Source organism: Picosynechococcus sp. PCC 73109 (genome assembly GCF_001521855.1).
Taxonomy (GTDB): Bacteria; Cyanobacteriota; Cyanobacteriia; order Cyanobacteriales; family MRBY01; genus MRBY01.
This window is the reverse complement of the sequence record NZ_CP013998.1, coordinates 1,251,469-1,307,227: the sequence shown is the minus strand read 5'-3', so window position 1 is coordinate 1,307,227 and position 55,759 is coordinate 1,251,469. Positions and strand designations below refer to the sequence as shown.

At 47.3% G+C, this 55,759-nt stretch carries 58 protein-coding genes and 1 tRNA gene (1 of these 59 cut by a window edge); 25 read left to right on the top strand and 34 right to left on the bottom strand.

What is annotated here, in order from left to right; genetic code table 11:
• Positions 1–522 precede the first annotated feature (522 nt).
• On the top strand, positions 523–1,119 hold the full coding sequence (locus tag AWQ23_RS06335; protein ID WP_062433592.1) for a Crp/Fnr family transcriptional regulator: 597 nt from the start codon (positions 523–525) through the stop codon (positions 1,117–1,119).
• A 9-nt stretch (positions 1,120–1,128) separates the two neighbouring features.
• Here the strand turns inward: AWQ23_RS06335 and AWQ23_RS06330 are convergent, their stop codons facing one another.
• Both AWQ23_RS06330 and AWQ23_RS06325 read right to left on the bottom strand, forming a co-directional pair.
• Complete coding sequence (locus tag AWQ23_RS06330) at positions 1,129–2,142, bottom strand: hypothetical protein (protein WP_157072198.1); 1,014 nt, start codon at positions 2,140–2,142, stop codon at positions 1,129–1,131.
• A gap of 296 nt (positions 2,143–2,438) precedes the next feature.
• Entirely contained in the window at positions 2,439–2,627 is a 189-nt protein-coding gene (locus AWQ23_RS06325) for a CPXCG motif-containing cysteine-rich protein (RefSeq protein ID WP_012306851.1), read from the bottom strand.
• 160 nt (positions 2,628–2,787) lie between these two features.
• Between AWQ23_RS06325 and AWQ23_RS06320 the strand changes: the two genes are divergently transcribed.
• Complete coding sequence (locus AWQ23_RS06320; protein WP_012306850.1) at positions 2,788–3,414, top strand: TetR/AcrR family transcriptional regulator; 627 nt, start codon at positions 2,788–2,790, stop codon at positions 3,412–3,414.
• Here AWQ23_RS06320 and AWQ23_RS06315 read toward each other — a convergent pair.
• The 6 genes from AWQ23_RS06315 to AWQ23_RS06290 all read right to left on the bottom strand — a co-directional run bounded on the left by AWQ23_RS06315 (position 3,411) and on the right by AWQ23_RS06290 (position 9,864).
• On the bottom strand, positions 3,411–3,824 hold the full coding sequence (locus tag AWQ23_RS06315; protein ID WP_062433590.1) for a type II toxin-antitoxin system VapC family toxin: 414 nt from the start codon (positions 3,822–3,824) through the stop codon (positions 3,411–3,413). The two genes, AWQ23_RS06320 and AWQ23_RS06315, sit on opposite strands and share 4 nt — an antisense overlap.
• A gap of 8 nt (positions 3,825–3,832) precedes the next feature.
• Positions 3,833–5,464 (bottom strand): restriction endonuclease subunit S, encoded by a 1,632-nt coding sequence (locus AWQ23_RS06310; protein ID WP_062433589.1) that lies wholly within the window; start codon positions 5,462–5,464, stop codon positions 3,833–3,835.
• On the bottom strand, positions 5,458–7,443 hold the full coding sequence (locus AWQ23_RS06305; RefSeq protein ID WP_062433586.1) for an N-6 DNA methylase: 1,986 nt from the start codon (positions 7,441–7,443) through the stop codon (positions 5,458–5,460). Before AWQ23_RS06305 ends, AWQ23_RS06310 begins: the two co-directional genes overlap by 7 nt.
• A 115-nt stretch (positions 7,444–7,558) precedes the next feature.
• Positions 7,559–8,068, bottom strand: a complete 510-nt coding sequence (locus tag AWQ23_RS06300) for an inorganic diphosphatase (protein WP_030006311.1) — start codon at positions 8,066–8,068, stop codon at positions 7,559–7,561.
• Between the two features lie 120 nt (positions 8,069–8,188).
• Positions 8,189–8,368 carry a hypothetical protein gene (locus AWQ23_RS06295; protein WP_030006310.1) on the bottom strand — a complete coding sequence of 60 codons (180 nt, stop codon included), beginning with the start codon at positions 8,366–8,368 and terminating at the stop codon, positions 8,189–8,191.
• 179 nt (positions 8,369–8,547) lie between these two features.
• Entirely contained in the window at positions 8,548–9,864 is a 1,317-nt protein-coding gene (locus AWQ23_RS06290; RefSeq protein ID WP_062433584.1) for an ATP-binding protein, read from the bottom strand.
• A 146-nt stretch (positions 9,865–10,010) separates the two neighbouring features.
• On the opposite strand from AWQ23_RS06290, the gene AWQ23_RS06285 reads away from it, so the two are divergent.
• Positions 10,011–10,442, top strand: a complete 432-nt coding sequence (locus tag AWQ23_RS06285; protein ID WP_062436557.1) for an EVE domain-containing protein — start codon at positions 10,011–10,013, stop codon at positions 10,440–10,442.
• Between the two features lie 63 nt (positions 10,443–10,505).
• Positions 10,506–11,267, top strand: coding sequence for a twin-arginine translocase subunit TatC (gene tatC / locus AWQ23_RS06280; protein WP_012306846.1), 762 nt, complete (start codon positions 10,506–10,508; stop codon positions 11,265–11,267).
• Here the strand turns inward: tatC and AWQ23_RS06275 are convergent.
• A complete protein-coding gene (locus AWQ23_RS06275) occupies positions 11,256–11,624 on the bottom strand; it encodes a response regulator (protein ID WP_062433582.1) in 369 nt (122 codons plus the stop codon). The two genes, tatC and AWQ23_RS06275, sit on opposite strands and share 12 nt — an antisense overlap.
• A gap of 532 nt (positions 11,625–12,156) precedes the next feature.
• Here AWQ23_RS06275 and AWQ23_RS06270 point away from each other — a divergent pair.
• The 6 genes from AWQ23_RS06270 to AWQ23_RS06245 all read left to right on the top strand — a co-directional run bounded on the left by AWQ23_RS06270 (position 12,157) and on the right by AWQ23_RS06245 (position 18,497).
• Positions 12,157–12,657, top strand: coding sequence for a cupin domain-containing protein (locus AWQ23_RS06270; RefSeq protein WP_030006306.1), 501 nt, complete (start codon positions 12,157–12,159; stop codon positions 12,655–12,657).
• A gap of 87 nt (positions 12,658–12,744) precedes the next feature.
• Positions 12,745–13,824, top strand: coding sequence for a CIA30 family protein (locus AWQ23_RS06265; protein WP_062433580.1), 1,080 nt, complete (start codon positions 12,745–12,747; stop codon positions 13,822–13,824).
• A 148-nt stretch (positions 13,825–13,972) separates the two neighbouring features.
• The gene (locus AWQ23_RS06260) at positions 13,973–15,244 is read left to right on the top strand and encodes a hypothetical protein (protein ID WP_062433577.1); all 1,272 of its coding nucleotides are present in this window, start codon (positions 13,973–13,975) and stop codon (positions 15,242–15,244) included.
• A gap of 3 nt (positions 15,245–15,247) precedes the next feature.
• Complete coding sequence (locus AWQ23_RS06255; protein WP_012306841.1) at positions 15,248–16,240, top strand: pentapeptide repeat-containing protein; 993 nt, start codon at positions 15,248–15,250, stop codon at positions 16,238–16,240.
• Positions 16,241–16,807: 567 nt separating this feature from the next.
• A complete protein-coding gene (locus AWQ23_RS06250) occupies positions 16,808–17,137 on the top strand; it encodes a hypothetical protein (RefSeq protein WP_030006303.1) in 330 nt (109 codons plus the stop codon).
• Between the two features lie 163 nt (positions 17,138–17,300).
• On the top strand, positions 17,301–18,497 hold the full coding sequence (locus AWQ23_RS06245; protein ID WP_062433575.1) for an FtsW/RodA/SpoVE family cell cycle protein: 1,197 nt from the start codon (positions 17,301–17,303) through the stop codon (positions 18,495–18,497).
• 139 nt (positions 18,498–18,636) lie between these two features.
• Here AWQ23_RS06245 and AWQ23_RS06240 read toward each other — a convergent pair whose 3' ends face one another.
• Both AWQ23_RS06240 and AWQ23_RS06235 read right to left on the bottom strand, forming a co-directional pair.
• Positions 18,637–18,936: a hypothetical protein gene (locus AWQ23_RS06240; protein WP_232308976.1), complete on the bottom strand. Its 300-nt coding sequence runs from the start codon at positions 18,934–18,936 to the stop codon at positions 18,637–18,639.
• A 16-nt stretch (positions 18,937–18,952) separates the two neighbouring features.
• Positions 18,953–21,691, bottom strand: coding sequence for a valine--tRNA ligase (locus AWQ23_RS06235; protein WP_062433569.1), 2,739 nt, complete (start codon positions 21,689–21,691; stop codon positions 18,953–18,955).
• A 207-nt stretch (positions 21,692–21,898) separates the two neighbouring features.
• On the opposite strand from AWQ23_RS06235, the gene AWQ23_RS06230 reads away from it, so the two are divergent.
• Positions 21,899–22,507 (top strand): hypothetical protein, encoded by a 609-nt coding sequence (locus AWQ23_RS06230; protein WP_062433566.1) that lies wholly within the window; start codon positions 21,899–21,901, stop codon positions 22,505–22,507.
• Here the strand turns inward: AWQ23_RS06230 and wecB are convergent.
• Together wecB and AWQ23_RS06220 are read right to left on the bottom strand one after the other, a co-directional pair.
• Positions 22,494–23,606 (bottom strand): non-hydrolyzing UDP-N-acetylglucosamine 2-epimerase, encoded by a 1,113-nt coding sequence (wecB, locus tag AWQ23_RS06225; RefSeq protein ID WP_062433563.1) that lies wholly within the window; start codon positions 23,604–23,606, stop codon positions 22,494–22,496. The genes AWQ23_RS06230 and wecB overlap by 14 nt on opposite strands.
• A gap of 153 nt (positions 23,607–23,759) precedes the next feature.
• Positions 23,760–24,131 carry a hypothetical protein gene (locus AWQ23_RS06220; RefSeq protein ID WP_012306834.1) on the bottom strand — a complete coding sequence of 124 codons (372 nt, stop codon included), beginning with the start codon at positions 24,129–24,131 and terminating at the stop codon, positions 23,760–23,762.
• A gap of 673 nt (positions 24,132–24,804) precedes the next feature.
• Here AWQ23_RS06220 and AWQ23_RS06215 point away from each other — a divergent pair.
• A complete protein-coding gene (locus AWQ23_RS06215; RefSeq protein WP_062433560.1) occupies positions 24,805–26,163 on the top strand; it encodes a type IV pilus twitching motility protein PilT in 1,359 nt (452 codons plus the stop codon).
• Between the two features lie 53 nt (positions 26,164–26,216).
• The gene (gene psb35 / locus AWQ23_RS06210; RefSeq protein ID WP_062433556.1) at positions 26,217–26,426 is read left to right on the top strand and encodes a photosystem II assembly protein Psb35; all 210 of its coding nucleotides are present in this window, start codon (positions 26,217–26,219) and stop codon (positions 26,424–26,426) included.
• On the opposite strand, the gene AWQ23_RS06205 is transcribed toward psb35, so the two are convergent.
• Positions 26,423–27,862 (bottom strand): hemolysin family protein, encoded by a 1,440-nt coding sequence (locus tag AWQ23_RS06205; protein ID WP_062433553.1) that lies wholly within the window; start codon positions 27,860–27,862, stop codon positions 26,423–26,425. The genes psb35 and AWQ23_RS06205 overlap by 4 nt on opposite strands.
• A gap of 39 nt (positions 27,863–27,901) precedes the next feature.
• Entirely contained in the window at positions 27,902–28,594 is a 693-nt protein-coding gene (locus tag AWQ23_RS06200) for a hypothetical protein (RefSeq protein WP_062433549.1), read from the bottom strand.
• Between the two features lie 82 nt (positions 28,595–28,676).
• On the opposite strand from AWQ23_RS06200, the gene AWQ23_RS06195 reads away from it, so the two are divergent.
• Positions 28,677–28,749, top strand: a tRNA-Ile gene (locus tag AWQ23_RS06195).
• Positions 28,750–28,867: 118 nt separating this feature from the next.
• On the opposite strand, the gene AWQ23_RS06190 is transcribed toward AWQ23_RS06195, so the two are convergent.
• Positions 28,868–29,284 (bottom strand): hypothetical protein, encoded by a 417-nt coding sequence (locus AWQ23_RS06190; protein ID WP_052349607.1) that lies wholly within the window; start codon positions 29,282–29,284, stop codon positions 28,868–28,870.
• 93 nt (positions 29,285–29,377) lie between these two features.
• On the opposite strand from AWQ23_RS06190, the gene pyrE reads away from it, so the two are divergent.
• From pyrE to AWQ23_RS06175, 3 genes are all read left to right on the top strand, one after another.
• Positions 29,378–29,974 carry an orotate phosphoribosyltransferase gene (pyrE, locus tag AWQ23_RS06185; protein ID WP_012306828.1) on the top strand — a complete coding sequence of 199 codons (597 nt, stop codon included), beginning with the start codon at positions 29,378–29,380 and terminating at the stop codon, positions 29,972–29,974.
• 148 nt (positions 29,975–30,122) lie between these two features.
• Complete coding sequence (locus AWQ23_RS06180) at positions 30,123–30,554, top strand: hypothetical protein (RefSeq protein ID WP_315862683.1); 432 nt, start codon at positions 30,123–30,125, stop codon at positions 30,552–30,554.
• Positions 30,555–30,593: 39 nt separating this feature from the next.
• Positions 30,594–31,220, top strand: a complete 627-nt coding sequence (locus AWQ23_RS06175; protein WP_062433543.1) for a triacylglycerol lipase — start codon at positions 30,594–30,596, stop codon at positions 31,218–31,220.
• 82 nt (positions 31,221–31,302) lie between these two features.
• Here the strand turns inward: AWQ23_RS06175 and AWQ23_RS06170 are convergent, their stop codons facing one another.
• Complete coding sequence (locus AWQ23_RS06170) at positions 31,303–32,535, bottom strand: LL-diaminopimelate aminotransferase (RefSeq protein WP_062433539.1); 1,233 nt, start codon at positions 32,533–32,535, stop codon at positions 31,303–31,305.
• Positions 32,536–33,575: 1,040 nt separating this feature from the next.
• Between AWQ23_RS06170 and AWQ23_RS06165 the strand changes: the two genes are divergently transcribed.
• On the top strand, positions 33,576–34,562 hold the full coding sequence (locus tag AWQ23_RS06165) for an RNA polymerase sigma factor, RpoD/SigA family (RefSeq protein WP_012306824.1): 987 nt from the start codon (positions 33,576–33,578) through the stop codon (positions 34,560–34,562).
• Positions 34,563–34,810: 248 nt separating this feature from the next.
• Here AWQ23_RS06165 and AWQ23_RS06160 read toward each other — a convergent pair whose 3' ends face one another.
• Both AWQ23_RS06160 and queA read right to left on the bottom strand, forming a co-directional pair.
• Positions 34,811–36,094 (bottom strand): TldD/PmbA family protein, encoded by a 1,284-nt coding sequence (locus AWQ23_RS06160; protein ID WP_062433536.1) that lies wholly within the window; start codon positions 36,092–36,094, stop codon positions 34,811–34,813.
• 76 nt (positions 36,095–36,170) lie between these two features.
• Complete coding sequence (gene queA / locus AWQ23_RS06155) at positions 36,171–37,247, bottom strand: tRNA preQ1(34) S-adenosylmethionine ribosyltransferase-isomerase QueA (RefSeq protein ID WP_062433533.1); 1,077 nt, start codon at positions 37,245–37,247, stop codon at positions 36,171–36,173.
• Between the two features lie 98 nt (positions 37,248–37,345).
• Between queA and AWQ23_RS06150 the strand changes: the two genes are divergently transcribed.
• Entirely contained in the window at positions 37,346–37,882 is a 537-nt protein-coding gene (locus AWQ23_RS06150) for a TIGR02652 family protein (RefSeq protein ID WP_062433530.1), read from the top strand.
• 14 nt (positions 37,883–37,896) lie between these two features.
• Here AWQ23_RS06150 and AWQ23_RS06145 read toward each other — a convergent pair whose 3' ends face one another.
• Positions 37,897–38,877 carry a LysR family transcriptional regulator gene (locus tag AWQ23_RS06145; protein ID WP_012306820.1) on the bottom strand — a complete coding sequence of 327 codons (981 nt, stop codon included), beginning with the start codon at positions 38,875–38,877 and terminating at the stop codon, positions 37,897–37,899.
• 142 nt (positions 38,878–39,019) lie between these two features.
• Between AWQ23_RS06145 and AWQ23_RS06140 the strand changes: the two genes are divergently transcribed.
• From AWQ23_RS06140 to miaA, 3 genes are all read left to right on the top strand, one after another.
• Positions 39,020–39,736, top strand: coding sequence for an NnrU family protein (locus AWQ23_RS06140; RefSeq protein ID WP_030006290.1), 717 nt, complete (start codon positions 39,020–39,022; stop codon positions 39,734–39,736).
• Between the two features lie 89 nt (positions 39,737–39,825).
• On the top strand, positions 39,826–40,161 hold the full coding sequence (locus AWQ23_RS06135; protein WP_012306818.1) for a co-chaperone YbbN: 336 nt from the start codon (positions 39,826–39,828) through the stop codon (positions 40,159–40,161).
• Between the two features lie 7 nt (positions 40,162–40,168).
• Positions 40,169–41,068, top strand: a complete 900-nt coding sequence (gene miaA, locus AWQ23_RS06130; protein WP_062433528.1) for a tRNA (adenosine(37)-N6)-dimethylallyltransferase MiaA — start codon at positions 40,169–40,171, stop codon at positions 41,066–41,068.
• Between the two features lie 87 nt (positions 41,069–41,155).
• Here miaA and AWQ23_RS06125 read toward each other — a convergent pair whose 3' ends face one another.
• Both AWQ23_RS06125 and AWQ23_RS06120 read right to left on the bottom strand, forming a co-directional pair.
• Positions 41,156–41,755, bottom strand: a complete 600-nt coding sequence (locus AWQ23_RS06125) for an ATP-dependent Clp protease proteolytic subunit (RefSeq protein WP_012306816.1) — start codon at positions 41,753–41,755, stop codon at positions 41,156–41,158.
• Positions 41,756–41,819: 64 nt separating this feature from the next.
• Positions 41,820–42,506 (bottom strand): ATP-dependent Clp protease proteolytic subunit, encoded by a 687-nt coding sequence (locus AWQ23_RS06120; protein ID WP_012306815.1) that lies wholly within the window; start codon positions 42,504–42,506, stop codon positions 41,820–41,822.
• 118 nt (positions 42,507–42,624) lie between these two features.
• Here AWQ23_RS06120 and cobA point away from each other — a divergent pair, with 118 nt between their 5' ends.
• Entirely contained in the window at positions 42,625–44,115 is a 1,491-nt protein-coding gene (gene cobA, locus AWQ23_RS06115) for a uroporphyrinogen-III C-methyltransferase (protein ID WP_062433525.1), read from the top strand.
• Position 44,116: 1 nt separating this feature from the next.
• Here cobA and AWQ23_RS06110 read toward each other — a convergent pair whose 3' ends face one another.
• The 10 genes from AWQ23_RS06110 to AWQ23_RS06070 form a co-directional block, all read right to left on the bottom strand.
• Positions 44,117–45,184 (bottom strand): hypothetical protein, encoded by a 1,068-nt coding sequence (locus AWQ23_RS06110; RefSeq protein ID WP_030006286.1) that lies wholly within the window; start codon positions 45,182–45,184, stop codon positions 44,117–44,119.
• A gap of 153 nt (positions 45,185–45,337) precedes the next feature.
• Entirely contained in the window at positions 45,338–47,839 is a 2,502-nt protein-coding gene (locus tag AWQ23_RS06105) for a U32 family peptidase (protein ID WP_062433522.1), read from the bottom strand.
• A 66-nt stretch (positions 47,840–47,905) separates the two neighbouring features.
• The gene (locus AWQ23_RS06100; RefSeq protein WP_062433519.1) at positions 47,906–48,604 is read right to left on the bottom strand and encodes a dual OB domain-containing protein; all 699 of its coding nucleotides are present in this window, start codon (positions 48,602–48,604) and stop codon (positions 47,906–47,908) included.
• A complete protein-coding gene (locus AWQ23_RS06095) occupies positions 48,592–49,038 on the bottom strand; it encodes a DUF488 family protein (protein ID WP_062433516.1) in 447 nt (148 codons plus the stop codon). The genes AWQ23_RS06100 and AWQ23_RS06095 overlap by 13 nt, the downstream gene beginning before the upstream one ends.
• Positions 48,974–49,660, bottom strand: a complete 687-nt coding sequence (locus AWQ23_RS06090) for a DUF488 family protein (RefSeq protein WP_062433512.1) — start codon at positions 49,658–49,660, stop codon at positions 48,974–48,976. The genes AWQ23_RS06095 and AWQ23_RS06090 overlap by 65 nt, the downstream gene beginning before the upstream one ends.
• An 85-nt stretch (positions 49,661–49,745) precedes the next feature.
• Positions 49,746–49,925 carry a hypothetical protein gene (locus AWQ23_RS15995; protein ID WP_157072197.1) on the bottom strand — a complete coding sequence of 60 codons (180 nt, stop codon included), beginning with the start codon at positions 49,923–49,925 and terminating at the stop codon, positions 49,746–49,748.
• 115 nt (positions 49,926–50,040) lie between these two features.
• Complete coding sequence (locus AWQ23_RS06085) at positions 50,041–50,385, bottom strand: DUF5615 family PIN-like protein (RefSeq protein ID WP_062433509.1); 345 nt, start codon at positions 50,383–50,385, stop codon at positions 50,041–50,043.
• A 6-nt stretch (positions 50,386–50,391) separates the two neighbouring features.
• The gene (locus AWQ23_RS06080; RefSeq protein WP_062433505.1) at positions 50,392–50,637 is read right to left on the bottom strand and encodes a DUF433 domain-containing protein; all 246 of its coding nucleotides are present in this window, start codon (positions 50,635–50,637) and stop codon (positions 50,392–50,394) included.
• Between the two features lie 303 nt (positions 50,638–50,940).
• On the bottom strand, positions 50,941–51,423 hold the full coding sequence (locus AWQ23_RS06075; protein WP_062433502.1) for a hypothetical protein: 483 nt from the start codon (positions 51,421–51,423) through the stop codon (positions 50,941–50,943).
• Complete coding sequence (locus AWQ23_RS06070) at positions 51,423–51,767, bottom strand: hypothetical protein (RefSeq protein WP_062433499.1); 345 nt, start codon at positions 51,765–51,767, stop codon at positions 51,423–51,425. The genes AWQ23_RS06075 and AWQ23_RS06070 overlap by 1 nt, the downstream gene beginning before the upstream one ends.
• 187 nt (positions 51,768–51,954) lie before the next feature.
• On the opposite strand from AWQ23_RS06070, the gene AWQ23_RS06065 reads away from it, so the two are divergent.
• Positions 51,955–52,923 (top strand): integron integrase, encoded by a 969-nt coding sequence (locus AWQ23_RS06065; RefSeq protein WP_062433496.1) that lies wholly within the window; start codon positions 51,955–51,957, stop codon positions 52,921–52,923.
• Positions 52,924–53,242: 319 nt separating this feature from the next.
• Positions 53,243–53,818, top strand: a complete 576-nt coding sequence (locus AWQ23_RS06060) for a hypothetical protein (RefSeq protein WP_157072196.1) — start codon at positions 53,243–53,245, stop codon at positions 53,816–53,818.
• An 8-nt stretch (positions 53,819–53,826) separates the two neighbouring features.
• On the opposite strand, the gene AWQ23_RS06055 is transcribed toward AWQ23_RS06060, so the two are convergent.
• Positions 53,827–55,269, bottom strand: coding sequence for a sodium/glutamate symporter (locus tag AWQ23_RS06055; RefSeq protein WP_062433493.1), 1,443 nt, complete (start codon positions 55,267–55,269; stop codon positions 53,827–53,829).
• Positions 55,270–55,577: 308 nt separating this feature from the next.
• A protein-coding gene (locus AWQ23_RS06050; RefSeq protein WP_315862674.1) for a type II toxin-antitoxin system PemK/MazF family toxin crosses the window boundary here: on the bottom strand, positions 55,578–55,759 show its 3' portion. Its footprint extends 142 nt past the window's final position; the window shows 182 of its 324 coding nt (coding positions 143–324); the start codon falls outside the window, past its right edge; it ends in the stop codon at positions 55,578–55,580.

Sequence of the window (55,759 nt, the reverse complement as noted above, 5' to 3'; positions counted from 1 at the left end):
GAAATTAAGATCAAGAGCCAGTGCTGTTTAGGGTTTTGCAAAAAATATTAATGGCTCTGGGCAAAAATGATGCGAGTCTCTCAAATTGTCTCTGATATTACCAATATTTTAATTGTGAATTTAGGGGGAATGATTGGTGTTCCAATGCGCCTATTTTCACCAAGGTAATGCTACATTCTAAATAATGACCATGGCTTTCTTAAAATAAAAATTCGAGAAAAATGATTGGATTATTATTGGGACTAAGTGCTTTCTTTTTGGTTACAACCTATGTCACAACTCAATTTGCTGTGATTTATGGCTACTGGGGGTTCAACTCCCTCGTTCAACTTAGTCAACAAGTAATATTTTGGATCGGGGTTCTCTTCGTGGTTTGGTGCTTTGCAGAAGATTAACCTTAAACTCACGATTACATTTTATTTAACTACCTCCTTTATCCTGGGCGAAGTTTCAATAATTTCTTAACCAAAATTATCTTTTTCAGCAATTATTATTGGCCCAACCTTTGACTTGTGTAAGCCCATGGACGCTGCGGAAAAAATTTGCCATTCTTTCCTCCGGGGTCAGGTGATTCCCCGCTATTCCCAGGATATTTGGCAGGTGGAACGGGGCGTGTTGCAGCTCCGGAGCCATACCCCCGAAGGAACGGTGACGGTATTGGGTTGGCTGCAAAAGGGCAGTTTTTGGGGATCATTTATGACCAAACTGGAAGGGATTGAAGCGATCGCCCTTGTGGACAGTCGTCTGGTGCGCCACTCTGCCAAAGCCGTGAAACAGTCCCCCAACCTCCAGCAGGAATTACTCCAACAAACCCTCCAGCGCCTCCGTCAAGCCGAATATCTTTTGGCGATCGCCGGTCTCAAACGCATTGAAGACCGCTTAATTTCTTTGCTGCTGCTCCTCAAGGACGAAATGGGCAAATCAGAAGCAACCATCACCCGGCTCCGTTACCGTTTCACACACCAGCACCTCGCCGATACCATTGGGACGACCCGCGTCACTGTCACCCGACTTTTTAAAGAATTTCAACAGCAAGGCTGGCTAAAAATTGATGGCGATCGCCACATTTTGTTATTAGATAATCCCCAAGGCGATCGTCTCCCCCTGCCTCGACTCTAGCGACTTACTCTAACCTGAACATTGTTGACGCCACATCACATCGCCAATTTCTCCGCCTCCCGTGCGGGAACCACCCTCCACATTAAAGTAATGATCATAGGAGCCAAACCCTGAGATTACCGCATACTCTGATTTCACATCCCCATAGGTCGGCATTAAACGAGCATCAAAAAAATAAATAGGAAAGCTAGGGGGATCTGTCGGCGTTGTACTGTTTTGCAAAATGAGATTAGCTCTGGGATAGCCCACCGAAATCGAATATTCAAATCGGGCCACCTCTCCCCGCTGCTGATGGTTAATAACGCCAATGTAGGGAACAGTCACAAAGCCTTGGGCTGGCTCAAAGCGCAATGACACTTGGGGATTGCCAATGGCTTGAAAGGTCACATTGCCGTTGCGACAAGCTTGAACATTGTTACCCAGTTGAAACGTATCCCCAGGCTCAGGCTGAAACAAATCAGGCCGATTACCAGGAGGTACACGCACCGGTTCCGGTGATGCCGCCACAGATCCAATGGCGCCAATGGCATCAATATCTGGGCCACCATAGGGACTACCACTCGTTCGCCAGTCGGGATAATCACGTAAGCGCACGAAGCGATATTGGGCACCAGGGGGCAAATCATTAAACCTCGCTAAATCCACAGAACGGGTAGCGCCTTGAATACGCCCCAACTCGTACCATTGCTGTCCATCTGTAGAAATCGCCACGTTGGTGGCCTCCACCGCTGGCCCCACTTCAAAAATGTAGAGATCTGGCCCTGGCACGTCCACCAGGCGATTATCTACAAACTCCACGATCAACGCAGAAGAATTCATTTCATCTGAGGCATTACCGAGGGATACGTGGTTACCATCTGGAATGCCTAGGGCGCGGGAGCCGTCACGATATTCACCACTGACATTGGTGGCCCCGTTGTATTCCAAGCTCACGACTCGATCTGCAAAGGAGCTGGCCCCCTGGGGAAAATCAATCCCTTGGTAAACTTCGGCTTTCACGGAAACGACGAGGGGAAGGCTCAAAAATAAGGCACTGCTGAGGCAGATCTTGACAGATGATGGTATCGAACTTTGGTTTTTGGTTGGGACATCCATAGTGGCAATAAGACGGGCACACCACTTCAGTATAGTGAAATAATTCGCCACTACAATCCGCCAAAACTCGGAAAATAACAATAGTAATAGTTAGCGGTATTTTTGCTGTTGTTGAAATATTTTTTGTGGTCAAAGGAGACAAATTTCAATTAAACAGTATTAATCGCTGAGAACTGGAAATTTAATGCTTAATTGACCGTCGATTTGCTTGGAAATGCGGGGGATCAATAGGTAATGTCAGTTTCAATGGTCACTTCTAGGGTCTCTTCATCGACTGTAATAAACAGGCGGTTCGGCTGACAACAGACTTGGCAATCTTCGATATAACTTTGGGAAAAACCACCACTGAGATCTACAAAAGTAATGCTTTCTTCGCCGCAATAGGCACAAAAATAGTTCGCTGTATTTTCCATAATGAATTGCCCGCTTAGTTTGTTTTTCTGTCACTAAATGTTTCTCAATATTTTCTGGGGGAGCACCTCAAGTTTTATGAAGGCTAAGGGAGGAGATTTCGTCTCCTAAGACACAATAAAAGTAGTTAGATACTGTATATGGGACGTAGGAAAGATGGTCATGTTTCAGCAGCGATCGCCAAAGACAGGATTAGCAGAGAACTGCGCGGCAGACCAGCCCCGGGACCGAATTTTAAAGGCGGCACTACAGTTATTCGCCCAAAAGGGATACGAAAAAACAACAACGAAGGAATTAGCCGCCAAGGCCCAGGTGGCAGAGGGAACTTTGTTCCGTCACTTTAGCAACAAAAAAACCATCCTTGTGGAAGTGGCGACCCTCGGCTGGATGGATCTCCTCACGGATTTTTTAACGGAAATGAGTGAGATGGGCAGCTACAAGGCGATCGCCCAGGTGATGCGCCACCGGATGCTGAATATGCACAAAAATAAAAATCTGCTCAAGGTTTGTTTCATTGAAACCCAAGCCCACCCAGAACTCCAGGAAAAAATCCAGGCAGAAGTGATCGATAAAATGACGGGTATTGCAGAGGCGTTTTTCGAGTCGGCCATGGAAAAGGGCATTTACCGAAAAATGAACCCCCACATTGTCGCCCAGGTCTTTTTGGGGATGTTTGCGATCGCCGGCTTTTCTGACGTGACCATCGCTGACCCCCACGCCACCCCAGAATCACTCCGGGAAATGGCAGAAGGCATCGCCGACATTTTTCTCCATGGTGTTTTGGCTTAGTCACGCAGTAGAGGTTGAAAGCCAGCTTGGAGAAAATGCTTATCATAAGCAAGTGCTTCACTAATTGAGCGTTCTTTCATAATTATGAAGGATACACAATCAGTGTGACTCCAATCCTTATCTTTTCTCTGTTCATAAAGCTCCAAACCTTGTTCAAATTGCTCGCTGGACTGATTGATAATCTCTACGTTGGGATTTTTGCGTAGTTCCCTCGTAAGTGACAAGGCAAGTTTTCGGAAATGTTCGCCTCTCTTAGAAAAGTCATTGAGCACTTCTATGAGAACGGCTTCACTCGTGACAATATAAACAGGGTGTAATTTTTTCGAGAGTTCAACAGCTTTTTCATGCAGGTCATCATGGGGATTTAGTAACGCAACCCAATATCCAGTATCAGCAAAAACGATTCTCACTAACTATCCTATTCTTGGTAAGTATCAAAATTACGGGCGAGGTCTGTCGGTAGTTTTTCCCACTCAGATTCTGGAACTTGGGCAGATAAGCGGGCTGCTAATTCCCAGATCGATTCTGCATTAGGATCAAATGAAAAATCTTGAGGAGGCGCTAAACTTTGAGATTGGTTAGTATTATTTATCATGGTTCTAGGTTTTTGTGAGATAAGATTTTCTAGTTTTGTAATCGCCTTTTGCTCTTTGTTCCAAGCGTCATCTCTTAATTGATTGGCTTTTAATACTAAATCACCAATTTCATTTCTAATAGAAGGTTCAACTAATGGTATTTGTATAGAAGAAAACATTTCTTTGTCAACTTCAAGAATGACTGAACCGTAAGAATGACGAGTAATTAAAGCATAACCATAGTCTGAAGCTAGCCAAGCATATAAGAATCCCGGATTCATCTGGTCAGAAGCCAAAAATCTTGTAGCATGTTCACTTGCTGTCCAATTTTCCATATATTTAGGAATAATTTGCACTCTGCCAATTGTCCCAGAACGGGTAACAGCAATCATATTTTCTTCTAGCTGTATCTCTGGCAAGTCTTTAGTATGTGCGCCTTTTGCTAATCGTTTTACATCAATGGGCGCAATTTGAAACAGTTGTTTACTACTCAGTAATGGGATGCCTCCCTTTTCTACATAAGTTCTCTTTCTGAATTTAGTAATTGCTCGAACTTCTTTTGTTACCCTCGAATCACCAACTGTTGTAATCTCCCAAGGGAGTTTTGCTAGTTGCTGTTCGGCGGCGATCGCCGTTGAATTATGGTAGCTTGCTTCTAATCGACCCGCTAATTGAGATGCTTTAATTTTAGTGACAGAGGATTTCTTGTCAGTCGGAATAATTTCTTTAAGATAGGGAAGATTTAATTTTTCATGAAGTAATTTATCCGCCTCATTCAATAGCTGATTTGCTTGATCTCTCAGTTTCCCAGCTTCACACATTAATCGACCAATCTCAATACGTCGAATTACTGGCAAATCAGGTACTAATATTCTACGAAGATGCTCAAGTTCAATATGGACAATAACAGATCCATATGTAGCCTGTGTAAGTTGTAAACGACCATATTTACATATTAGAAATGCAGCAAGAAAACCAGCAGCTTCTGGATTTTTCACCCTAATACGAATGACATCTTCTGAAACAGCTTTATTTTTTAAACTATCTGTTGCAAAACCAACATTGCCAATTGTCCCCGAACGTGACACCAAAACATCCCACTTTTGGATTTTCAATGAATTTAGTTTTTTAGTATTTTTCTTACTTAAATACCTATCAGTATCGGGTTTTAGACTAATTATTTCTGAACTAGATAAAAATGGAATGCCATAGGTAGAGGAAACGTAAACTCGCCTGAAGCGAAAAGCATTATGTGCTTCTTGAGATAAGCCATTTTCTCCATATAGAGGAATTAAGGGAAAAGGACTACTTTGTAAGATTTGGATTGCATTATGGGCATCAATATTAAAAGCAGAAGCTTCAAAACGCACTCCTGCATTTAAAACTTCACTCAATTTAACGGTGGTTGAGAGTTTCTCTGCTTTATCCGTATTTTTTTGAGGTATAAAATCTGGTTGAAAAGCAGCATTTACCATCCCAAGACTACCTCTTTTTTCCACACTAAAAACTCATCTGCAACAAGCCCAGTATCATCATCCTCTACCTTTTGCTGGGGCAATGGTCTCTTGACTCCTTCTCCCGTGGCAGTTCTTTCAATTAATGGAACAGTCTCAGGATCCGTAGGAACTAGAATTTCCTCTCCATCTTCATTACGGCGATAAGTTGTCTTGCCTCTTTTATCATGACCGATTGCCTTCACTTCCGCCATGAAAATTTCATAATCAGCCATAGTAGAGCGATTAATCTCCGCTTCTGTTTTCTTCTGAAGAATCAGAACAGACGTTTGAGTTCCGTTTCTTGGTTGAAAAGTATCAGGGTGGAGATCGATAGAAGCGACAATTCGGCAATGACGAATCATCCAATGACGCACATATAACAAACCCGGCGCTCCCAAAATCGCATCCGGTAGGACAATGCCCATACGCCCCCCCGGTTTTAATAGTTGCCAACACCGCTCAATAAATAAAATTTCTGGTGGCGCAGAAGTTTGGAGTCGATCCGTCGGTTCCCATTCCCCTGTTTCCGTTGGCTGCCAGACATGACCCAGTTGATACTGCCCTAATGTTTCCTGATCTTTAATGGGTAGCTTAGAACCAAACGGAGGATTAGTTGCGATCACATCGAAATGTGCCAGATCCTTTTCATTACGAATACTTTCAGGTTTAACACCTAAAGCCTTAGCAAACTCTTCACGAAAACTACTTTGCCATTGGAAAGGATGTAAGAGAGAATCCTGCCTAAAAATATTTCCAGATCCATCATTATTCATCACCATATTCATTTTGGTGGCTTTTACAAGATCTGGATTAATATCAATCCCAAAAAAATTATTTTTTGCCGTTTCTTGAATTCTGGTATTAAGAGCGTTTTGCATCCAAGGTTCAGAATTATCCGTCACTCCAGCTTCTTTTTTTAACTTTTCGATCACCTCATTCATAGCAATGACCAAAAAACCACCAGTGCCACAGGATTGATCTAGAATTCGATCCGTGATTTTAGGATCAAGCATTCTAATAGTCATCTTTTGTACATTGCGAGGTGTGAAAAATTCTCCACGATCACCCCTTAAATTAGCACCAACAAGCTCTTCATAGGCTTTCCCTTTGACATCAATATTTGTACTTAGAAGACTATATCTTTGTAACTCACCTACAATATAAGCTAAAGACCGAGGTTGAAGTTTAATTTCATCATTCTCATCAAAAATAGCAGAGTATTGTTTTTTGACTTGATTGAAAATTTTGCTAACACGATTAAAAACAGTTAAACGACCATCATTACTCTTTTTTTCCTGTGCTGTTGCATAAAATTCTAAGGGATTCGGGAAATTTCTTTCATCATGAATCTTGCAAAAAATAACTTTAAGCAATTCAAAGAACGCAGGCTGTTTTTGTAAACCATCAGTCACATATATATGGTCGTGACAGATTTTAAATGAGAAAAGTAAATTGTCACCTACTGCATTTTTCAATGACTCACGGCTCGGGCGATCTACTTCATCAATGCTTCCATCTTTTGTTGGAATGTCATTTGGCTCTTCGTATTCGATCCCTTCTTTTGTACGAATCCGTCTCAAGACAGTCTTTTTCTTTCCATTTGTCCACATCCCCCACTCTGAATTATCACAGGCTGCCATGTAAGAACGAAGCTGTTCTACGCCGTCTTTACGAGCAGTTGGCGGAATAGAATCTTTTTTGCATTCGATGACAATCCAAACATTTTCTTGATTATGAGGCTGTCCTTCTTTAAAAATGACGAGATCAGCTCTAACTGTTTTCCCACCTAGCTTTAAGCTATATTCAACCTCGATCTGCTCTGGAGCATAACCTAACTCCAGTACAAGGCGACGCTCAATATTCTGACGAACATACTCTTCCGGAGTATCTTTCCGAATTTTTTGATCAATAAAATCGCAGATCTTACCGTCTGGTAATGTCGTTAGTATTTGAGCCATTCTGTTTTTCTGATGAGCAATCGAAATCTATTGATATAGTAAAGCCGCTGAAGCAAGTTCATACAAATTAAGAACAAGACTTAGCGGCAAATCTAGTCAGTAGGCAATTTTGAGCTTACTTATAAGCCTTGACGCACTCTTCCACGAGGGGCGCAACTGCATCGATGTCTTTCCAGCCTAAAATTTCCACTTCTTTTTTCTCCAGGTTCTTGTAGGAGGCAAAGAATTCGGCAATTTCATCTAGGCGGTGCTGGGAGATCTGTTTGATGGATTTAATGTCGTTATAACGGGGATCTTCGGCGGGGACACAGAGAATTTTTTCGTCGCGATCGCCACCGTCGATCATTTCCAACATCCCAATGGGGCGGGCCGCGATGACACAACCGGGGAAGGTCGGTTCGTCCATAATCACCATCCCATCGAGGGGATCGCCATCATCGGCGAGGGTATTGGGCACGAAGCCATAGTCGTAGGGATATTTCACCGAAGAAAAGAGCACCCGGTCGAGGGCAAAGGCATTCATATCCTTATCGAACTCATACTTGTTTTTGCTGCCGCCGGGGATTTCGATCAAAACATTAATCAAACCAGCTTTCGGTTGGGCAGGAATCCGAGATAAATCCACGGGTAATTTCTCCAAATATATCCAGAACAAAGGGTTGAGGCGGCCCTAAAACACTCTAAAAAAGTGCGAGGCGATCGCCCTCAAGCATTCTACACAGAAGCGGTTCCTTTGCCCGCAGGATTATTCCAATAACACAGAGGAGGTGAGATCCGGTGCGAGGTTCTGGACAGGTCGGTCGGAGTAATACCCAATAATCAGTAGGGGAATGGTCAAGGTCAAAAGGGCGATCGCTGTACCAAGCAGATCAGACCATCGGGGGGAAGGGTCGGCAGGTTTGCCGGGAGAGCCACTGGAGTCCATAGGTGTCAGGGCCTGCTAACACAATTGTTAGGAAGCCAATGTTTTTAAAAAACTAAAAAATTAAGTGGTTAAAGAAGGTGCTGTTATTCTAACTAAGAATTGGCCCAGAACTGTGTTGGGTTTGACGATTTTCGCTACCCTTAAGATTTCTTTAATCGTTGGGGTCTTTTCATCACAGGCTATTGGGACGAATTCAAGGCTTGTTCTGCCACCAAAAAATCAACAAATTGACGGGCTGTCCGGCCGGAACGACCATTATGGCGGGTGGCCCATTGCTTCGCTTGAAAATCCAGATCAGCCGGAGCCAAATTTAAACTAGCTCTTTGGGCTAAATGGTGGACGATTTCTAAATAGGTGGCCTGATTAGCCGGGGCAAAGGTCAGGGTCAACCCAAAGCGATCGCTAAAGGATAATTTCTCTTGAACCGTATCCCAGTGGTGAATTTCTTCTGCTTGGCTGGGTCGGGGCCGTTCTTCAAAGAATTCCCGCACCAGATGACGGCGATTGGAAGTGGCATAGACGACCACATTACTTGCTTTAGCCCGGATACTGCCTTCGAGCACCACCTTGAGGGACTTAAACACTTCATCATCCTCTTCAAAGGACAAATCATCAACGAAGATAATGAATTTTTGGGGTTGTTGCCGGAGGATTTCCACAATTTGCGGTAAATCTCCCAGACCTGTTTTGTCCACTTCAATTAGTCTGAGGCCCTGGTCATAGTAGGCTCCTAACAAGGCTTTTACCAGGGAAGATTTACCAGAGCCGCGACTCCCGTACAAAAGCACATTCAACGCCGGTAAACCTTGAAGTAAAGCTTCGGTATTACGGATCAAGGCAGTTTTTGGCTCAGGGTAGCCCACAATGTCGGCGAGGGGGAGCCATTCGGGATCAATGACAGGTTGCAAACTTCCTTCAGCCCAGCGGAACGCACCATATTGGCTAAACTGGCCTGCGCCATGGCGATGGTAATAACCAGCCAACTGCTCCAGGGAGTCGGGCCAAGCGTCGTGGGAATGGAGAAAAGCAGAATCTTTGATGGGCGATCGCCGCCAAGGAGTGAGGGTTGTGGCGACCTGGGTCGCAACGGTGACCCAATAGCGGACGGTTTCGGGTTCGCACGAATACACTTGGTGCAAAATCGTTAGGTCATGGCGTACCGCTTCCTGGAGGGAACGGCTCATTTCCCCTAGGGATTTTACTTGGGCCTGGCGACTAAAGGGATTATCGTCCTGGAGAATGCGCCCCACAAGCCAATCTTGCCAACTCACATCGGCGATCGCCAAAGCTTGAAACCAGCGCCCATAGCGTCGCAAACACTGAATACTGGCCGTTGACCCGGAGGATTGGGCTGCTTGATCTGAATATAAGCTTTCTAACAACGCCAAAAAGGTCTGACCAACTGGATCTGCAAACACTCCCTGAAAAATCAGTAAAGATGCAATTTGCGGATAAAGTAGCCTGGTGGAAATTGTATTTGAAGCGGGAGCAACCATAAAAATATCTGCCGATGTAATGGGCTGAAAAAATCCAGATGAACCGTATTACTGGTGCGATACTATTCTGCTAAGAATTTACCGCATTGGGGAAATGGCGGTATTGTATTCCTCAGCATCCTTTACATTTTCTCAATCTGGATCAGATGGCATATTGGCTTTTTCAAGGGAACCCCCGCTATCATCGTGTACTTGATGCCATCCGTGAACAAACGGAAATGCCCTGGCTTGTGACCCGCTACAAAAACAAAATTCAAGTCGGTGATGGCGTTTTAATTTGGATGGCCGGTGAAGCTGCCGGCATTTATGCGATCGCCGAAATCATTAGTCTCCCCACAGTTATTTCCCCCAAAAATATTCAAGACCGCGACTATTGGACGGATCCCAAGCGACTCCGGGCCGATAAACCCCGCAGCCAAATCCGCTTTATTCGCAAGCTCCTCGGTCAACCCCTACGCAAGATAGAATTGCGTTTTGATGGCATCCTGCGCGATCTCGATGTTATCCACACGCCCAGCAGTACCAATTTCAAAATTACCCCCGAACAATGGCTGCGGGTGCATCAACTGAAAGGGTGATTTCCCCTAACTTCCCCAAAAACCTCCGTTAAAATAAAACTCTGCTGTGCACCTTTCTTCACCATGACCTCGACCCAAAGTAAAATGCCCCCAACTGAGTCCCCAGATCCCATGCGGGAGATTCCCGATGAAGCAGAAATGTCCTTTTTCGATCACCTCGAAGAACTCCGCTGGCGCATTTTTTATTCGCTGATTTCCGTTGTTGTCGGTTGGGTTGGTTGTTTCTTTTTTGTCAAACCCATCGTCCAGATCTTAGAAGCGCCTGCTGCTGGGGTGAAATTCATCCAGGTAGCCCCCGGCGAATTTTTCTTTCTCTCGTTTAAGGTAGCGGGCTACACCGGCGCTTTACTGGCGAGCCCTTTTATCCTGTACCAAATTATTCAGTTTGTTTTGCCGGGGCTAACCAGGGGAGAACGGCGTCTCCTCGCTCCCGTTGTCTTGGGGTCTGGAGTGCTATTTTTTGCGGGCTTGGCCTTTGCCTACGTTGCTTTGATTCCAGCGGCTTTGAATTTTTTCATTACCTATGGTGCTGATGTCGTAGAGGCGGCCTGGTCCATTGAGCGATATTTTGAGTTGGTGCTGGGTCTAATGTTTTTTACGGGGCTAGCGTTTCAGGTGCCTGTGGTGCAAATGATCTTGTCTTGGCTGGGGATTGTTTCTTCGAGCCTGATGCTCAAGGGTTGGCGCTTTGTCGTTCTGGGGGCAGTGGTGCTCGGCGCGGTGATTACGCCCTCGACAGATCCGATGACCCAATCGCTCTTAGCTGGGGCTGTCCTGGGCTTATATTTTGGCGGCATTGGCATTGTGAAACTTTCAGGACGCTAGGGGCTTGGCGATCGCCTGCAGTACAGCAGCCATTAATTCGGTGCGACCAAAGGGTTTACGGAGAAAAGAATCGGGCTGTGGCACAGAATATTCTGGTAAGGCATCGGCACTAATCAAAATAAACGGAATTTTTTCGGTGGATTGATCATGGCGCAATTGACCAAAAATTTCTTGGCCATCGAGACAGGGCAAGCGAAAATCACAAATAATCACGTCTGGTGTTAGTCGCCGCGCTAAACTAACCCCCAGGGCACCATTTCCTACGCCCGTCACTGCATAGCCTTCAACGATTAAAGAAATCACCAAGCTACCTCGCAGATCAGATTCATCTTCGATCACTAAAATTTTCGGAATCATGATGTATCACCAAGGGAAACAATGATTTTTGAGGAGAAAATTTAAGACTCTTTAGTGAGCCAAAATCAGGAAAAAATACGACGGATCTCAATAGTCAATAAAAGTTGTAATAGGTCGGTCTGGCTGAGTAAAAATACGATTGCTCAAGGGAAATTTGGCAGAAACAGCTACGGCAGAAAAAGTGATTTTGCAGCATTAACCTAATTTGCTTACGCTACTGATCATAGAGGCGACCTTGCCTGGAAAAAACAAACCCTAATGAACATTTAAGGTTTCCCAGAAGCAAACTTAATGAATTTTGCTTTTTTTAACTTGCCTGTGGTTTTGTAACTAATTTTCTAAAAAAATATTGCGATTTGCTGAGAGTTGCATCGAAATCAGAGTTTATTTTTAGGTATTTTGTCTTACTGCCTGAAATGATCAATTAAAAATATTTTTAGCTTGTTTGATCTCTGTGATCGGGCGCTATCTTGAAGTCAAACAAAATTCGAGCTAATTTTCATGTTCGTTTTCATTAGAGGATTTTTAATTTATGACTTTGACAGCGGCAGCCGTAATTGAATATTTGGGCCTAGAACCCCATCTGGAAGGGGGCTATTTTCGGGAAACTTACCGCTCAACACTCTCTATGGCCACCGAAAGACCGGGAGGCGATCGCCAATTGTTAACCTCGATTTACTATCTGCTCAGTCAATCGCGGCCCATGGACTATCTGCACCGCAACCAATCGCCGATCATGCACTATTTCCACGGCGGTGCGGCGATCACCTACCATACCCTTTCTCCGGAAGGCCAGTGGCAGACCACAAAGCTCGGCTTTGACTTGGCGGCGGGAGAAGTGCCCCAACTCCTGGTACCAGGGGGCTACTGGAAAACGGCCATTTTAGAAGCGGGCGAATTTGGTCTTTTGGGGGAAGCGGTGGCCCCAGGATTTGATTACCAAGATTTGGAAGTTGCCCAGGGGTCAGTGCTCCAAGAACTGTATCCGGAGCATTGGCCGCAACTCAAAGCTTATATTCATCCGAGCCATTAACGAAAGGAAATCATTGCCTCGTTTTGGCGATTGCCCAGGGAAACCCGTTACACTTTGGCTAACGGATCGGCAACCGAGGGAAACACAATGGCAATTTGGGATTTCGGTCGCTTTATGCAGACCCTCATTCAGTTCGATGTCATGCCGGGGAGTCAACTGATTAAGCCTTGGTTGGGTCAAGAAAACGTGGCAGCAGATAATGAAACATTTGGAGGCAGCGCCCAGATGGGAAAAATTTTAGTGGTGGGTGGCGATCGCCCAGAAAATCAAACCCTTGTGCAGGCCCTTTCGGCTCGCGGCTATCAAACCCATTGGGCGAAAGATTCTGTTGAATCTTGCGATGGAGCGGCCATGCTTATTCTTTGTGCTGATCTCGCCACCACAACCAGAGACTCACTCCTCGCCCAGGTGAGCCAAGATCCCCAATGGCGATCGCCCCAGTGGGAACTGTTTAATTTTCGCCAAGCAACCCCTGCCCTCGCCCAACTGTGGGGAGCCGTGGACGACGTGGTGATGGGAGGTGTTAGCCAAAGTCAATTGCGGTTAACCCCGGCTGGGGCGCTATTTACAGGTAATGTCTCCACCGATAACAATGGCGGTTTTGCGTCGGTACGCACCAAAAGTTTGGCAAATCCCTGGGATCTATCTAAATATGCGGGGTTCCGGCTCCGGGTAAAAGGCGATGGCCAACGCTACAAATTTATTGCCCGCTGCGAAAACCGTTGGGATGGCATTGGCTACAGCTATTCCTTTGAAACCACCGCAGACCAGTGGCTGAGCGTGGATATTCCGTTTAGCGAGCTTGTGCCTGTTTTTCGGGCCAAATCCGTACCGCAAATGGGGCAATTTCAAGCTGACCGGGTCTATGCGTTGCAGTTGATGCTCAGTAAGTTTGAATATGATGGGCAACTGAATCCCAGCTTTAAGCCGGGGTTATTCCAATTGGCCATCGAGGCGATCGCCGTTTATGGCGGTGAATCTTTCCCCCAAATTATTGCCCTGAGTCAAACCACCGCCCCCCAGGAAGCGCTCCAGGAAACGGGGCTTCCCTATTGTCTAATCCATTGTCCCCAGGGTTTTACCGCAGAAAATTTGCAAACTGTGATCAATGTCATTGGCGATCGCCAAGCCGTTAACCAAATTATTACCTGTGCAGCGTCACAGTAACCAACAACTGGCCACCCGTGGCAAAGAATTGCGGGGTATCCGGTTAGATATTTAGCATAAACAAGTAAGATCGAAAGCATAAATACTTTGGCTGCCTTAATCCTGTCCCCTTAAACGCTGGTTTCCCGTGGGAATTGTTTCTCAACCTATGACTCCCCCTGTCTCTCTCCAAGCCATCATTCGAGAGTTAGAACAACACCCAGATGCCCAACGCATCAAAAAGTTGTTAATTTATACTGCTGTTAATCGGTGGGAAAGTAATCCCCAGTTACTCCAACGTCTCTCCCTCGAGCGCATCGTCAAAAAAAATCTTGACCAGTTTTTAAGCTTTAAAGAACTCCAGCGGGCCTTTAGTACCTCTGTCAGTACCCTCAGCCGGCCTGCTACCTATGGTCGCCTTGCCAACGACATCTTGACCCAGTTAAGCCCCCTCTACGAAAGCGAAGATCAAGATCCTTCGACGGGTATTGTTGCTGCTGGCCAGAATAGCCACCAAAGCATTACAGAGATTCACCTAGAAGTTGCGGTGCAAACCCTCGAAGAACACCGCGAGAATATTCGCATCAAAAAATTGCTCTATGCCCTTTGTTTTAAGCGTTGGGAAAATAGTTTTCAGGTTTTAGAAGAATACAGTTTGGCTAACCTGTTACGCCAAGTCGTCGTTAACTACCCCACCCGTAACCAATTTGAGACGATCCTGCGCAAATTAGTTTCTCTGCTTAATCGCCAACAAATCTATGGCCAATTGGCTGATGTGATCCTTGGGGCGATCGCCCCCCTATACAAATCTGGTGATTCTGCCACGGGTTTAACCCAACCCACCGCTGACCCCCCAGCGCCAGTTCCCACCCCAGTGGTGCCGCCCCCTCCCCCTGCCCCAAGTCCAGCACCAGAGTCTGTGAACTATAAGCAGACCATGGCTTTTAATATTGACGAGCTCCCCATTCCCAAGCCTGCCAAGTCGATGGATCTTGATTTCAGTGAAAATCAAACCCTGGCGCTAGATCCAGAGACCCAGATGACCCAGACGATGTTGCTCAACACCGGCTCCCCTCGACCAATGCCGGCCCCTACGCCTGCTCCAGTACCGAAAAAAAAGCATTTTGCGGCGGCTCTCAACATCTACGAACTTAAGCTGGAGGTGATGAAATACGCGAATCCCCTCCGCACAAAAATTTTGCTGTTTTCCGTCGTCCATCATCCCTTTGACCTCAGCGGCAAAGACTGGTCAATGTTGCGTACCTGTGATTTTGATGAGTTATTATCCGAAGTGCTGCGGGATGCCTCTAGTCTCAAGGCTCTGGAAATCAAACTTTCGGCGATCGCCCGGTCACTCTTTGACGCCAACGAACATCTCCAGGCCGCCGGAGCCATTGTTCAAGCCGTGACGACTTTCACCAATCCCCCCCCCCGTCCATGACCTATGACCCCCCAAGAACTCATTGCTAAATATGCGCTTGGAGAAACCCATTTCCCAGAAGCCCAACTCGATGGCGCGAACTTTTGGGGGGCAGATCTCATCGGCATTAATCTCCAGGATGCTGACCTCCACAACGCAATTTTGATTTTTGCCTATCTCAGCCGGGCCAATCTAAAACAAGCCAATTTCATTAATGCCAACCTCAGCGGCGCTAACCTCAACCAAGCCAATTTAACCTTGGCAGAACTTCATAACGCTGATCTCCATGGTGCTGTTTTAATTGGTGCTAACTTAACCAACGCCGACCTGACCCTGGCAAATTTACTCGATGCCAACCTGATGGGAGCAGATCTCCGGGGGGCAGACCTAAGCGGAGCGAATCTTTCTGGGGTCTGTTTGCGGGAAGCCAATCTTCGGGAAGAAAAGCGAGTTTATAATTCCAGTCTGCGGGGCACCATCCTCCGGAAAGCCGATCTACAGGGGGCGAACCTCCAAGGTGCCGACCTCGCCCGGGGCGAATTAAGTGGTGCCAACCTCAAGGGTGTGAATTTCCGACGGGCCGATCTCCATGAAGCCGATCTCAGTGGGGCCAACTTAGAAAACGCGATTTTGACCGAAGCGAATTTGATTGGGGCCAACCTCGTTAAAGCTAATCTCAAAAATGCGAAATTTGAGCGGGCGTTAATGGAGGATGCTGATCTTCGCCTAGCCAATCTTACCTGGGCTAATCTTCCTGGTGCCCGCCTCAATCGCGCCAAACTCAATAAAGCCAATTTGACCAATGCCCGTCTCAACCGGGCGGATCTCAGTCGCACCAACCTCTCCCAGGCCAAATTAATCGATGCTGAAATGATTGATACTTACCTTGCCCGCGCCAATCTGATGGGAGCAGATTTAACCCGGGCGAACTTGATCCGTGCTGAAATTAGCAGTACAAATCTTGCTGGGGTCATTCTGACTGGGGCGATGATGCCCGATGGCTCTGAACACCGCTAGGCTAACAACCAATTACGCCAACACATAAAAAAACCAGCCTAAGCTTCAGGGCTGGTCAGTTTGAGCTTGCTGTATGAGAGGAGAAACTCAATGTCAAGACGGCGCATGGTACTTTGCCGACAGATCCACTGGAATGGAAACCTGTAAAATCTTGGAGTGAGCTTTGTTAAAAATTGTAACAAGCACCGTCGAACTTCGCAACATTTCTTTACAGATGGCGTAATTTTTTGTCCAGGCCTTGATTTCAGATTTGGCGATCGCCAGCAAGATTAATCACGGAAAAATCGATTCTCTTAAAGATGAGTGGTTGTATTTTTGATGTGAGAACAGATATTTAAGCCCTGAAGAATAAGTAATTATACCCAGCTATTTTATCTAAACTTTTCTTTCTTTGGCGATCGCCTTTGGTTTTTCAGTTGATAGGATAAAATTCCATTCTTCAAAGCGTTCTGTGTTTGGAATTGTCTTTGGGAATGAACAGATAAAACAACATCAAATCTTAAATAATTGTTTATTGTTTGCCAGATCAATAGACATTACAGAATTAATCAGCAGGAACAAATGAGTATGAGGCATTATTGCGACGAGTGGATTCAAGAGTGGTGTGATGGCAATGGCTGGACAGATCCAACGTTAGTCAGTACCAATTTTTATTGGGCTTTTCCGCCAAATGGCGTGATGCCCGAACCCATTCCTGGAGAAATTCTCCGCCTCATTAAATCGGAAAAAGGTTTTACCCAAGATGAAAAACGTTGGCTGGCTTTGGCCGCTGGGGTGACCTTAGTTTCAGGTATTTTTACTTATTATTGGCATTGCCCTTTACCGTTGGTGATGGCCTTTGCCTTTAGTGCTGTCACAGCGGCACGTTTGGAGGTTGAAATTCCGGCAACGGCTTAGGAGGAAAAAGAGTCATTTCTCTTGAATCGGTATTTGTCACCCAATAGCCTACGGTAAGCAATATCAAAAATTCATCAATAAGTTTGCAAAAAAGTCCAGGAGAAGCAACCCTAGGATCGAGCATCCTTTGCGATAATAGGGAAGCATTTTTTACCCTTAAAACGTGTTGGCTAACAAAGATCTCCTCCACCATTTTTTGACGTATTTTACTGAGGTCAAGCATTGGGCCTTGGAGGCAAGGTTGTTGCGATGGTTGACTTTGTTGTGGCTTGGGCTTGGATTAGTCACGCTCTTTTCTGCGTCTTATCCGGTGGCAGCCGTTGATTATGGTGATGGTTGGTACTATGTCAAGCGGCAAATCGTTTGGGCGATCGCCGGTTTGATCTGTGCTGGGGCGATCGCCCGCGTCCCCCTGAAAAAAATTCGCTTGATTTCGTTCGGCGGCCTGATCATTTCTTTTGTACTAATTCTGCTGACGATTGTCGGTTTTGGTCGGGGCAGTGAAGAATGGGGCGCTTCCCGTTGGATTGGGATTGCCGGATTTGCCCTACAACCCTCGGAGTTTGCAAAGCCTTTTTTGGTCTTAGAAGCCGCCAATGTCTTTAGCCGTTGGCGTCAGTTAAAAATTTGGCACCGAGCTGTTTGGTTGAGCTTATTTGCTGGGATTTTATTGGCAATTTTGAAGCAACCCAACCTAAGTACCACCGCCCTTTGTGGTATGACGATCTGGTTTATTGCCTTGGCCGCAGGTATTCCTTGGCTATTGCTGGGGGGAGCCGCTGGTGTCGGGGGATTGGCGGCTTTAGCGAGTATTAGTGTTAATAGTTATCAACGGGAGCGATTGACGTTTTTCCTTGACCCTTTCCGCGCTGCACGGGATGAAGGTTACCAGTTGGTACAAAGTTTGCTGGCGGTTTCCTCCGGTGGTGGTTGGGGCTTAGGCTTTGGCGAATCCCAGCAAAAATTATTCTTTCTGCCTATTCAACACACGGATTTTATTTTCGCGATTTTTGCAGAGGAATTTGGTTTAATTGGCTCCTTGGGGCTATTGGGGTTACTTTTCGCCTATGCCTCTTTGGGGAGTTATGTGGCTTGGCGATCGCCTGTGCTCCGTCACCGACTCATTGCCATTGGGGCCACCTTTATTCTCATTGGTCAATCTTTGCTCAACATTGGCGTAGCAACGGGGGCTTTACCGACGACGGGTTTACCCTTGCCCCTCTTTAGCTACGGTGGCAGTTCAATTATTTCTAGTTTGATGCTGACGGGACTTTTGGTGCGGATCGCCAGGGAAAACGGCGAAGCAACAGTCATTTCCCTCGCAGAGCGACGGCAGCAGCGACAAGAAAATCCAACATAAACGCTCAACATTGAACGAACCAATCAGGGGTCAGACAGTTTCTGTTCCAGGGCTTCTAGCTGCTCTCGGCGTACCTCTAGTTCGAGTTGACGACGGGTAAAGTCTTGGCTTTGGGCCGTCATTTCTTGCCGCCAAGTTTCTATTTTTTTTGTTCTTGCTGGACAAACTCCGGGGTGATTTTGCCCGGAACAAAATAATGGTGCACCACATTCAAGAGCCATTCCGTCGCGTCTTGGATGCTGGCCAATTGTCGCTGTTTATCAAGTTGAATTAAAACCAGTGCCCCCACAGCAAATTCCGTTTGGGAATAAACCATGGAGGGGCGATCGCCTTGGTCATGGATGAGCCAACTCCCGTCAGGCTGCTCTTGCGCCACAAACACAAGTTGAAGCTGAGTCGATTGGGGATGACGTTGAATTTGAGCAAGGTGACGCATCACAGGTAAAGGAAACGCATTACTGAAGTCGTTGTAAACGTTCCGTCAAAATAGATTGTTGTGCTTCAGCTTCGGTAAGGGCAGACCGGGCACCTTCGATCACCTCTGCTGGAGCTTTATTGACAAAGCCAGGGTTATTCAAACGTCCACTGAGGGATTGAATTTCCTTATTCACTTTTACGAGATTCTTCTCTAATTTTGACCGCAGTGCAGGAATATCGACAAGGCCTTCGAGGGGAATTAAGACCTGGATTGTCCCCACGACTCCGGCGATCGCCTGTTTGAGGGAATTATCGACGGAATTGGTCAATTTTAAAGTTTCTACCTTGGCTAATTTAAGAATATAGGCTTCCCCTTTCGCCAAGGTATTGAGTTCCGTTTCCGTTTCGCTTTGGAGGATCACGGTGACCGTTGCCCCCGGTTTAATGTCCGCTTCTGCCCGCAGGTTCCGGATCGTGCGGATGGCTTCGATGAGCAGGACAAATTCATCCTCTAGGGAGGTATCGACTAACTGATCATTTTCGGCGGGGAAAAGCTGCGTCGCGAGGAATGTTTGGCCGTCCGCTTGGGTAAGGGTCTGCCAAATTTCCTCGGTGATGTGGGGCATAAAGGGATGGAGTAATTTCAGAATGTCCTCTAAGACCCACGCCAAAATCTGTTGGGCAACGGTGCGGGAAGCTTGATCTTGCGCTTCCTTGGCATAGAGACGGGGTTTGACCAGTTCGATATACCAGTCGCAGAAATCGCCCCAGATAAATTCGTAGAGGGCTTTGGCGGCTTCCCCTAAGCCATACCCTTCGAGGTTTTTGTGGGTATCGGCAATCACTTGGTGCAGACGGGAGAGAATCCAGCGATCGCCTAACTCTAGATCTCCCATTGCTGGACGACCCAAATCGGTGGGGGTTTTCCCATCGAGGTTCATCATCACAAACCGCGCCGCATTCCAAAGCTTATTGGCGAAATTCCGGGAGGCTTCTACAGACTGGGATTCATCGGTGGCCCGGTCATACTGCAAACTGATATCCTGTCCGGCTCCAGCGACCTCACGGATCAGGGTATAACGCAACGCATCTGTCCCGTAGCGATCGCACATCAGCAGCGGATCAATGCCGTTATTCGCCGATTTCGACATTTTTTTGCCATTTTCGTCTCGGACTAGCCCGTGAATGTAAACATCCTTAAAGGGAATTTTTCCGGTGAAATGGCTGGACATCATCGTCATCCGCGCTACCCAGAAAAAGATAATGTCAAACCCCGTCACCAACACGCTATTGGGGAAATATTTTTGAAAATCTTCGCTATTGTCGGGCCAACCCAAGGTCGAGAAGGGCCATAATCCAGAGGAAAACCATGTATCTAATACATCGGGGTCTTGCTCTAGCTGGCAATCTGCGCCGTAGGTGGCGATCGCCTTTTGTTTCGCTTCGGTTTCATCATGGGCAACGATAAAGGGCGTGTGATCCTGAATTTCGCCATTGGTTTCACTAACCACATACCACGCCGGAATCTGATGTCCCCACCACAACTGCCGCGAAATGCACCAATCATTCAGCTTCACTAACCAATCCCGATAGACCTTACGCCACCGTTCCGGCACATAGTTCGGTTGATTTTCTTCGTCTAAAAAGGCGAGGGTTTTCTGCGCCAGCGGGTCAATTTTCACAAACCACTGGGTGGAAAGGAGTGGCTCTACCGGAACCTTCCCGCGATCGCTGTGGGGAACACTGTGGCGATAATCCTCCGTTTTGACCAGTACGCCATCCTCTTTTAATTTGGCAACGAGATTTTTCCGCGCCTCAAAGCGATCTTGCCCTGCAAACATCCCCGCATTTTCATTTAACGTGCCATCGCGGTTCATGATGTTAATAAATTCGAGGTTGTGGCGTTTCCCCATGTCAAAATCATTCGGATCATGGGCGGGCGTAACCTTCACACAACCTGTCCCAAATTCAGGATCTACATGCTCATCGGCAAACACCGGAATTTCCCGCCCGACAATGGGCAGCGTTAACGTTTTTCCAATTAAATTTTTATAGCGTTCATCGTTGGGATTAACGGCAACGCCCGTATCACCGAGCATTGTTTCTGGGCGAGTCGTCGCCACTTCCACGTAGCCACTACCATCGGTCAAGGGATAACGAAAATGCCACAGATGTCCATCTACTTCTTTGTTTTCCACTTCGAGATCGGAGACGGCGGATTGGGATTCGGGACACCAGTTCACCAAATAATTGCCGCGATAAATTAAACCTTCTTCGTAGAGGGTAATAAAGGCTTTTTTAACGGCTTCGCAGAGATTTTCGTCAAGGGTAAAACGTTCCCGCGTCCAGTCGGCAGAGAGTCCCAGGCGTTTAAGTTGGTTGACGATCGCCCCACCGGATTCGGCTTTCCATTCCCAGGCTTTTTCGAGGAATTTTTCGCGACCAAGATCGTAACGGGTTTTCCCTTCGGCTTTAATTTGTTTTTCGACGAGGGTTTGGACAGCGATGCTGGCATGGTCTGTGCCGGGGAGACAGAGAACATTTTCCCCCTTCATGCGGTGATAACGAACGACAGTATCGATCAGGGAGGTATTGAAAGCGTGGCCCATGTGCAACTTGCCCGTAACGTTGGGGGGCGGAATCACGATGCAAAAGGGATCGCCTTTTTTCTGGGGGTCGGCCCGAAACACTGACCGTTCAAACCAAGTCTGTTGCCACTTATTCTCGGTGTTGTGGGGATCGTACTGACTGGGAAGATTGGGGATATCGGTAGTCATTGGGCCGTCTTGGAGAAATAAAAAAACTTGAGAGCTGCTTCATTGTAAATCGATCTTCGCCCTAGATTGTGCCATGCTGGGTTAGTTCTCCCCAAATTTGTTTGGGGACGGCGATCGCCTAGGATGTTAATCGGCAAATTTGGCGCGACACCGAAACACGGAACAATGTGCTAGAAGGAAGATGAGTTCGCACTATATCTGAACAAGATGGCAAAGAAAGAATATTTTTTATACGGTGGTTTGTTCCTGGCTGGGGCAATTTTGACGCCAGCGGCAGTTGGTTTATTCGGTCAAGGCGATCGCCCCGCCGAAACAACGGAAACAGCCGCTAATGAAACCTTTGGTAATGGCGACTCCAATCCAAGTTTTATGGCCGACGAACCCACTACGGCCACCTTTGCCGAAAACGACAGCCGCGAACAAATCCTCAAAGATTACGAAACGGTTTCCCCCGAAGCACTCCGCAACATTCCGACGGCGATTCCCCAGTACGCCACTAACCAGCCTTCTGTACCGCCCTATCCCAACTATTGGGCGAATATCAGAATTCCAAACTTCGCCAGTCCGCCCCTAAACCCCAATCCCAGTGCGGGTCAACCCAGTGGACAAACAGCAGGCGATCGCCCCCCTAACAATGTCGCCAGCGTACCGACCCTCGATTCGCAAACACCCCCAGACTCTTTTCAGCCTGACCCAGCAGCGTCCGCCCAGGAGAATCCTAATTTCCAGGGCCAAGACATGATCCAAGCCCCAAGCTCTGTCAATCTCCGGGATTTTGTGAACTCCGCTCCGGCCCGGGATCTTACACTGCCCTAGCTTGCAGAAAATCACGCACAATTTGCAAGATTTGCGCGGAACTGGTGCCATCTCCAAAGGGATTTACCGCATTGGCCATTTGCTCATACTTTTCTTGGTTTGTGAGCAAGAGTTGGGTCGCTTGGAAAATATTGTCCTGGGCGGTACCAATCAATTGGGCCGTACCGGCGGCGATCGCCTCTGGCCGTTCGGTATTTTCTCGCAAAACCAACACCGGCTTACCCAAGCTCGGTGCTTCTTCCTGGAGCCCCCCAGAATCCGTGAGTACCAGATAACTCCGTTGCATCGCCCCGACTAACTGCGGGTAATCTAGGGGTTCTGTGAGAAAAATTTGGGGATGTTGGCCTAGGATTTGCTGAATTGGCTCCCGGACGGTGGGGTTGCGGTGCATCGGTAATAAAATCGCCACATCTGGAAACGCCGTAACAATTTTATGTAACCCCTGCAAAATGTCCTGGAGCGGTTCGCCCCAATTTTCCCGACGGTGCACCGTCGAAAGAATCACCCGTTGCCGCCCCCAATCTAAACCGGGAATGTCACAGGGGGGATTTGCCGCTGCGACGGCTAAAAGGGCATCAATCACCGTATTCCCTGTGCAATAGGTGCCCCCTAAAATGTCTGCTTTTTTCAGGTTGGCGATCGCCTGGGGAGTCGGTGCAAAATGTAACTGGGCAATCTGAGAAATTAGGCGTCGGTTGGCTTCCTCTGGGAAAGGATTCATTAAATTATCCGTTCGTAAGCCCGCTTCCACATGACCTACCGGAATCTGCTGATAAAACGCCGCTAAAGCTGCCGCAAACGCCGTCGTTGTGTCCCCTTGCACCAGCACCATATCCGGGGATAACTTTTGGTAAATCGCCTGTAAACCCGCCAAGCTCCGGCAGGTAATGTCCGATAAGGTTTGTCCCGGTTGCATAATTTCGAGATCATCATCGGCCCGTAGATCAAACCACTGCATCACCTGATCAACCATTTCCCGGTGTTGCCCCGTCAAAATCACATGGGTTTTAAAATCAGACTGCTGGCGAAATTGCCGGATCACAGGCGCGAGCTTAATCGCTTCCGGGCGGGTACCAAGAGTGATACAAACTGAGGGCATAAAACACTCACCAAAAGATCTTATCCATTCTACAGATTCCCTTGCCAGTCACGAAAAAACCCGGCAAATTACCGGGTAGATACAAGCATCTTTTTTTAGATCACTATGAACTTTGGAAAACTCTAATCAACGAGGCAGTGTACAGGTGTGCCTCTAACTAACTTCACAGGTTAAAGGGCAGGCTGCAAAAATAGAATCCGATGCGACCTCTGCATTTCCGTGGAGCCAAGTTAACCAAGTCACCTCTTGGGGGTGAACTCCCTTGGCTGTTAGCATTGCCGCTGCGACCAAAATGCCCATCAAGGTGCCGCCAATAATCGTTCCGGCAACAACGAGCACTGCACTAACCGGCAAAATAGACTGGAGCACAATGGCCATGAGCGAACCAATGGTCATCATTAAAACAACAATTGGAAAACCGACAACCAAAAGGCAAACCAGTAGCGTAAAACTCCAGATCAAAAAGCTTTTTAATAGTACAGATAGGTAAGCTGAATCCCAACTGCGCGTCGATGAGTAGTCCATAATCTGTCCCCTCCCAGGGATATGTTTAGTTGTCAAAAAACTTAAATGGAAGCATCAATATTTCTGGGTGTTGATGCCCTTCGATAGTAAATAGTATAAACAGGAATTAGGTGAAAATGAGAATCTCTTTACATAAATTAATTTCTAAAGCTTTTTTTTATGGTAGAAATTCAAGAAAAAATATCAAAAACACTGATTGTTTAAGTCTTTTGCTCCCTCTAGGTCATTAGAAATAGTTATTTATACTCAGGTAATAAAAAGCCGTTTCTGGACTGCTATTCAACGCTTTTTTGTCGTCAAAACTTTGACCTGGTACCTGAGATTCTGTTACATTAATTCACATCAAATCATGAGTATTTATGCTCGGTTTAAAAGAGATTGTTTTTCCCTTGGGGACTGCCCCAGAAAACATTAGAAATGTTGTGGCAAAAGATCCCTAGATAGAGCTGGAGATTGTGTTGGTGGCAAATCGTTAAAGATGAAGGGCGCGATCTTTGATTTTTGGGTCAGGATAAAGGCGATCGCCTGCAGCATTTCCCCTTTAGCAGAGCGAAGATTTCAAGTTACCATAGGGAAAGTCAGCCAATAAATTTAGGCAAAATTCCCCGGTTAAACCCACACAACACCAGGGTGTCCCCTCATTTTCAGTCCCCTCCATTGCGGAAAGATACCTATGAGTGATTCCATGCCTCCGAACCGTTCTGCGGGTCCCCGTCCTCCCGTTCCCCCTGCCAGCGAGGCAACCCAAATTATCTCTGCACGGCCCCAACCTGCTGTTTCGGCGGATGAAACACAAATTGTGATGCCCCAACAGCGGCGTCCCCAGCCCACGGCCCAACCCCAACAACGTCGCCCGGCCTCCCCACCGCCGCCACCGCCGCTGCAACGGATGCCGCCCCCACCGCCTTTACCTACGCCACCTCGACAATATTTAGGGGCCAATGCCGAACGAATTCCCCAACGGGGGCCAGGGCAACCGAGTTTAAAAGAACTGGTCACCAGGGCTCACAAAGAAGGATTTTCCGATGTGCACCTTGGGGTCGGGGAAGTGCCTCGGTATCGTGATCGGGGGGAAATGGTGATCACTGAATATCCGGTGACTGACCAAGATACGTTTTATGCTTGGCTGCATGAAGTGCTTAAGCCACAGGAAATCCAACGCTTTAAGGACACCCTTGATTTTGACGGTGCAACCCAATACGAATTTGCGCGGGTGCGGATCAATATTTTTGATTCTTTAAATGGCCCCTCTTTGGTCTTGCGTTTGATTCCGCTCAAAATCTTGACCATGGAGCAGTTGCGCCTACCACCCATCTTTAAGAATATTTCTGATGCAGAAAAAGGCCTCGTTTTGGTTACAGGGCCAACGGGTTCGGGTAAATCCACAACCATGGCGGCAATGGTAGATTACATCAACAAAACCCACCCAAAGAACATCATCACCATTGAAGATCCGATTGAATTTGTTCACCAAAGTCGGAAATCTCTAATCAAGCACCGGGAAGTGGGGATGCACACCCTAAAGTTTGATAATGCGCTCAAAGCGGCCCTCCGGGAAGATCCAGACATCATCCTGGTTGGGGAAATGCGGGATAAAGAAACGGTTAATACGGCCCTCAAAGCAGCGCAAACGGGGCACCTTGTCATGGGAACGCTCCATACTAACAGTGCGATTAAAACTATTGAGCGGATTCTTAATCTCTACAGTGCAGATGAGCAGAATGCGATGAAGGTGGCGATCGCCGAATCCTTGGTTTCTGTCATCGCCCAAGGCCTATGCCGTACCACCGATGGAAAGCGAGCTGCTTACCATGACATTTTGGTGAATACCGAAACCATGAAAGATTACATCGTCAGCGGTCAGTACGACAAAATGCTTGAACTGATGCAAAATGGCGAATTTGATGGCATGGTCACCATGAATCAGTCGTTGTTTAACCTCTACCAAGAAGGTCGGATTACAGAGGAAATCGCCCTAGAAAAATCGCCGACGCCCAACGAAATGGCGATGATGCTCCGGGGACGGATCTAGGCAGAGACCCGTTTCTTGGTAAGCTTGTAACGAATTGTAACGATCAAGAAGTTATGTCCGATTCTCATTCCCTCTTTTTGGCGGTTGCTGGCCAACCCTTTCCTTTATACTTCACCCTCGTTTACGTGGTGGGCTTCGTGGCGGCGGTATCCATTGGTCTGATCGCCTTTTTTAATTCCAAGCGGCCTTCGGGTTGGGAAGAGGCCAAACGCCCGGATCTGATTCCAGATTTGCAGAAAAAAGAGTCCCAGGATCAGTCTTAGTCGGTTCCGCCGCTGGGTTTAAAGTCGGGGCCAAGGATTTCTTCCATGTCTGGGTGGTCCTCTGGCTCTGGAGGAAAATCAAATTCGGCGATCGCCTCAATATCAGAGGGGTCGCGGGTGATCTTGACCTGTTGGAGGCGGGGGCCGTCAATGCCCATCACTTGAAATTTCAGGTCTTCAAAGTGAAAGACTTCACCCGTTTCTGGGATTTTTTGCCATTGGTAGAGCAAAAAGCCACTGAGGGTTTGGTAATCGTCGGTGTAGGGCAATTCGATATTTAGCAAATCATTGAGTTCTTCGAGATCAATTTGGGCATCGACCAGGAAAGTCTGTCGATCTAAAGCTTTGAAATGGAGCGGCGCATTGGGATGACTGTCGAGTTCATCGCCAATAATTTCATTAATAATATCTTTGAGAGTGACAAGCCCGGCGGTACCACCAAATTCGTCTACTACCATGACCATCGGTTGTTTGGTGCGCTGCATTTTCGGCAAGAGGTCGGCGATCGGGGTACCCTCGGCGACGAAGGGAATAGGCTTTACCCAGCGATTAATGGCCGTATTGAGATTCATCCCCCCAGCAGCTAAGGGTTTAGCAAAATCCCGGAAGCGCACAAAACCGACAATGTCATCGATGGATTCTCCGTAGACGGGATAGGCGGAGTGATTGGTCTGGCTGACTTTTTGCAACAGTTTGCCGAGGGTCGCGCCGTTGGCGATTGCATGGATTTTTGTGCGGGGCGTCATAATTTCTTCGGCAACCACATCACCAAATTCAATGACATTACTTAAAAGTTCCCGTTCCTCCGCCTCTAGGCCCATGGATTCTTGTTCGGTGGTGATAATCAGTTGGAGTTCCTCTGGTGTCAGTCGGTCATACCAAAGCCCCTGCTGAATCGGCGCAATACCCCCAAGGCGCAACAGGAGACGGTTAGATTGATTCAAGATCCAAATAAACGGTTTAAAAATTCGGGCGATCGCCAAACTGGGGGGAGCTAACCAGCGGGCCATTTCTTCGGCATGGGAGAGGGCCAAGGATTTAGGACAGAGTTCCCCCAAGACGATCTGCAAATAAGCAATTAAGAAAAAAGCAAAGGGGATCGAAATAGAAACAGCAAAGGGTTGGATCCAGTCGTCAGGGAAGGGCAATCCCATCAGGAACTGAGCAATAACCGTCGCCATGGTATCTTCACCAATCCAGCCCAAGGCCAAACTAGAGAGGGTAATTCCTAACTGGGTTGTCGAGAGGAGACGTTCCAAACGGGACTGGAGAGCTTGTACCATTTTGGCCTGGAGATCCCCCTCCGCAATTAGTTGACTAATGCGTGATCGCCGCACCGAGACAATCGAAAATTCTGCGGTCACAAAAAAAGCATTAATTGCGATCAGCAACAACACAGACAATAATCGGACTAAAATTTCACCGCTCGATAACATGGAATTGCGCTATTACCCTTGCAGGCGTACTGTTTCTACCTAACGTATCACTGGAATCTGAGAAAGTTCTAGGGAAATTTCCCGGTCTGGATAGTCCTGAAGTTGGAGCGACAGGGTTTGCGTTTCATCCAGGATCACCGCCGGAATCCGAATGGTGCCAGCATACTTTTGCCGATTTGCAGGGATTTCATTGGGGAGGCCGTCCATTTGGGTACTTAGCAACCGTCCCGTTTCGGTTTTAATTTCAAGGAAGTTATACAAAAAATTCACCGCTTCCTGGCCATTATTTTGCAGGTTTACTTCCATAAGCCAATCGTTGCCAGAAAGTTGGCCGCTTACAATTTCTAAAGTGACATCGTCTGCACTGGTGCTGAGGGGAAAGGTTTTTTGGTCGGCGGGATCTGCAGGTTGTTCCTCAATAAAGGCGTCCTTTTGCGGTGCTGCTGCCGGGGTGGCCTTTTGGAGTTCCTTTTCTTGGGCCTGGATCTGATCGTAAACGGAGACAATGATTGATCGCTCGGACACAAATTCTAAATTTTCGGCGGGATCTGCTTCACCATTATCGGGCTGACGGCTACGAATCAGTTGCTGACTCGGATTTCCTTCGGGCTGCTTGACACCTTTTAGGGCTTCGTAACCGACGGTAAAGCCATAGAGGGCACTCACGGTTCCAGCACCAAACATCGCCAGTAGGAGCAGGAAAGTAAAAGCCAGGGTCGTTTGAAACTTCATGGGCGATCGCCGAGGGAACAGTTAAGGAAGAGAAGAAATTGTACTATGATAGCCTGTGGGCAAAATCGCCCCAACAAATTTGCCAGGGTTGGCCGAGCGGTTTAGGCAACGAACTCATAATTCGTCCCAGGCAGGTTCAACTCCTGCACCCTGGACTTTCAGATAAGTTTTCGAGCTTCAAATTTACCAATTTAAAGGTTGCGAAAAAAAACGCCCCAAAGGCGATCGCCTTTCGTTTGGGAGCATTGCCGCTTGGGTAAATGTTATTGCGCCCTAATAACCCATGTTGTAGTCGAAGGCAGCTTCCGTTTGCAGGGAAGAGTTAAACGGATTCGGCAAATCCTGGGTACGCAGCACCGGGTCACTGTCTACCTGTTGCAACAAAATGTCCCGGTAAAGAATATCGATTTTCTTGATATCTCGTTTTGCCCGTTGTTCGGGATAGCCTGCCCCATTCAAGCCAAAGGGGGAAACACCAAAATAATCATTGAGTACTTGGCCCGTGCTAAAGCTCGCAAAGGTATCCTGCAACTCGTAGTAGAGGGCGCGGGTAAATACATCATTTGTATGTTCTGGGTAAGTGGGGTATCTTCCCTCTAGATACGTTTGGGCGATCGCCCCTTGGCCAATTCCCTGTACCGCCGCACCTACCACAAAAACTGTGGTTAAATGATGAAACCATTTTTTCATGGCATTACATCCATAAGTCAAATCTTTACCAGCATCTTTGCTCACAAAACCCAATTGGTCAAGTTTTCTCTGTACTGAACTTCATATACAACCATGCCTGCCCTTTCTGACCTCCTGACCGCTGATCAAGCCACCCTCAGACAAACACTCCTCAATCAAATCGCCACAGATGCGTATAAAGAAGGCGACTTCACCCTCTCTTCCGGACAAAAAAGCACCTACTATATCAACGGTAAATTGGTCACCCTCACCCCAATGGGAGCGCTCCTCATCGGTCGTCTGATCCTTGCCCAGCTCGATCAAGACGTTGCTGCTGTCGCTGGTTTAACCCTAGGGGCTGACCCGATTGTTAGCGCCGTCAGTGTTGTGTCAGCCTACGAAAATTGTCCCATTCCGGCTCTGATTATTCGCAAAAAAGCAAAGGGCCACGGCACCCAAGCCTATATCGAAGGGCCATCCCTTACCCCAGGCGCGAAAGTGGTTGTCCTTGAAGATGTTGTGACCACGGGACAGTCCGCCGCCCAAGCCGTTGAGCGTCTCCGGGATGCCGGTTACCAAGTAGAAGAAATTATTGCCCTTGTTGACCGTCAGCAGGGAGGGGCCGAATTTTACGCTAGCCAAAATCTCAAATTTTCTAGCTTGTTTACGATCACCGAAGTACAAGCCGCCTACCGCGCTTTAAATGCTTAGTCCCAGACATTGAATCTAATCAAAGTCCTCACTCAATCTGGTGGGGATTTTTGGAATTAGCCCCTGCGTAATGTTTGGTAAATGCTCCCTTGGCTAGGTTGGTGCGGCAGTGCTATGACTGAGGCAAGTGGCCATGGTGGAGCTTAGGATAATGGCGAATCGCTACCCGACACAGATCAACGCCCTTTGGATAGCTTTTCTTTTGGGAACCTTGTTTCATACGGACTTGGGATTGATGCCTCTGTTCCATGACCAGACGGTGGAGCACTCCCATGCTGGAGGCAACCTAGATCTCGTTTTCGGGTTTATGCTTTTTTTCTTCACCATCCCCATGGTGTTGATCATTTTGACGACTTTCACCAACAGTAAAGGGTTTCGGCGACTACATTTTTTGGTGACTGTATTATATTCAGTGCTAAATGTTGGCCATTTGATCGCAGACATTGTGGTGCAAGCTCCCTGGTATCAGCTTGTGTTGATGACGTTACTCCTGGGGATTGGTCTTTTATTGAATTTGGTGTCGTACCAGTGGCTCCAAAAACGTTACCATCGGATCAGAAAAACAATTCCTGCTGCCTAGGGTTTTTGTATTATGAGCGGCGATTGTGCAGTGTAATCAATGAAAATTTTATGTATTCACGGCCTCAGCCGGACGCCCTTTTCTCTCCTGGGGTTGGCTCAATATTTGGAGCGCCATGGTTGGGCAACGGAGCAGTTTGGCTATTTTGCGGCTACGGAAAGTTTTGAGCAGATTGTGGTACGGCTCCGCCAAAAAATTCAGGCGATCGCCAAAACCGGAAAATACAGTATCGTGGCCCATTCCTTGGGAGGAGTCCTGACGCGGGCTGCTCTCACTTGCCCGAAAACCCCAGACCCAGAACATGTGGTGATGTTGGGCACCCCAAACCAACCACCTCGTTTAGCGGCTTGGGCTTGGCAATTGCCTCCTTTTCGCTGGTGGACAGGCCAATGTGGGTTTAATTTAACAGATCCGGCTTTTTACAAGGCTCTCCCCAATTTAGATGCACCCTACACGGTGATTGCTGGCGTCGGTGGCCCCAGGGGGAGCTTAAGTCCCTTTGGCGAAGAATTTAATGATGGCATTGTTGCCCTAGAAGAAACACGCCTTTCTCCAGCAGATCCTGTGATCCAATTACCGGTACTGCACACTTTTATGATGAATCACTTGCCCCTCCAACAGACTGTCCGCGACATTTTGCGCCCCCACTCTCCCGCGTCTTGGTGAAGATAAAAAAAGACGCACTCCGGTGCGCCTCAAAAGATCAACAGCAAATTTTTTAACTCAACGTTTAGAAATTACTAAATTCCTATTGGAATGTCGTTGTGATCCGTTTCATTGCTTCGAGCACGTTTTCACGGCTATTGAAAGCAGAAATACGGAAATAGCCTTCCCCAGCGGCCCCAAAGCCAGATCCAGGGGTACCAACCACATTACAGTTGATCAAGAGCTTGTCAAAAAAGTCCCAACTCGATAAACCAGCAGGGGTTTTGACCCAGACATAGGGCGCATTCACGCCGCCATAGACATCAAAACCAACCGCTTGGAGTTCCCGACGAATAATGGCCGCATTTTCCAAGTAAAAATCGATCAGTGTTTTGATTTGGGCTTGACCCGCTTCGGAATAAACGGCCTCTGCCCCCCGTTGGACGATGTAAGAAACGCCGTTAAATTTGGTGGACTGACGGCGGTTCCAGAGGCTCCAGAGTTGCACGGCTTGGCCATTGCTCGCAGTAACAGTCAGATTTTTCGGCACAACGGTAAAGGCACACCGAGTCCCTGTAAAGCCTGCATTTTTAGAGAAAGAACGGAATTCGATGGCGCAATCCTTCGCTCCTTCTAGTTCGTAGATCGAGTGAGGTAGGCTTTCGTCGGTAATGAACGCTTCATAGGCAGCGTCAAAGAAAATAATCGAACCATTGGCTTTGGCATAATCCACCCAAGCTTGGAGCTGTTCTTTCGTCGCCGTTGCCCCGGTGGGATTATTCGGAAAACAGAGATAGATCAGATCGACTTTTTCTGTGGGGATTTGGGCCACAAAGTCATTGTCAGCGGTGATGGGGATGTAAGTCAGGCCACCATATTTACCAGACTCATCGGCTTCCCCGGTATGTCCTGCCATCACGTTAGTATCAACGTAAACGGGGTAAACGGGGTCAGTGACGGCGATGGTGTTGTCTTTGCCAAAGATATCAAGGATGTTCCCGGTATCGCATTTGGCACCATCAGACACAAAAATTTCAGAGGCGTCAATGTCACAACCGCGGGCCTGGAAGTCGTGGACAGCGATTTTTTCCCGTAGCCAAGCATAGCCTTGTTCTGGGCCATACCCTTTAAAGTTGGCGCGATCGCCCATGTCGTCAATGGCCTTTGCCATCGCTTCTCGACAGGCAGCGGGTAATGGTTCGGTGACATCACCAATCCCTAATTTGATAATGGGCGCATTGGGGTTTTCTGCTAGAAACCCATTCACTCGCCGGGCAATTTCGGGAAAGAGATAACCTGCTTTAAGTTTGAGGTAATTTTCGTTAATTCTAACCATAGAAAAATCAGGGGCAAAAGACCGTAAGACAGCTTAACCTATCATCCCATGCCCCAGGGAAGCCGCTAGATCTTTTTGGGGTGAAGAGGCCGGAAAAATTATCCATCGCTACTCACCTGACCAATCCATCGCACCGGGTTACAAAAATCGAAACGCCATCCCATCACGGCACAAATTCTGCAACCCTAGGAATAGATCTTGATCCAAAGGCGATCGCCACCTCGGTTTCCTGGACTAACAAGAACATTCTGTTATTTTTGAGAAGGATTATCAACCGTTGATTTTTAGGTGAAATCCCTGACTTGCCAAAATATTTCTACGTTCTTCGTTTCTGGCCTAAATGCCCTTAATTTTGCCGAGATTATCTTTTTCCTAAAGGTATACAAAGCGTCTTTTTTTGAATAAACTGGACTTATTGGTCAAAAAAATATTCTTTTTCAATCTTTTAAACGGTAGTGATCATCACAAGGGATACTGCCGCCATGGGCAAAAAAGTCTATCCCTGGGTGGAGTTAGCCCCACCGAACTTGATTTTATTCGCGCGAAAAGATACACTATAGAAAGTGAAAAGTCTTAATTTATGGGCGTCTCCCTGTACCTCTACTGCAATAGAGGTCTTATTTTTGAGAAATGTTTTCCCCGCAAGGGCCACCCGTATCGCATTGAATAACATATTGCAACGACACTATATTTTTAATTGAGTCTGTCGATATCTCAAGTTCGGTAATCCCGCATCTTTTCCCCTTTTCAAGCTCTTGGTCAATCAAGGAGAATTAAGTATAGAACGCCGATGAATTCCCCATCCCTGAGATTTTAATGAATCGTTGAACCTTTTTCGATTGTTGCCCGTCTAAAGTAGTGAGCGCTCAATTAAAAGTCATAAAGCGTAAGAAAGTTAAAGGGTATGTCGTTTATTTTTTAGAAAAATTCTTTGTGTTCTAGATTGTGACCTACATGATGATTGTTTTGTAAAGTATCTGCCCCCCCTGGGCCGCACCATATAGTTCTTCGTTCTTTAGATTTAAGGAGTTAAAGCGTAAATGCCTAAAGTAAATCTTCAACAAGCCCCCAATAACGGCAAAAGTTCTGCGGATATGGTGCGTACCTATCTCCGGGAAATCGGTCGGGTGCCCTTGTTAACCCACGAAGAAGAAATTGTCTATGGGAAACAGGTTCAGCGCCTGATGGCCCTCCAGGAAAAACGCCAAACCCTAGAAGAATCCCTTGATCGCGAAGCAACCCGTGAAGAATGGGCCGAGGCCGCTCAACTGACACCGAAGCAACTCCAACGGGATCTCCAAATCGGGGAACGGGCAAAGCGCAAGATGATTGAGGCAAATCTCCGGCTTGTGGTGGCGATCGCCAAGAAATATCAAAAGCGCAACCTAGAATTCTTAGATTTGATCCAAGAAGGCAGCCTTGGTTTAGAACGGGGTGTCGAGAAGTTTGACCCCACAAAGGGGTATAAGTTCTCCACCTATGCCTACTGGTGGATTCGCCAGGCGATCACCCGGGCGATCGCCCAACAGGGTCGCACGATTCGACTCCCGATCCACATTACCGAAAAGCTCAACAAAATTAAGAAAACCCAACGGCAACTGGCCCAAGACCTAGGCCGGGCGGCCACCATCGCTGAAATCGCTGAAGCCCTCGAATTAGAACCGGCCCAAATCCGTGAATATTTCCGCGTTTCCCGGCACCCAATCTCCCTCGATGTCCGGGTTGGCGATAATCAAGATACCGAGTTAATGGATTTACTCGAAGACAGCGGCGAATCCCCCGATAACAACGTCACCTATGAGTTGCTCAAGCAGGATTTGCGCGACCTGATCGCGGATTTAACTCCCCAGCAACAGGAAGTGATTATTCTGCGCTTTGGCCTGAACGATGGCAAAGAACTATCCCTGGCAAAAATTGGCAAACGCATGAACCTCAGCCGGGAACGGGTACGCCAGCTAGAACGCCAGGCTTTGAATCATCTGCGGCGCCGGCGATCGCAAATTCGTGAATATCTGGTTGCCAGCTAAATTTTTTAACTTTTCACCATGACTTAGGCATTCTGAGATGGGGCATTCTCCCCATCTTTTTTTGTCCATCTGGACGGCTAATAAAAAAGATTTTTAATATTGTTGACTTAATTTATCAACTAAGGGTATTCTAAAGATGGTGTTTTTCTCTCAAGGATGTACAGGGTGGGTGGTCCCACCTTTTTTATTGCCAAAAATGCCAGCACACAGCACTGGTAGGCACGCTTGCAAAGACAATGGATAATTTTCTAGGCAACAATAGACAAAGATTCGAGGGCAATGCAGGGGGTATAACAAGAACCCTGCCAGCGGCGATCGCCTCCCACTTGAATAATTTGTTTGAGGGCCTCATAAACGTTGCCAGTGACCATCGTATCCTTAATCCGTCCGGTGATCTGCCCTTGTCGTACCTGGTAGCCCAGGTCAATATTGACGGAAAAATCTCCCGAAAGGTCTGCGTCTCCTCCCAAGATTTGATCGACGACAATTGCTGTATCTAATTGCGAAATAATTGTGTTAAGGTTGCCTGCGCCAGGGGCAACAATCAAATTAACGAGCTCTGGGGTTGGATAGCGCCCGAGACTGGCCCGAAATCCGTTGCCTGTCGGTCGAATCCCAAGGCTCCGACTTGTTTGGCGATCGCCGTAGATGTCTTGGGCAGAACCTTCCCGCACCAGGGACAAAGAGCGAGTCAGGGTACCTTCGTCATCAAAGTGGCAAATGTAAGGTTTGGCGGTGGGGTCTTGGTAGAGGCTGATCTGGGATGAGGCGACCCGTTGGCCGAGGGCTTGGCTCCAAGGAGAAGACTTTTCGAGGATATTTTTCCCATTGAGGGCGGCGGCAACCGTTGACCACAGCAGGGGCGCAGCATTACTGGTGAAAATTACTGGTATTTTGCCCGTGGTGGCCGGACTATTTTGCTTCGCCCAGTGGAGACGCTCCAGAATCCTGTGTACCGTTGCCTCTGGATCGAGGGAATCCTGGGTAATATCCCCATCATAAATGCCCAAAAAGTCATCCCCCCGCACCCACTCCACCTCTAGGCCATAGCTGAGGGAAATATCGGCGGCAGTGCAATAGAGACCTTCGGAATTGACCAGGAGCGTATGGCTCGATTCGCAGTCGAATACACCGCTACAGAGAATATCGGGATAGTGATCGCGCAGTTGGGCGATCGCCGCTTTGCCTTTCTCGACTAGAGTCTCCACGGCCACGGCAGTGCCAATGGGAGGATTGATATCACGGCGCGGCTCACAGACTTCTAGGGGCGTCGGTTCCTGGAGTTGGCTCAAGGCGATCGCCTTTTCTACTAATAGTTGTGGTGCGACATGACCATAGGCCACCGCGAGCCCAGGCCGCCCTTGGTACCAAAGCCGCAGTGCCGTACCGATGGATTCAGCCGTTTCTAATTGTTTGAGACGATTCGCCTCAAAGGTGACGGGGTGGGAAACGGAACTTCCCTGGTAAACTTCCGCAAACTCGGCTCCCCCCTGATGTGCCAAATCCAGGAGCTGCTGGGCAAAATCGCTCATAAAATTTTCCTACCGATACCCTACAAACTGTAAATAACGCCACTTAGCGGAAACTTTCGATTCAATCCTAGTGTCCCTAAAAGACTTTCGCCTCAGGCAAAATGAGCATCGCATCTCCAAAGGAATAGAAACGATATTCCTGGGCGATCGCCGCCTGGTAAACGTCGAGCAATCTTTCGCGCCCGATCAATGCACTGACCAGCATCAGCAAGCTCGATTTTGGCAAATGAAAATTAGTGATCAGGCCATCCACCACCTGCCATTCGTAACCCGGATAGATAAATAAATTGGTTTGTCCCTGGAAAGACTGTAACTCTCCAGGAGAAGCGGCGGCCATTCCCTCTAGCGATCGCACAACCGTTGTCCCGACCGCAATGACCCGACCACCCTTTGCTTTCGTTTCCCGGATTTTTTTTACTGTTTCCTCTGGCACGTCAATCCACTCATAGTGCATATCATGGGCGGTGATATCTTCTACTTCCACCGGGCGGAATGTGCCCACCCCCACATGGAGGGTTACAAAGGTTTTTTCAATGCCTTTTGCTTCTAGTGCTGCAAATACCTCCGGCGTAAAATGTAGCCCTGCCGTCGGTGCCGCCACAGCCCCAGGAGTCTCTGCATAGATCGTTTGGTACTGGTCGGGTTTCGCCTCAGAATCTGTCACATAGGGAGGGAAAGGTATTTCTCCAAAATCGTCTAACACAGACCAAAGGGTTTGGTTTGGCCGCAACTGAAATTCGAGTAAGCGCCCCCCTGTCTCTGGGTCTCGATCAACCACCGTTGCTTTCAGGGTTTGGCTCAAATCATGAGGCGCGGTGAATAGAATTTCTGATCCTAGGGTAAAACGTTTCCCCGGTTTCACTAAAGCCAACCAAGTATCCGCTGAACGTTCTTCCAAGAGGAGGACTTCTACCGGAGCGCCCGTTGTCTTACGGCCATGGAGCCGTGCTGGGATTACCTTTGTATTGTTCATCACCAGCAGGTCATTGGGCTGTAGCCAATCAACCAGATGATAAAAATGCTGATGCTGAATGCTATCGACAGAATCAAGCACTAACAGACGGGAACGATCACGGGGAGTGACAGGGGTTTGGGCAATGCGTTCCGGCGGCAGGTCGTAGTCATAACTTGAGAGGCTTTGGTCTGGGTTCATAGCTCACTGAAGCGAATAAAAATCTCCGATATAATGAACACAACTTTGAGGACGGCACAGCAAAATTTTTTTATTCCAACTATACCGACACAAGTGCAATGGTTGAATCTAGCTTACATTACCCTATTTTTGGTGCTGAAATTCCCTGTCCCCATTGTCGTCAAATGATTCCAGCGTTAACTTTGACGGATAGTTATCTCTGCGATCGCCATGGTGCTTTTGAAGCAGATCCAGAAACAGAAACCTTAGTCCATCTCCAGTCCAGTCGCCAATGGAAACGCTGGGAAGAAAAATGGTACCGTCAACATACCCATCCTGACGGCATTCGCTTTGAGATCCACGAAGCCCTTGATCGCCTTTACACCCAGGGGTTACGGGCCACAAAAATCACCATCGCCCAACGCTACCAAACCTTAATGCGGCGCACCCTCGATTTTAAATCGGCCTCTGGACGGGGAGATATAACCCCAACGGACTATGCGGCCACCCCTTCAGTGCCCCACCTATACGGCCTCCCCGTGTTTTTTCATGATGCTGGCGATCGCCAAGACCGTTGGCAGATTGTCAACTTCGAGCTTGAAACCGAACCCGGCTCCCCCCGGCGTTATCCCTACCATTACCTGAGCCGAGAATAATCCCCATCAAACCCTTATTTTTGACCGGATTCTAGACCCTGGGGCATCAGCTCACTCAAATCAAACTTTTTCAACTGATTGGCAAATTGGGGCAAAATTTCTAGACAAAAGGCTTCCGCTGCCTTGGAGCGATAACGGTTTGGATTGACGATCACACTTAAAATACGCCGTACTTCCACATCTTCAATGCGCGCCCGGTGCAGCACACCCATTCGTAGCTCTTTCTCAATGGCCGTCACTGAGACAAAGGAAGCCCCTAGGCCCGACTGCACAGCATTTTTGATCGCCTCGATGGAATTGAGTTCCATTTCAATCTTGAGCCGTTTGGTATCGATATCGCAGCGGGTTAAGACTTGATCAATGACCTTGCGGATCGTCGATTGGGAATCGAGGGCAATGAATTTCAGTTTGTACAAATCGTCTCGATAAATGGTTTCTGCCTTGGCGAGGGGGTGACTCACGGGCAAAATTAGGGACAGTTCATCCTCGGCATAGGGAACAATTTTCAACGTATCTTGCAACTCCGAAGGAACTTCGCCGCCAATGATTGCGAGATCCACTTGACCGTTAGCCACTCCCCAGGAGGTGCGTCGCGTCGAATGTACTTGTAACTGGACTGCCACATCGGGGTATTTCTGCCGGAAGCAACCAATCATCCGGGGAATGAGGTAGGTACCCGTGGTTTGGGAGGCGCCGACAATCAGGGTGCCCCCCTGGAGATTTTGTAAATCTTCAATGGCCCGACAGGTTTCTTGGCAGAGGGTAATAATTTTTTCGCCGTAATCGAGGAGAAGATAGCCGGCTTCGGTGAGTTGGGCGCGCCGTCCGCCCCGGTCGAAGAGGGGGACATTGAGCTGTTTTTCGAGGTTTTGTACCTGGAGACTGACGGCAGGTTGGGAGACGTAGAGACTATCTGCCGCCCGTTTAAAGCTTCCTTCGGTGGAGATGGCTTTGAGGATACGGAGTTGATCCAGGGTAAATGGAATGTCAGACATATAGCCTCGGCAAAAAGGGACGACAAAGAGGGATCACGGCTGGTTTTATGATTGACAGTACCATAATAAGGGGATCGTATCTCTTTTCATGGATAATATAGCCTGTACTAATTTTAAGCAAAATACTTCGATCGACGGAATTATGACGGATTTGAGCTGGTTTTCGACAAGTCACTGGATTATGGCGGGTCTTTTGCTCGGTTTTGCGATCGCCCATAGTGGTTTGGCGGCGTTGCGTCCCTGGGGCGAACAAAGAATCGGTTCTCGCCTATACCGGGTGCTCTTTGCTTTGGTGAGTATTCCCTTCGCCACTGGTTTGATTATTTACTTCTTTAACCACCGCTACGATGGCCTAGTGTTGTGGCAAATCCAGGGGGACGCTTGGGTGAAACCGACGGTGTGGTGGTTGTCGGCGATTTCGTTTTTCTTTTTGTATCCTTCGACATTTAACTTGCTCGAAATTGCGGCGGTCAAGCAACCCCAGGTGCATCTCTACGAAAAGGGGATCATTCGCATCACCCGTCACCCCCAGATGGTCGGTCAGTTGATTTGGTGCGTGGCTCACACCCTCTGGATCGGCAGTTCTTTCACGCTGCTCACCTCCATTGGCTTGATGGCCCACCATATTTTTGCGGTTTGGCATGGCGATCGCCGTCTGAGATCCCGTTATGGACAGACGTTTCTGGCGGTGAAAGAACGCACCTCGATCATTCCCTTTCTGGCGATTCTCCAGGGACGTCAACAGCTTAAACTAGAAGAATTCCTCAAGCCTGCCTATGTCGGTGTTACAGCCTTCATTGCCCTGCTCTGGTGGGGACACCCCTGGTTGATGGTGATGACGGCTAAAGTGCCCTGGTAACGGAAAAAAAGATGATCCCCAGGACCGATACAGGTAAGATAAGAGACCACAGATAATATTGAGTATGTGAGCGAAAAGAACAGGCAATTATGGTTCTATCAATCACCGAAGCGGATTTTACCCAGACTGTTTTAGAAGCCAATCAACCTGTTTTGGTGAACTTTTGGGCACCCTGGTGTGGTTTGTGTCATTTGCTCCATCCCTTTTTGGTGAAGTTGCAAAAGGAATGGGAAGGACAATTTCTTTTGGTCGATGTTAATGCCGACGATAACCTAAAGCTCGCCAATACCTATCGCCTCAAAACCCTCCCGACTTTAATTTTGTTCAACGATGGCACGATCGTCGAGCGTATCGATAAGTTCCAAAACCGCGATCGCCTTAATGCCCAGCTCGAACAACTCCTCCAGGGCGTGGTGATCCCCTAAATTTTCTATGACTGCCCCCCTCATCGTCATCTGTGGTGCCACCGCGACGGGTAAATCCGGTTTGGCCTTAAAAGTTGCCGAAAAACTGGACACGGTAATTCTTAGCGCCGATTCGCGTCAAATTTACAAAGAATTCGACATCGGTACAGCGAAACCAACCCCTGCAGAGCAGCAAAGCATTCCCCATTACCTGATCGATATTTGTGAACCGACAGAAACGCTCACCTTGGCGGAATATCAAGCCCAGGCCCAAGCACTGATCGCTCAATTTCACGCCGAACAGAAGCCCGTTTTACTCGTCGGCGGCACTGGCCTTTACATTAAAGCGATTACCAAAGGTTTAAAAATTCCCCGGGTTGCGCCTCAACCGGATCTGCGCCAACAATTTATTGAACTCGGACAACCCTACAGTTATCAACTACTGCAGAAACTTGACCCAGAAGCTTGTCAGAAAATTCACCCCAATGACCAAGTGCGTACCCTCCGGGCCCTAGAGGTTTTTTATGTCACAGGGAAACCGATTAGCGACCAACAGGGAGAAAATCCGCCGACTTATTCGATCCTCGAAATTGGCCTCGATTGCGCTCCCGACCACCTCGATCAACGGATCCGTCAACGCACCCAGCAGATGGTTGACCAAGGCTTTGTTGCTGAGGTTGAACGCTTGGGTAAAAAATACGGTTGGGATTTACCGCTCCTGAATACCCTGGGTTATGCAGAATTTCGGGATTATTATGTACGCGGTCAAGGGACATTAGAAGAGGCGATCGCCAACACCGTCCTCCACACCCGCCAATTTGCCAAACGCCAACGCACTTGGTTCCGCACCAACCCAGATATTCACTGGCTCGATAACACCGCCCCAGATCTCCTTGAGCAAGCCCTCAATCTCATTACTCAACAATAGAGATTTGAAAGATTTTCCACATAAAAAAGCACCCTTTCGCGAGAAAGAATGCTTCAACGAATTTAAGGTTGAAAAATCAGACAAACATTAAGGACGTTCTTCAATTACCTTATCGATCAGGCCATATTCCAACGCTTCCTGGGCTGACATAAAGTAATCCCGATCCGTATCCTTCTCAATTTTTTCGATGGATTGACCCGTGTGGGCCGCCATCAATTCATTAAGTTGATGCTTAATGCGGATAATTTCCTTGGCTTCAATGTCAATATCTGTCGCTTGACGACGACCTTGGATCCCACCGAGGGGTTGGTGGATCATAATCCGGGAGTGGGGCAGGGCTAGACGCTTCCCTTTCGTGCCCGCAGACAACAAAAACGCCCCCATAGAAGCCGCTAAGCCCACACAAATGGTGACTACTTCCGACTTGATGTGTTTCATCGTGTCGTAAATCGCTAGACCCGCCGTCACCGAGCCACCGGGGGAGTTGATGTAGAGATAGATCGGCTTGCTGGGATCTTCAGAATCGAGGTAAAGCATGATGGCAATAATCTGGTTTGCCAAAGCATCATTGACACCCCGACCGAGGAAAATAATCCGTTCACGGTACAAACGGTCATAGATATTGATCCAGTCAGAATAGGGCTGACCGGGCATTTGATAGGGAACTTTGGGTACACCGATGGGCATGGATTTTGTTTACCTTGATCTGAACAACGGGAAAAAATGGGGTGATTTTAAGCAATCACGAAGACTACAGAGCCGGTACGGGGGACGGCAAATCCTTCGAACTTTCGAGCACTTTATCGATAATGCCGTATTCGAGGGCCTGCTGGGGTGTCATGTAAAACATCCGGTCAGTGTCCTTTTCGAGTTTTTCGAGGGGTTGACCAGTATATTTAGACATCATTTGCAGGATTGTCCGTTTGTTTTCGATCACTTCCTTCGCCCGAATTTGAATATCGGAAGCTTGGCCCTGGGCTCCTTGGCGTGCTTGGTGGAGAATAATCGTCGAGTGGGGTAGGCTCGCGCGGCAGCCCTTCGTGCCAGCAGCAAGGATCATGGCCGCTGTTCCCATCGCTTGACCGAGGCAAATGGTGTGCACTGGCGGCGTGATGTAGTTGAGGGTATCGCAGATGGCAAAGGCTTCTGTTTCAAACCCAATGGAATCACCACCGTACCAAGAAGTCCCGGTGGAGTTGATGTACATATAAATCGGTTTATCGGGATCATCAAACTGTAAAAATAACAGTTGGGCGATGATCAGTTCGGTCACATCGACGCCAATTTGATCTTTATACTCGTCGGGAGAGACCAGGGGAAGGCCGAGATAAACGATGCGTTCTTTTAGCAGTAGGGAAGGGAGATCTGGCGGTGGTGTCCTGTAGGTGGAGCCGCCACCTCTGTAGGGTGCTTGTACAGCCTGAATCGGTGAGTTCATAGATCTTTTAATGCGTTGGGTAACGTGTTGGCGTTACGGTTGCGGGGTGTTTTTGTCTGATTTTGTCTTAGCATCTAATTTTAACGCAAGGTTTGACGGTGGTTTAGGGCGATCGCACATGGGAAAAGTATTTTTGCTGGGAGCGGGTTTAGGGACAAAGGACTATTTAACGGTGCGGGGTTGGGAGATCCTCCAACGGGCGGAAGTGGTGATTTATGACGCCCTGGGTTCCCAAGAACTGTTGGATCTGCTGCCCCAGGACTGTTTACGGCTGTTTGTCGGTAAGCGAGGCGGCCAAAAGAGTACGCCCCAAGAAGAAATTAATCGCCTTTTGGTTGAGCATGGACAATCGCCAAAACGGGTGGTGCGCCTGAAGGGGGGAGATCCGTATATTTTTGGGCGATCGCACCCAGAGATTTTGGCACTCCAAGGGGCGGGCTGTGATTTTGAGGTGATCCCTGGCATTTCATCGGCGTTAGCGGCACCATTACTAGCGGGAATTCCCCTTACCCACAAGGATTTGGGGCGCGGCTTTTTTGTGGGGACAGCCCATGATTTGGAGGCGTTTGATTGGACAGACCTAGCCCAATTGGAAACTTTGGTTTTTTTGATGGGGGGACGCAATTTAGAAGACATTTGTCGGCGCTTGATGGCAGCGGGGCGATCGCCTCATTTCCCGGTGGCCATTGTACGGGCGGCGGGATTGCCAGAGCAGCAGGTCTGGACGGGAACGTTACAGACCATTACGAAGCAAACGGCGACGGTTCAAAAACTTTCGCCCTGTGTGATCATTGTGGGTCAGGTAGTTAGTCTCCGGGAGGATTACATGGATTCGGCTCCATTGGGTGGCAAAACAATTCTGATTACCCGCGCTGCGTCGCAATCCAGCGAATTTACCAAACTTTTGGCGGAAACTGGCGCAAAGGTCTTGGAAATGCCCGCTTTAGAGATTCGTGAGCCCTCCACCTGGGAACCCCTCGACCAGGCGATCGCCACCCTAGAAACCTTTGATTGGCTGATCCTCACCTCGGCCAACGGCGTTGAATATTTTTTCCAGCGACTCGCAACCTTGGGCAAAGATGTCCGCGCCTTAGGTAAGCTCAAAATTGCCGTCGTCGGTAAAAAAACAGAAAAATTCTTGCGCCAACACGGCCTAAAAGCAGACTATATTCCCCCTGATTTCATTGCGGATTCTTTGGTGGAAAACTTTCCCGATCCGCTGCAAAATCAAAAAATCCTTTTTCCCCGGGTCGAAACAGGCGGGCGAAAAATTTTGGTGCAAGAACTCGCCCAACAGGGTGCCCAGGTGGTTGAAGTGCCCGCCTATGAATCGGGTTGTCCACGGCAAATTCCGGCGGCGGTCTGGCAAGCTCTCGAAGCACAAACCATTGATCTGGTGACCTTTGCGAGCTCTAAAACAGTGCGCAACTTTTGGCAGCTAATTCAGCAGCAGGGGGGGGATTTAGCGTTATTAAAACCGCTGAAAATTGCCTCCATTGGCCCCCAAACTTCCCAGACTTGCTTCGAGCTTTTCCAGCGGGTTGATCTCGAAGCCGAGGTCTACACCCTAGAAGGCTTACGGGATGCTATTCTGGCCCATTACATATAATTCACAATCCCGAAGAGCGGACTTGATAGGGGATTTCTTCGATGGGGAGATTGTCTAAATTCCAGTCGGCGTAATGTAATTGGAGGCGTTTTTCGCCAGCATATTCAACGATTTTGCCGCCATATAAACGGGCATCGGTGCCGAGGCTTTGGATTTTGATGCTGCCGTTAAAGACCGTGGCCCGGGCGAGATAAATCACCAAATCGTCGCGGGAAGGGCGATTGACCGTGGTACTGGCAGTGAGGTGGGCTAAACCCCGTTCGTCTAATTCTTGGGCGATCGCCACCGCTGTATTGCGAATGCCGCGAATCGCCACAATATTGGCCGCCACCGCCATCGTAATGTCAATTTTTTTTGTATCCGTCAGGACGGCATTGTGGGCTAAAAAATGGAAATTTTCTTCCCCTAAATCATTGCGAATGCGGCGATGGATCGGATTGTGGGCGTTGTAATTTTTCAAGGTGCCGACAATTGCACCACAGGCGTTGCGGGGTTCGCGCCACGGCGATTCACGGGTTTTGCCATAGACTTGCTTGCCATCCTGACGCAGCCGGCCCACATGGGTTTTGAGATCAATGGCCACGAGGGAAATGGACTGGGGATTGCCTGCGTAAACGCGCCGCTTTAGGGATTCATCTAGCTCGTGGGCTACGGTCACATGGGCCAGAGTTTCGCCGTCATCGGTGCCCCCACCCGCCGGGAAAAAAGCCTCTAATTTTAATTCGCCAATTTCCGAGAGGGTCGCAAAACGGGAAGCAACGACATCTCGATAACGTTTTGTGGCTTCCCCCTGGTGAATGCGATCGCCGCAGTTGGTATAGGCGAGGGTCGTCACCACACTGGGCAAACTCATATCAGCCCCGCAAGCTTTAATATCCGTTGAATCGGAGGCAACAAACTGCAATTCATCCCGCAAAATCTGGAGGCCGCTGATCAGGGCATAGCGATCGCTGACGATTTCATTCAGGTAATTATGGTAAGCGTTACGCTCCATCCCAAAACTGGCGGCGAGTTGCCAAAATTGTTTAACCCGTGCTTCGGTGGGGGCCGCATTAAAGGGTAGAGTCATAGAAGTTTATCTGGAACGTTGATGTGATGTATTGTGGCGTCTTAGGCTTGGCGACTACGATAAGTCTACTTAACGACCCATAATTTTGGTGCAGCCCATTACTGGCGATGATCTGTGACAGTTTTTATTGAATGAAGCAGGGCGATCGCCTTTTTATTCTAGCGAACCACGGGTTACTCCCAATTGATTTTGGAGCTTGAGGGTTTGCCAAAGCTGTGATCCAGAAATTTTTCCTGTGAGCAATTTTTGGTAAAGATCAATGGTTTTGGTAATCTCTGCGGGAGATTCGTCCACAAATTCGACGCGGAAGTGCTGCACTCCCAAATTCACAAAATGCTGCATATATTCTGCGCCAGTTTGAGCGGTGCCATTAAAAACTGTATTCCGACAGCCCGCATCGGCAACTAAAACATGCTCGATACCCGTGCGATCGCCTAATTTCACTTCATGGCTTTCGCAGGGGCGACCACAATTTGTAAAGTCAGTGCCATCGGAGAGAAACGCGCAGAAAACGCAATGCTCCATGTGAAACATCGGCATATGTTGGTGGATCGTGATTTCAAACCAGTGGGGTGGTGCTTTTTTAAGAAGTGATTCTAACTGGTGAATATTGAGGTCATAGGAGGCCGTGAGACGTTCTAGGGGAAAAGTTTGTTTAAAATAATTAGCACTAATTGGGTTGGAAATATTTAAAGAGAAATCAGCGGTAATCCGTTCATTTTTAAAGAATTTGAGCTGGTCATAGTTCCGAATCAAATAGCCATCAGCATTGCTAGAAATAACTTGATCTAAAATGTAACTTTCCTTCGGCTTAGCGATGCGGGGCGGTGCAACCCAAATTTCCGGTTGCTGCTCAGTTTCTTTTACTAATTTAACAGCTTCACGGTAGTTAATCGGATTTTCAAACTCACAATAAATAGTTTGAATATTAGCCTTTAAAACAGCTTTTAGTTGCGCTAGATTACGCACTAAAACAATGATTTGTGCTGCCTGTGGTGCTATTTTTTCGACAGTCGGCAATAAACTTCGATAGGACGCATTGCTATTCAGTTGCCAACGCTTCGGTTGAGCGCGTAAAGTTTCTAATTGACTGACCAAGTCTCGCCGCATTCGATTTAGTTCGCTCACGGGAAGAATGGCCTTACCAAGCAGATTATTCTCTAAATTCTGGAGATAAAAAGGGGTATTTCCTAAGCGGCCAAATTGTTCCGTTAAACGTTCCGTCGTTAGGGGTTTCTTGATCGCCGTGTCGAGAAGAATTTCTGATCTGACCTGGACAATATTGCCCTGCCCATCGCGGGCGATCGCCGTCAATTTTTTACCAATTTCCCCGTGAATTTCTATCGTAATGGGCCGCTGAAACTGAATTTTTTCACTGGTAAAGGTTTGACGTAATTTTTTATCCAGTTCTGGATCACTGGTTTTCCAGAGGCGATCGCCGACCCGCACCCTGCGCAAGTCCACATCCCGCCGCCCAAAAGTGACAATCGTATCTTTTCCCTGGGTTTCAACGGCGTAAACTCGCCCCCCTTGTTCACGATCTGCGGGTTTCCCCTGATCAAAGACCACCCCATCCCCAGCCTTTAGGGGCGCTTCTAAGTGCAAAATCACTTGTTTATCGCGACCATCACGAATTTGCTTGATTTCACCAAGAAATACGCCTCTTTTCTTGCCAAAGCGACCATGAACAAGGCTTTGATTATCGATGCCGTCGAGCCAACCCGTGTACAACCCACGCGAAAAGGCCATTTCCAATTGATATTTTTCCTGGTTTGAAACGTTCTGCTCAATGCCCTGCACCGCCCGATCAATAGCCTGGCGATACACTTGGGTGACACTGGCCACATATTCCGGTTGTTTTAAGCGTCCTTCGATTTTTAGCGACACGACGCCCGCTTTAATTAAGTCCGGCAACACCGGCAATCCCGCCAGATCCTGAGGGCTTAATAGGTAGCTTCTGTCACCCAGATCAAATGGCTTACCATCGACAATCATTTCGTAGGGCATCCGGCAGGCTTGGGCACATTCCCCCCGATTGGCCGACCGTCCGCCGAGGGATTCACTGGTCAGACATTGCCCCGAATAGGCGACGCACAACGCCCCGTGGACAAACACTTCTAGCGGCATTGAGATCTTTTGTTGACCCAATTCCTGCTGGATTTTATTGATTTCCTTAATTGAACATTCCCGCGCCAAAACCACCAAATCACAACCCAAGTTTTGCGCGAACTCGACCCCGGCGGCGCTGGTGACGGTCATTTGCGTCGAACCATGGATCGGAAAATCGGGCGACAATTGCCGAATTAATTGGCACAGCCCCACATCCTGAACAATCGCCGCATCAACTCCCGCCGCAATAATCGACCGCAAATATTGTTCGACTGCCGCCAATTCCGAGGTGAAAATTAGCGTATTTAAGGTCACATAGCCCTTCACGCCGCGTCGATGCAAATACGCCATTAACTCCGGCAAATCTGACTCGACAAAATTTTGCGATCGCATCCGGGCATTAAATTTATCCAGCCCAAAATAAATCGCATCGGCTCCATTCTCTACGGCGGCGATCGCACAGTCCCAATTTCCCGCCGGCGCCAACAGTTCAGGGGCATGCAGTCGGGCGGTAGATTCTACAGACATAGCGGCGGAAGTAGACATAGAGGTATCAAAATAGAAAGGCGATCAGGAAAATATTTGCCATTCAATCAATTACACTGCAAGATTTCAAGATAATGATTTATTTGACATTTCTAGCTCAAGTTCAATAACACCTGCTATTAACTTCCAACATGGAGCTTCACCATCCCAATCATCACGAGGCGCCCAAGGCATACCCAAGCTTACAATTATCAAATAATTTCCTGTTGTTTGATATCCCGCTTCTAACTTTTCGGCAAAAACAGGATCAGTAATCTTTGCATCTCTTAAAACTTGTCCCTGGGTCGTTTGAAAAGAACCTCGCCATCCCGTACTTCCCATCGAACTTTTTTTTACAGAAAGATTATTCGTTTGGACTAACTGTAAAGTACGACGCTGATGAAAAGGTAAAACTTTTAATTTGGAAGGATTAACATATTTTAAAGAGTTATGTAGTATGTGCGAAAAATTCTCACAATAATCAATTACTTGTGTTGGGAGCCATTTCCCAGATAGCCGCCATTCACCGGGTAAAACCGAAAGATTTTCACATTCAAATCCAAAACCATTTCCTGTATCATCAAGAGGAATTTCTAAGATATCCAGCAACTCAGGTTCACGACCTTCAACCATCCTCACAAACCTCGGGACGCGACCATCTTCAGGATATAAATTGTCGCAAACAGGACGAATCCATTTGCCAGTCTCTAGCTCTATTCCAGCAATACAACGTTCTTCTAATTTCCATGAATTGGCAAGACAAACTATTCTTTTTAAAGATGGCATATGCTAACATTTCCCCATTTATCACTCAGATATTCAGCAACCAAACGACGATGACAGTGATGCGGTTTTGCTTCACTACAAAGTAAGCATGCTCCATCGACTAAATCTGGAGAAACTTTTTTTTCAATTTGACGATCAGTCATGAGCTTCGAGAATTTTTTCTCATATACCGACCAATCTCCTTTTTGTTTTTTATACTCGTCAAGAATATCCTTAGTTGGAGCTAAATCTAAAATATGAACATACTCAATACCATCAATTGTTTTAAGAAAATATTCTAAGTCTGCCCTTTTAGCAAATCCTGCCAACTGAGATACATTATTTAGGCGAGTGTCAATAACTCTTTTTACACCTGCCTTTTTGAGTAGTTCAAAGAACTTTTGCGCGCTTTTCTGAGTAAAACCTATTGTGAATAAATTGATTTGATTCTTCATTTTCTTGATTTTTTTCTACATAAGCAATTTTATCGCCTTGGAGTTTGTATGCTTTCGCCAAACATTCCTCTCTTGTTGGGACATTATTTGGCGAAAATAAGGAAAGTTGAAATTCCTTTACCTTGGCAAATTCCTTGAATCCATGCTTAAGAAGCATCCTGTCTTCTAAATGTTCATGCGATTCTAAACCACCATCTTTCAGGATATGATTTATAGGTAGATCGAGGTGACGTAAGTGCTGACAGACCAAAACTGCTCTGTGACAGGTTAATGGATCCTGCTCTGCACACATCAGTGAAATCCTATATTGTTCCAAGCCATGTTGAATTCGTTGGATACCTTCATGAAATACATCCGTCGCAGCAATTCTTTCATATACTGCTTTACCATCGACATAGCAGTCATAGTTAGTTGGTCGTGCGCCTAATTCACCTCCCAAAAAGACATATTTAATTCCTTTTTTAGCGAGAGTCTTCTGTAGAGATTCTCTGTTGAATTGTGCGAAAAATCGACTATATGGATATGAACGAACATCCGCAACAGCAGTTACCTCGTGCTTTTGTAGCAGGGAGATGAAATTATCTATATCATGGTTAGAGTGACCGATACTGAATAACTCCATACCGCTCCTTTGTAGTAATCAACCTATACAATCTTATCCTATATTTACCTGTGATGATAGCTCAATCTACCAAGTATTCTAGGTTTCATCGATTTGTTAACAGTGATCGCATCCGGGCATTAAATTTATCTAGCCCAAAATAAATCGCATCGGCCCCATTCTCCACGGCGGCGATCGCACAGTCCCAATTTCCCGCCGGAGCCAATAGTTCAGGGGCATGCAGTCGGGCGATAGATTCTACAGATATAGCGGCGGAAGTAGACATAGAGGTATCAAAATAGAAAGGCGATCGCTCCAGTAGTATAGTGGCATCTCGCCTAGGAAGGATGGGGACTAATTGGGGTGATAATCAAGCAGTGACGGCCAAAGTCAATCCACAGTTACTGATGAACGATAATTTGTGTACGGTTTAGTTCAATGTAGCGATGTTGCACAAAAAGCTGGCTGATTTGTTGAATGTTTCGAGAAATGATATCTTCTAAATCTTGATTCTTGATATTGCCTGTCGAGATTAAAAGTAGTTTATAAGGCTTATTTTGGAGAAAGAAAGATTCGACAAAATCCGCATCTTTCGTAATCACAATCCTTTCTTCTTGGAGGGACAGATCATTGATGAAAGAATCAGGTGTTGCGTTTTGGGCAGGCAGATCACTCGTATGTTTTGTGTCGTATCCTGCTTGATTTAAAAAATTCGCAAGTCGCTTGGGAAGTTGGGCATCGGACAAGGAACTTCATGAGGCCAGACGGGTGATAGTCTTAACTTGGCTCAGTTGAGCAGCATAGAGAAGAACCGCAAAAATATCTGGTTCTTCTAAATCTTGATAATCTTCTAGAATTTCTGTATGGGTCATACCTGAACTCAGTAGCTCTAAAATAAAGGTTACGGGATAACGTAAGCCGCGAATGCAAGGTTGCCCATGACAAATATTTGGGTCAATGGAAATTCGTTGGAGTAGTGAAACTGAGTGATTATCCATCGGTATATAGTAAATTTTCTTAAGGAAATCTCGAAAAATTTAAAATTTCGCTAGATCAGCAACGTATCCTCGTTGTTTCAGGCCAAAAAAATCGTCAAAAAAACAATTAATCGAGGTTCTCTTAATTATTATTAATCTTTGTGATCGCCAATGACTTTTCGGGACTCATCAACGAAGTTAACCATTTTTGACTGCCTAATCTCTGATGAAAATAGACAATCTCAACGGATTTACTGGGTTCGGCATAACTATGTATTAGACAGAGTAAATCGACTGAGCAAAATGATTGAGTCTATTCAATTGTCATGATCCTGGGGCAAACCTGAAAATACTAGGTATTTTTGCATCAGGATTTGGGTTTTGCTTTGATGTACATTCCAAAACTGTGAGATAGCTTTCCACAAGCTTACAAAGAGCACCATTTAGGAAGGCCGCTTTGCCTGTAGCGGACTGAACAATAAGAAGATTTCCCCTAGACTCAAAATTTAGTGTTGCAATTAACTGTCCCTTACCTAAATCACATCCTAGTCCACCACATCTAGCATATTTCCCAAACGGATCTTGCTTATACGTGTTATATACCGCTAAAGTATTTCGGTTTATTTCTGTATACACAGCGCTAGAATAAATTGTCTCTTTATCTTCAGCACGTAACCAGTCAAATGAAGCGAACCCCCTGGAAAAACCCCAAGCCTCTTGCAAGACAAAAGCTTTCTGTTGTGCTAAGACTGATTGACTGTATCCAAAAATAGTTAAAGATGCGAATAGAACAGTTAAATATTTCATTAAATCTGGCCTGGATTTCTTTCTATTAAAGCCGCGCGAATCTGATTTACAGTTTCTCTATTAGGAGATTCTAGATAAATATCTACTATAAAAGATTGATGGCGAAGTACGATTTTTTGAATCCTCATTACTCTTGCCAAGAATGAGAATGACTGATTTGAGATTCTAGTTTCTGTAAATACACTTACTCGGAAATCTTGAATCTCTATTTCATCTCCCACTTCAAGTCTAGGGTTGAATGTGTATGTATCGACAACTAAAGTTCCACCTGTTTCCGGTTCATTAGCAAGATTCGTAAGTAAATGAAGCCTATAGTAAATAGTGCTGACAAGTTCTTCTTCCATATTAGTTTATTCTTTTAGAACTATTTAAGCGTTCTAACTATGTATTATGCGGATGATTTCCGTATAAAGTCCTCTCTGTTACTTTTATATGGAAAGTTTCTGCATAAACAGCCGAAAATGGGGTGTTATACAGAATAAATCCGTATAACATCTTTTCAGAGACATTATGCAGATTTTGAAATCTTACATGACACTATCACCGCCGCGTAAGTTGTTAGATGTAGTACGTGAGATCATTCGTCTCAAGCATTACTCCTACCGCACTGAGCAGAGTTATCTGGACTGGATTCGGCGGTATCTGCGTTATCACGGTGGCAGGCATCCCCGTGAAATGGGCAAAGCGGAGATTCAAGCCTTTTTGACTCACTTGGCTGTGGAGAGAAATGTTGCTGCCTCGACTCAGAATCAAGCCCTGAGTGCATTATTGTTCCTCTATCGGCATGTGCTAGAAATCGAGATCAATGGTATTTCTGAATTTGCTCGGGCTAAACGTCCCAAACGCTTGCCGACCGTCCTCACGAAGCCAGAAGTACAGGCAGTCATGCAACATCTAACAGGAGTTGAGCGGCTCGTCGTTCAGTTGTTGTATGGCAGTGGGCTGAGATTAGCGGAGGCTTTGAATTTACGGGTCAAGGATGTCGATTTTGCCCAAAATCAATTGATTATCCGCGATACGAAAGGCAATGAAGATCGGGTTACACCGCTACCCCATGCAGTACAAGCTAATCTCAACAGTCATTTAGAAGCTGTTCGACGAGTGCATCAACAGGATTTGGAGCGGGGTTATGGTTCTGTCTATCTACCCTATGCCCTCGCAAAAAAGTATCCTAATGCTGATTGCACCTGGATTTGGCAATATATTTTTCCGTCTTACACTCTATCTCAAGATCCCCGTGCTGGGGTCACGCGGCGACATCATCTCAGTGAGAGTACCATCCAAAAAGCTCTGAAAAAAGCGGTGCAACGCTCTGGGCTAGATAAACGAGTAAGTTGTCATACCTTTCGCCATAGTTTTGCAACTCATCTTCTCCAAAATGGTTACGATATTCGCACCGTACAGGAACTTCTGGGTCATAAGGATGTGAAAACAACAATGATTTATACCCATGTCCTGAATCGGGGTGGTTATGCTGTTCGTAGTCCCTTGGATGACTAAGATGCAGGATCGGGTAAAGGGCGATCGCCACCTGTAAAAGTCACAACCGGCTACAGAGTCACGGAACAAGAAATCTTGAGCTGGATAACGATAGAGTACACTCAATGCTATCTGCTCCTCCAACAATAGCGACAGAGCCTGACTTGTGCAGCAACTAAGGTCTTCATCCAATTCATTTCCCCCGGCAGGGCTATATCCCCTGACCGCATTACCAGAACCCTATCAAACCGCCTTTCGCCAGGGAAGCGCCCACTATCTACCAGGACGATTTTTACGCGCACAGACAGATTGGTTTGTCCAAATCTGCTTACTGCCCTTCATGGTTATGTATGCATTGCCCATTCTGGGACTGGTGCCAGCGTTAATTTCTCAGGCCATCTATGAACCCAGTAGCTATGGGCGACTTTGGCAAACTCTAACCCAACAGAATTTACCGGAATTGGGGTTTACGCTCCTATTATTTCTAGTTTTGGCGGTTTTGATCGGCTATTGCACCTATCTTGCCTGGGATCTGGCCCAATCGTTCTACCGTACCTGGCATTGCTCTCGACTGCGCAAACGGAAAGAAGAAGGCTACGGGATTGTGTTGTTGTCCCATGGGCTGGTGGGCCGCTTGATTGATAATCTAGGGCGACATAATTGTCTGTGGTTACCGCGCCAGGCGATCGCCGATATTGCTTGGTACCGAATGCGCGAAGAAGGAGCAAAACGATCCTACTGGGTGAATCGAACGCGCATTTGCTATGTTTCCGCCAAAGGGAAAAAGCACTGGCTCACCCTAGAAGGTCGCATCGTAGATCTAGGGTATTCCAACCATGGACATACCGATGACCGGGCAGATCGTGCTCTTTATGAAGCCTTAGTGAAATGGTGGAAAGGGCGATCGCCTCAATAAACACAATCTCAAAGGGAAGGCGATCGCCGTCTTTGCTGCTTGTTTTGGCGAATAATCAAGAATCCCATCGCTAGCCAGAAAATCAACAGCCCGCCCGTGAGTAATAGCACCGGCACCAGGCCAAATCGAACAACAAGCGCCGGAGCTGCCGCTGTGAATAATCCGCCGCCGACAATCGGCTCAAAGAATAATTGTTTATAAGCAAAACTCTCAAACGCACCGGTGCGGTTTTCCGGATCGACCATTCTCAATAATAAAATTCCCGTGGCCGTCACTCCCATCGACTGACCCATATCGCCGATTCCTTTTTCAAACCAATGACTCGGAAAAATGCGTGGGGCGAAATAAAGAAACATCACCACATTCCAAGTGATGCCTACGACACTCAAAATGGTAAATACACCCAAGTTGGAACCAATTACACTCAGGGAAATGGATGCCAATGCTGTCACCACCACCACATCCAAGGCTAAACCCGCAATGTTACTCATCAGCGAGCGAATAATCAAAGGCGCTAACCCCAAACGTTCCATCACCAACTGCACAATGATGCCGCCAATCAGAGCCATCGGGAATAGGGGCACATAGGAGATTACCTCAAACCCAGTTTGTCCCCAGGTGACCGACTCCACCCAAACCAGTGCTTCTAAAATAAGCCAACCAATCACAATCGCTGCGCCGACAATGCCAAAATTGATTGACAGAGGATCAATCAGTAGATTACGCATGAGTTGGGCGCGACGACGGCGCACCTCAGGGGATTCTGTTTCCGTCAGTTCTGGCACACCGTCTAAATCTTCTACAGCTTTCTGAAAAGATGTCACATGGCCTTTACGCCGGCCCCAATCCGCGAGGGCTGTACCTGCAACAATTCCGCCAACAATGCCCACCGTGGCAATGCCCAAGGCCAGATCTGCACCTGCCTCAAAGCCCAGCTCTGCAAATGTCTCAGCCATCCCGCCAGCGGTGCCATGCCCTCCTTCAAAGCCAATTTCGATCAAGCAAGCAGCAATGGGATTTACGCCAAATAGCGGCATCAAAATCAGCAGGGTTACCAAGATTCCCACTACGTATTGACCCCAGGCCAACGTTTGCCCAAAGACGACTTGAGGAGCCGTTTTTGTCCAAATGTCTTTTGGTCGTGGAATAGTCTCCCCAAGGAACAAGGCCGCAAAAACGATATTGATAAAGATCCCTGGCGATTGTGACCAAACGGCGCGAATCGGTTCTGAAAAAAGCCCATCTGACAGGATCGAGGTTCCCCCAGAAATAGCAGTGGCGATCGCCCCCAAAACTTGAGGCCCCAGCAGCAGTGCTAATACACCAGCCACAATGGATTCAGGTAAATAAAGCCTCTGGATCCAGCGCACTTTTTGCTTAACATACCGCCCCGCTAAAACCAGTAATGCAATTAGGATAAAGGCAAAAAAAACGTCTCTGAGCGTAAACATGACTCCGCTTTGTCCACTAAATAAATATCCTGGCCAGGAAAGTGACAGACTGTGCGACAAGCGTGAGTGCAACAAAATTCATCCTGTTTTCTCTTGATTTTATGGATGAGTTGTTCGCTAGCTTACTGTTTCACTGACCTGAGTAGGTTGACTTGCATCATAGGGAAAGTTTGGGATTACGGAGTAATTAGAGTTACAGAACTCCACAGAAGCGTTTGTCTGATGTACAGCACTTCATGCACGATCTCGCTTTTTGCAGATGGCGATCGCTCTGACCCAATTGCCCGCCGGAGCTAACAATCTAAAATTCACTCAGCAAACATCTCCGCCAAAGTTTCAAGCACTGTTCTTTGTTCATCTTGATTAATTTGACCCAGCTTTTTGACGAGTCGAGACTTATCAATTGTACGGATTTGATCCAGAACAATTTGCCCACTTTTACCCTGAAACTGACACGTAACACGAGTCGGATAGGCTCTTCCTTTCGTTG

What these genes read in the sequence shown, in the direction of transcription:
- AWQ23_RS06335 (WP_062433592.1), top strand. Translation starts at nt 523, where the DNA reads ATGGACGCTGCGGAAAAAATTTGCCATTCTTTCCTCCGGGGTCAGGTG.
- AWQ23_RS06325 (WP_012306851.1), bottom strand. Translation starts at nt 2,627, where the DNA reads ATGGAAAATACAGCGAACTATTTTTGTGCCTATTGCGGCGAAGAAAGC.
- AWQ23_RS06320 (WP_012306850.1), top strand. Translation starts at nt 2,788, where the DNA reads ATGTTTCAGCAGCGATCGCCAAAGACAGGATTAGCAGAGAACTGCGCG.
- AWQ23_RS06310 (WP_062433589.1), bottom strand. Translation starts at nt 5,464, where the DNA reads ATGGTAAATGCTGCTTTTCAACCAGATTTTATACCTCAAAAAAATACG.
- AWQ23_RS06305 (WP_062433586.1), bottom strand. Translation starts at nt 7,443, where the DNA reads ATGGCTCAAATACTAACGACATTACCAGACGGTAAGATCTGCGATTTT.
- AWQ23_RS06295 (WP_030006310.1), bottom strand. Translation starts at nt 8,368, where the DNA reads ATGGACTCCAGTGGCTCTCCCGGCAAACCTGCCGACCCTTCCCCCCGA.
- AWQ23_RS06290 (WP_062433584.1), bottom strand. Translation starts at nt 9,864, where the DNA reads ATGGTTGCTCCCGCTTCAAATACAATTTCCACCAGGCTACTTTATCCG.
- AWQ23_RS06285 (WP_062436557.1), top strand. Translation starts at nt 10,011, where the DNA reads ATGGCATATTGGCTTTTTCAAGGGAACCCCCGCTATCATCGTGTACTT.
- tatC (WP_012306846.1), top strand. Translation starts at nt 10,506, where the DNA reads ATGACCTCGACCCAAAGTAAAATGCCCCCAACTGAGTCCCCAGATCCC.
- AWQ23_RS06275 (WP_062433582.1), bottom strand. Translation starts at nt 11,624, where the DNA reads ATGATTCCGAAAATTTTAGTGATCGAAGATGAATCTGATCTGCGAGGT.
- AWQ23_RS06270 (WP_030006306.1), top strand. Translation starts at nt 12,157, where the DNA reads ATGACTTTGACAGCGGCAGCCGTAATTGAATATTTGGGCCTAGAACCC.
- AWQ23_RS06265 (WP_062433580.1), top strand. Translation starts at nt 12,745, where the DNA reads ATGGCAATTTGGGATTTCGGTCGCTTTATGCAGACCCTCATTCAGTTC.
- AWQ23_RS06260 (WP_062433577.1), top strand. Translation starts at nt 13,973, where the DNA reads ATGACTCCCCCTGTCTCTCTCCAAGCCATCATTCGAGAGTTAGAACAA.
- AWQ23_RS06255 (WP_012306841.1), top strand. Translation starts at nt 15,248, where the DNA reads ATGACCCCCCAAGAACTCATTGCTAAATATGCGCTTGGAGAAACCCAT.
- AWQ23_RS06250 (WP_030006303.1), top strand. Translation starts at nt 16,808, where the DNA reads ATGAGGCATTATTGCGACGAGTGGATTCAAGAGTGGTGTGATGGCAAT.
- AWQ23_RS06235 (WP_062433569.1), bottom strand. Translation starts at nt 21,691, where the DNA reads ATGACTACCGATATCCCCAATCTTCCCAGTCAGTACGATCCCCACAAC.
- AWQ23_RS06230 (WP_062433566.1), top strand. Translation starts at nt 21,899, where the DNA reads ATGGCAAAGAAAGAATATTTTTTATACGGTGGTTTGTTCCTGGCTGGG.
- wecB (WP_062433563.1), bottom strand. Translation starts at nt 23,606, where the DNA reads ATGCCCTCAGTTTGTATCACTCTTGGTACCCGCCCGGAAGCGATTAAG.
- AWQ23_RS06220 (WP_012306834.1), bottom strand. Translation starts at nt 24,131, where the DNA reads ATGGACTACTCATCGACGCGCAGTTGGGATTCAGCTTACCTATCTGTA.
- AWQ23_RS06215 (WP_062433560.1), top strand. Translation starts at nt 24,805, where the DNA reads ATGAGTGATTCCATGCCTCCGAACCGTTCTGCGGGTCCCCGTCCTCCC.
- psb35 (WP_062433556.1), top strand. Translation starts at nt 26,217, where the DNA reads ATGTCCGATTCTCATTCCCTCTTTTTGGCGGTTGCTGGCCAACCCTTT.
- AWQ23_RS06205 (WP_062433553.1), bottom strand. Translation starts at nt 27,862, where the DNA reads ATGTTATCGAGCGGTGAAATTTTAGTCCGATTATTGTCTGTGTTGTTG.
- AWQ23_RS06200 (WP_062433549.1), bottom strand. Translation starts at nt 28,594, where the DNA reads ATGAAGTTTCAAACGACCCTGGCTTTTACTTTCCTGCTCCTACTGGCG.
- AWQ23_RS06190 (WP_052349607.1), bottom strand. Translation starts at nt 29,284, where the DNA reads ATGAAAAAATGGTTTCATCATTTAACCACAGTTTTTGTGGTAGGTGCG.
- pyrE (WP_012306828.1), top strand. Translation starts at nt 29,378, where the DNA reads ATGCCTGCCCTTTCTGACCTCCTGACCGCTGATCAAGCCACCCTCAGA.
- AWQ23_RS06175 (WP_062433543.1), top strand. Translation starts at nt 30,594, where the DNA reads ATGAAAATTTTATGTATTCACGGCCTCAGCCGGACGCCCTTTTCTCTC.
- AWQ23_RS06170 (WP_062433539.1), bottom strand. Translation starts at nt 32,535, where the DNA reads ATGGTTAGAATTAACGAAAATTACCTCAAACTTAAAGCAGGTTATCTC.
- AWQ23_RS06165 (WP_012306824.1), top strand. Translation starts at nt 33,576, where the DNA reads ATGCCTAAAGTAAATCTTCAACAAGCCCCCAATAACGGCAAAAGTTCT.
- AWQ23_RS06160 (WP_062433536.1), bottom strand. Translation starts at nt 36,094, where the DNA reads ATGAGCGATTTTGCCCAGCAGCTCCTGGATTTGGCACATCAGGGGGGA.
- queA (WP_062433533.1), bottom strand. Translation starts at nt 37,247, where the DNA reads ATGAACCCAGACCAAAGCCTCTCAAGTTATGACTACGACCTGCCGCCG.
- AWQ23_RS06150 (WP_062433530.1), top strand. Translation starts at nt 37,346, where the DNA reads ATGGTTGAATCTAGCTTACATTACCCTATTTTTGGTGCTGAAATTCCC.
- AWQ23_RS06145 (WP_012306820.1), bottom strand. Translation starts at nt 38,877, where the DNA reads ATGTCTGACATTCCATTTACCCTGGATCAACTCCGTATCCTCAAAGCC.
- AWQ23_RS06140 (WP_030006290.1), top strand. Translation starts at nt 39,020, where the DNA reads ATGACGGATTTGAGCTGGTTTTCGACAAGTCACTGGATTATGGCGGGT.
- AWQ23_RS06135 (WP_012306818.1), top strand. Translation starts at nt 39,826, where the DNA reads ATGGTTCTATCAATCACCGAAGCGGATTTTACCCAGACTGTTTTAGAA.
- miaA (WP_062433528.1), top strand. Translation starts at nt 40,169, where the DNA reads ATGACTGCCCCCCTCATCGTCATCTGTGGTGCCACCGCGACGGGTAAA.
- AWQ23_RS06125 (WP_012306816.1), bottom strand. Translation starts at nt 41,755, where the DNA reads ATGCCCATCGGTGTACCCAAAGTTCCCTATCAAATGCCCGGTCAGCCC.
- AWQ23_RS06120 (WP_012306815.1), bottom strand. Translation starts at nt 42,506, where the DNA reads ATGAACTCACCGATTCAGGCTGTACAAGCACCCTACAGAGGTGGCGGC.
- cobA (WP_062433525.1), top strand. Translation starts at nt 42,625, where the DNA reads ATGGGAAAAGTATTTTTGCTGGGAGCGGGTTTAGGGACAAAGGACTAT.
- AWQ23_RS06110 (WP_030006286.1), bottom strand. Translation starts at nt 45,184, where the DNA reads ATGACTCTACCCTTTAATGCGGCCCCCACCGAAGCACGGGTTAAACAA.
- AWQ23_RS06105 (WP_062433522.1), bottom strand. Translation starts at nt 47,839, where the DNA reads ATGTCTACTTCCGCCGCTATGTCTGTAGAATCTACCGCCCGACTGCAT.
- AWQ23_RS06100 (WP_062433519.1), bottom strand. Translation starts at nt 48,604, where the DNA reads ATGCCATCTTTAAAAAGAATAGTTTGTCTTGCCAATTCATGGAAATTA.
- AWQ23_RS06095 (WP_062433516.1), bottom strand. Translation starts at nt 49,038, where the DNA reads ATGAAGAATCAAATCAATTTATTCACAATAGGTTTTACTCAGAAAAGC.
- AWQ23_RS06090 (WP_062433512.1), bottom strand. Translation starts at nt 49,660, where the DNA reads ATGGAGTTATTCAGTATCGGTCACTCTAACCATGATATAGATAATTTC.
- AWQ23_RS15995 (WP_157072197.1), bottom strand. Translation starts at nt 49,925, where the DNA reads ATGTCTACTTCCGCCGCTATATCTGTAGAATCTATCGCCCGACTGCAT.
- AWQ23_RS06080 (WP_062433505.1), bottom strand. Translation starts at nt 50,637, where the DNA reads ATGGATAATCACTCAGTTTCACTACTCCAACGAATTTCCATTGACCCA.
- AWQ23_RS06075 (WP_062433502.1), bottom strand. Translation starts at nt 51,423, where the DNA reads ATGAAATATTTAACTGTTCTATTCGCATCTTTAACTATTTTTGGATAC.
- AWQ23_RS06070 (WP_062433499.1), bottom strand. Translation starts at nt 51,767, where the DNA reads ATGGAAGAAGAACTTGTCAGCACTATTTACTATAGGCTTCATTTACTT.
- AWQ23_RS06065 (WP_062433496.1), top strand. Translation starts at nt 51,955, where the DNA reads ATGACACTATCACCGCCGCGTAAGTTGTTAGATGTAGTACGTGAGATC.
- AWQ23_RS06060 (WP_157072196.1), top strand. Translation starts at nt 53,243, where the DNA reads ATGGTTATGTATGCATTGCCCATTCTGGGACTGGTGCCAGCGTTAATT.
- AWQ23_RS06055 (WP_062433493.1), bottom strand. Translation starts at nt 55,269, where the DNA reads ATGTTTACGCTCAGAGACGTTTTTTTTGCCTTTATCCTAATTGCATTA.